Source organism: Kosakonia sp. (genome assembly GCF_032052965.1).
In the GTDB taxonomy this organism is placed as follows: Bacteria; Pseudomonadota; Gammaproteobacteria; order Enterobacterales; family Enterobacteriaceae; genus Kosakonia.
Genome location: NZ_DAMBVN010000002.1, coordinates 1 through 57,671, shown reverse-complemented (window position 1 = coordinate 57,671; position 57,671 = coordinate 1). Strand labels below are relative to the sequence as shown.

Annotated in this window: 52 protein-coding genes and 3 pseudogenes (1 of these 55 running past the window's edge); 32 read left to right on the top strand and 23 right to left on the bottom strand. The window is 50.8% G+C overall.

Annotated features, from left to right (window positions below; all coding sequences use genetic code 11):
* Window positions 1–261, bottom strand: partial view of a putative T6SS immunity periplasmic lipoprotein gene (locus RTX30_RS03625; protein WP_312686937.1) — the 5' portion only. 150 nt of this gene lie to the left of the window's left edge; the window shows 261 of its 411 coding nt (coding positions 1–261); its start codon is at window positions 259–261; its stop codon lies off the left edge, out of view.
* Window positions 262–278: 17 nt separating this feature from the next.
* Complete coding sequence (locus tag RTX30_RS03620) at window positions 279–1,316, bottom strand: hypothetical protein (RefSeq protein WP_312686936.1); 1,038 nt, start codon at window positions 1,314–1,316, stop codon at window positions 279–281.
* A gap of 149 nt (window positions 1,317–1,465) precedes the next feature.
* On the opposite strand from RTX30_RS03620, the gene RTX30_RS03615 reads away from it, so the two are divergent.
* Complete coding sequence (locus RTX30_RS03615) at window positions 1,466–1,711, top strand: zinc ribbon domain-containing protein (RefSeq protein ID WP_312686935.1); 246 nt, start codon at window positions 1,466–1,468, stop codon at window positions 1,709–1,711.
* Between the two features lie 25 nt (window positions 1,712–1,736).
* Here RTX30_RS03615 and RTX30_RS03610 read toward each other — a convergent pair whose 3' ends face one another.
* Window positions 1,737–2,135, bottom strand: a complete 399-nt coding sequence (locus tag RTX30_RS03610) for a helix-turn-helix domain-containing protein (RefSeq protein ID WP_312686934.1) — start codon at window positions 2,133–2,135, stop codon at window positions 1,737–1,739.
* Window positions 2,136–2,299: 164 nt separating this feature from the next.
* Here RTX30_RS03610 and RTX30_RS03605 point away from each other — a divergent pair, with 164 nt between their 5' ends.
* Together RTX30_RS03605 and RTX30_RS03600 are read left to right on the top strand one after the other, a co-directional pair.
* The gene (locus RTX30_RS03605) at window positions 2,300–2,740 is read left to right on the top strand and encodes a DoxX family protein (RefSeq protein WP_312686933.1); all 441 of its coding nucleotides are present in this window, start codon (window positions 2,300–2,302) and stop codon (window positions 2,738–2,740) included.
* A 26-nt stretch (window positions 2,741–2,766) separates the two neighbouring features.
* Window positions 2,767–3,315 carry a flavodoxin family protein gene (locus RTX30_RS03600; RefSeq protein ID WP_312686932.1) on the top strand — a complete coding sequence of 183 codons (549 nt, stop codon included), beginning with the start codon at window positions 2,767–2,769 and terminating at the stop codon, window positions 3,313–3,315.
* 45 nt (window positions 3,316–3,360) lie between these two features.
* Here RTX30_RS03600 and RTX30_RS03595 read toward each other — a convergent pair whose 3' ends face one another.
* Together RTX30_RS03595 and RTX30_RS03590 are read right to left on the bottom strand one after the other, a co-directional pair.
* The gene (locus RTX30_RS03595; RefSeq protein ID WP_312686930.1) at window positions 3,361–3,702 is read right to left on the bottom strand and encodes a hypothetical protein; all 342 of its coding nucleotides are present in this window, start codon (window positions 3,700–3,702) and stop codon (window positions 3,361–3,363) included.
* A 2-nt stretch (window positions 3,703–3,704) separates the two neighbouring features.
* Entirely contained in the window at window positions 3,705–4,616 is a 912-nt protein-coding gene (locus RTX30_RS03590; RefSeq protein ID WP_312686928.1) for a LysR substrate-binding domain-containing protein, read from the bottom strand.
* A 130-nt stretch (window positions 4,617–4,746) separates the two neighbouring features.
* Here RTX30_RS03590 and RTX30_RS03585 point away from each other — a divergent pair, with 130 nt between their 5' ends.
* The gene (locus RTX30_RS03585; RefSeq protein ID WP_312686927.1) at window positions 4,747–6,096 is read left to right on the top strand and encodes an MFS transporter; all 1,350 of its coding nucleotides are present in this window, start codon (window positions 4,747–4,749) and stop codon (window positions 6,094–6,096) included.
* Here RTX30_RS03585 and RTX30_RS03580 read toward each other — a convergent pair whose 3' ends face one another.
* Both RTX30_RS03580 and RTX30_RS03575 read right to left on the bottom strand, forming a co-directional pair.
* The gene (locus tag RTX30_RS03580) at window positions 6,097–6,717 is read right to left on the bottom strand and encodes a DapH/DapD/GlmU-related protein (protein ID WP_312686925.1); all 621 of its coding nucleotides are present in this window, start codon (window positions 6,715–6,717) and stop codon (window positions 6,097–6,099) included. It abuts the gene before it with no gap.
* A 121-nt stretch (window positions 6,718–6,838) separates the two neighbouring features.
* Entirely contained in the window at window positions 6,839–7,240 is a 402-nt protein-coding gene (locus RTX30_RS03575; RefSeq protein ID WP_312686923.1) for a T6SS amidase immunity protein Tai4 family protein, read from the bottom strand.
* Window positions 7,241–7,650: 410 nt separating this feature from the next.
* Between RTX30_RS03575 and RTX30_RS03570 the strand changes: the two genes are divergently transcribed.
* Window positions 7,651–8,337, top strand: a complete 687-nt coding sequence (locus RTX30_RS03570; RefSeq protein WP_312686921.1) for a hypothetical protein — start codon at window positions 7,651–7,653, stop codon at window positions 8,335–8,337.
* Between the two features lie 70 nt (window positions 8,338–8,407).
* Here RTX30_RS03570 and mmuM read toward each other — a convergent pair whose 3' ends face one another.
* Window positions 8,408–9,352, bottom strand: a complete 945-nt coding sequence (gene mmuM / locus RTX30_RS03565) for a homocysteine S-methyltransferase (RefSeq protein WP_312686919.1) — start codon at window positions 9,350–9,352, stop codon at window positions 8,408–8,410.
* Window positions 9,339–10,745 carry an S-methylmethionine permease gene (gene mmuP / locus RTX30_RS03560; RefSeq protein ID WP_312686917.1) on the bottom strand — a complete coding sequence of 469 codons (1,407 nt, stop codon included), beginning with the start codon at window positions 10,743–10,745 and terminating at the stop codon, window positions 9,339–9,341. The genes mmuM and mmuP overlap by 14 nt, the downstream gene beginning before the upstream one ends.
* A 1,049-nt stretch (window positions 10,746–11,794) precedes the next feature.
* Here mmuP and tssB point away from each other — a divergent pair.
* The 18 genes from tssB to RTX30_RS03470 all read left to right on the top strand — a co-directional run bounded on the left by tssB (window position 11,795) and on the right by RTX30_RS03470 (window position 38,389).
* The gene (gene tssB, locus RTX30_RS03555) at window positions 11,795–12,292 is read left to right on the top strand and encodes a type VI secretion system contractile sheath small subunit (RefSeq protein ID WP_312686916.1); all 498 of its coding nucleotides are present in this window, start codon (window positions 11,795–11,797) and stop codon (window positions 12,290–12,292) included.
* A gap of 25 nt (window positions 12,293–12,317) precedes the next feature.
* Entirely contained in the window at window positions 12,318–13,865 is a 1,548-nt protein-coding gene (tssC, locus tag RTX30_RS03550; RefSeq protein ID WP_409429797.1) for a type VI secretion system contractile sheath large subunit, read from the top strand.
* Between the two features lie 15 nt (window positions 13,866–13,880).
* Window positions 13,881–15,218, top strand: a complete 1,338-nt coding sequence (gene tssK, locus RTX30_RS03545) for a type VI secretion system baseplate subunit TssK (protein ID WP_312686913.1) — start codon at window positions 13,881–13,883, stop codon at window positions 15,216–15,218.
* The gene (gene tssL / locus RTX30_RS03540; RefSeq protein ID WP_312686911.1) at window positions 15,215–15,868 is read left to right on the top strand and encodes a type VI secretion system protein TssL, short form; all 654 of its coding nucleotides are present in this window, start codon (window positions 15,215–15,217) and stop codon (window positions 15,866–15,868) included. Before tssK ends, tssL begins: the two co-directional genes overlap by 4 nt.
* A gap of 2 nt (window positions 15,869–15,870) precedes the next feature.
* Window positions 15,871–17,598, top strand: a complete 1,728-nt coding sequence (locus RTX30_RS03535; RefSeq protein ID WP_312686909.1) for an OmpA family protein — start codon at window positions 15,871–15,873, stop codon at window positions 17,596–17,598.
* Window positions 17,599–17,603: 5 nt separating this feature from the next.
* Window positions 17,604–18,095 (top strand): Hcp family type VI secretion system effector, encoded by a 492-nt coding sequence (locus tag RTX30_RS03530; RefSeq protein WP_312686907.1) that lies wholly within the window; start codon window positions 17,604–17,606, stop codon window positions 18,093–18,095.
* Between the two features lie 178 nt (window positions 18,096–18,273).
* The gene (gene tssH, locus RTX30_RS03525; RefSeq protein ID WP_312686905.1) at window positions 18,274–20,925 is read left to right on the top strand and encodes a type VI secretion system ATPase TssH; all 2,652 of its coding nucleotides are present in this window, start codon (window positions 18,274–18,276) and stop codon (window positions 20,923–20,925) included.
* Window positions 20,904–23,453: a type VI secretion system tip protein VgrG gene (locus RTX30_RS03520; RefSeq protein WP_312686903.1), complete on the top strand. Its 2,550-nt coding sequence runs from the start codon at window positions 20,904–20,906 to the stop codon at window positions 23,451–23,453. Before tssH ends, RTX30_RS03520 begins: the two co-directional genes overlap by 22 nt.
* On the top strand, window positions 23,453–25,471 hold the full coding sequence (locus tag RTX30_RS03515) for a lipase family protein (RefSeq protein WP_312686901.1): 2,019 nt from the start codon (window positions 23,453–23,455) through the stop codon (window positions 25,469–25,471). Before RTX30_RS03520 ends, RTX30_RS03515 begins: the two co-directional genes overlap by 1 nt.
* A gap of 25 nt (window positions 25,472–25,496) precedes the next feature.
* On the top strand, window positions 25,497–26,285 hold the full coding sequence (locus RTX30_RS03510) for a hypothetical protein (RefSeq protein ID WP_312686899.1): 789 nt from the start codon (window positions 25,497–25,499) through the stop codon (window positions 26,283–26,285).
* A 625-nt stretch (window positions 26,286–26,910) separates the two neighbouring features.
* Window positions 26,911–28,059 (top strand): type VI secretion protein, encoded by a 1,149-nt coding sequence (locus tag RTX30_RS03505; protein WP_312686897.1) that lies wholly within the window; start codon window positions 26,911–26,913, stop codon window positions 28,057–28,059.
* Window positions 28,043–31,441: an ImcF-related family protein gene (locus RTX30_RS03500; RefSeq protein ID WP_312686895.1), complete on the top strand. Its 3,399-nt coding sequence runs from the start codon at window positions 28,043–28,045 to the stop codon at window positions 31,439–31,441. The genes RTX30_RS03505 and RTX30_RS03500 overlap by 17 nt, the downstream gene beginning before the upstream one ends.
* Complete coding sequence (gene tssA, locus RTX30_RS03495) at window positions 31,441–33,027, top strand: type VI secretion system protein TssA (protein ID WP_312686893.1); 1,587 nt, start codon at window positions 31,441–31,443, stop codon at window positions 33,025–33,027. Before RTX30_RS03500 ends, tssA begins: the two co-directional genes overlap by 1 nt.
* 200 nt (window positions 33,028–33,227) lie before the next feature.
* Window positions 33,228–34,991 carry a type VI secretion system baseplate subunit TssF gene (gene tssF, locus RTX30_RS03490; RefSeq protein ID WP_312686891.1) on the top strand — a complete coding sequence of 588 codons (1,764 nt, stop codon included), beginning with the start codon at window positions 33,228–33,230 and terminating at the stop codon, window positions 34,989–34,991.
* Window positions 34,955–36,046, top strand: coding sequence for a type VI secretion system baseplate subunit TssG (gene tssG, locus RTX30_RS03485; RefSeq protein ID WP_312686888.1), 1,092 nt, complete (start codon window positions 34,955–34,957; stop codon window positions 36,044–36,046). The genes tssF and tssG overlap by 37 nt, the downstream gene beginning before the upstream one ends.
* Window positions 36,027–36,563, top strand: coding sequence for a type VI secretion system lipoprotein TssJ (tssJ, locus tag RTX30_RS03480; RefSeq protein WP_409429793.1), 537 nt, complete (start codon window positions 36,027–36,029; stop codon window positions 36,561–36,563). Before tssG ends, tssJ begins: the two co-directional genes overlap by 20 nt.
* A gap of 1 nt (window position 36,564) precedes the next feature.
* Window positions 36,565–37,005, top strand: a complete 441-nt coding sequence (gene tssE, locus RTX30_RS03475; protein WP_312686884.1) for a type VI secretion system baseplate subunit TssE — start codon at window positions 36,565–36,567, stop codon at window positions 37,003–37,005.
* 31 nt (window positions 37,006–37,036) lie between these two features.
* Window positions 37,037–38,389 carry a VasL domain-containing protein gene (locus tag RTX30_RS03470; RefSeq protein ID WP_312686883.1) on the top strand — a complete coding sequence of 451 codons (1,353 nt, stop codon included), beginning with the start codon at window positions 37,037–37,039 and terminating at the stop codon, window positions 38,387–38,389.
* Window positions 38,390–38,601: 212 nt separating this feature from the next.
* Here RTX30_RS03470 and RTX30_RS03465 read toward each other — a convergent pair.
* From RTX30_RS03465 to RTX30_RS03415, 11 genes and pseudogenes are all read right to left on the bottom strand, one after another.
* Window positions 38,602–38,840: pseudogene (locus RTX30_RS03465) on the bottom strand (Arm DNA-binding domain-containing protein); the annotation flags it as partial.
* Between the two features lie 320 nt (window positions 38,841–39,160).
* A complete protein-coding gene (locus tag RTX30_RS03460; protein WP_312686881.1) occupies window positions 39,161–39,958 on the bottom strand; it encodes a helix-turn-helix transcriptional regulator in 798 nt (265 codons plus the stop codon).
* Between the two features lie 143 nt (window positions 39,959–40,101).
* Window positions 40,102–40,935, bottom strand: a complete 834-nt coding sequence (locus tag RTX30_RS03455) for a DUF4942 domain-containing protein (protein ID WP_312686879.1) — start codon at window positions 40,933–40,935, stop codon at window positions 40,102–40,104.
* A gap of 114 nt (window positions 40,936–41,049) precedes the next feature.
* The gene (locus RTX30_RS03450; protein WP_312686877.1) at window positions 41,050–41,388 is read right to left on the bottom strand and encodes a TA system toxin CbtA family protein; all 339 of its coding nucleotides are present in this window, start codon (window positions 41,386–41,388) and stop codon (window positions 41,050–41,052) included.
* A gap of 24 nt (window positions 41,389–41,412) precedes the next feature.
* Window positions 41,413–41,763 carry a type IV toxin-antitoxin system YeeU family antitoxin gene (locus RTX30_RS03445; protein WP_312686875.1) on the bottom strand — a complete coding sequence of 117 codons (351 nt, stop codon included), beginning with the start codon at window positions 41,761–41,763 and terminating at the stop codon, window positions 41,413–41,415.
* Between the two features lie 22 nt (window positions 41,764–41,785).
* Window positions 41,786–42,007, bottom strand: coding sequence for a DUF987 domain-containing protein (locus RTX30_RS03440; protein WP_061277215.1), 222 nt, complete (start codon window positions 42,005–42,007; stop codon window positions 41,786–41,788).
* 13 nt (window positions 42,008–42,020) lie between these two features.
* Window positions 42,021–42,503, bottom strand: coding sequence for a RadC family protein (gene radC / locus RTX30_RS03435; protein ID WP_312686870.1), 483 nt, complete (start codon window positions 42,501–42,503; stop codon window positions 42,021–42,023).
* Window positions 42,500–42,733, bottom strand: coding sequence for a hypothetical protein (locus tag RTX30_RS03430; protein ID WP_312686868.1), 234 nt, complete (start codon window positions 42,731–42,733; stop codon window positions 42,500–42,502). The genes radC and RTX30_RS03430 overlap by 4 nt, the downstream gene beginning before the upstream one ends.
* A 10-nt stretch (window positions 42,734–42,743) precedes the next feature.
* Entirely contained in the window at window positions 42,744–43,214 is a 471-nt protein-coding gene (locus RTX30_RS03425; RefSeq protein WP_312687460.1) for an antirestriction protein, read from the bottom strand.
* Between the two features lie 88 nt (window positions 43,215–43,302).
* On the bottom strand, window positions 43,303–44,124 hold the full coding sequence (locus RTX30_RS03420; protein WP_312686866.1) for a DUF932 domain-containing protein: 822 nt from the start codon (window positions 44,122–44,124) through the stop codon (window positions 43,303–43,305).
* A 185-nt stretch (window positions 44,125–44,309) separates the two neighbouring features.
* Window positions 44,310–45,254 carry a hypothetical protein gene (locus RTX30_RS03415; protein WP_312686864.1) on the bottom strand — a complete coding sequence of 315 codons (945 nt, stop codon included), beginning with the start codon at window positions 45,252–45,254 and terminating at the stop codon, window positions 44,310–44,312.
* Window positions 45,255–45,816: 562 nt separating this feature from the next.
* Between RTX30_RS03415 and RTX30_RS03410 the strand changes: the two genes are divergently transcribed.
* The 3 genes and pseudogenes from RTX30_RS03410 to RTX30_RS03400 all read left to right on the top strand — a co-directional run bounded on the left by RTX30_RS03410 (window position 45,817) and on the right by RTX30_RS03400 (window position 47,558).
* The gene (locus RTX30_RS03410; RefSeq protein WP_312686862.1) at window positions 45,817–46,464 is read left to right on the top strand and encodes an inovirus Gp2 family protein; all 648 of its coding nucleotides are present in this window, start codon (window positions 45,817–45,819) and stop codon (window positions 46,462–46,464) included.
* A 121-nt stretch (window positions 46,465–46,585) separates the two neighbouring features.
* Entirely contained in the window at window positions 46,586–46,801 is a 216-nt protein-coding gene (locus RTX30_RS03405) for an AlpA family transcriptional regulator (protein WP_198337998.1), read from the top strand.
* Window positions 46,802–47,045: 244 nt separating this feature from the next.
* Window positions 47,046–47,558 (top strand): annotated as a pseudogene (locus tag RTX30_RS03400) (putative zinc ribbon protein).
* Window positions 47,559–47,655: 97 nt separating this feature from the next.
* Here the strand turns inward: RTX30_RS03400 and RTX30_RS03395 are convergent.
* Together RTX30_RS03395 and RTX30_RS03390 are read right to left on the bottom strand one after the other, a co-directional pair.
* Window positions 47,656–48,015 (bottom strand): helix-turn-helix transcriptional regulator, encoded by a 360-nt coding sequence (locus tag RTX30_RS03395; protein ID WP_312686858.1) that lies wholly within the window; start codon window positions 48,013–48,015, stop codon window positions 47,656–47,658.
* 1,000 nt (window positions 48,016–49,015) lie between these two features.
* A pseudogene (locus RTX30_RS03390) lies at window positions 49,016–49,177 on the bottom strand (hypothetical protein); the annotation flags it as partial.
* A 274-nt stretch (window positions 49,178–49,451) separates the two neighbouring features.
* Between RTX30_RS03390 and RTX30_RS03385 the strand changes: the two are divergent.
* Genes RTX30_RS03385 through RTX30_RS03365 form a run of 5 tightly spaced genes read left to right on the top strand, consistent with a single transcriptional unit; the run spans window position 49,452 to window position 56,818 of the window.
* Window positions 49,452–49,655, top strand: coding sequence for a helix-turn-helix domain-containing protein (locus tag RTX30_RS03385; RefSeq protein ID WP_026027839.1), 204 nt, complete (start codon window positions 49,452–49,454; stop codon window positions 49,653–49,655).
* 59 nt (window positions 49,656–49,714) lie between these two features.
* Window positions 49,715–52,768: a type I restriction endonuclease subunit R gene (locus RTX30_RS03380; protein WP_312686856.1), complete on the top strand. Its 3,054-nt coding sequence runs from the start codon at window positions 49,715–49,717 to the stop codon at window positions 52,766–52,768.
* Window positions 52,761–54,017 carry a restriction endonuclease subunit S gene (locus tag RTX30_RS03375; RefSeq protein WP_312686854.1) on the top strand — a complete coding sequence of 419 codons (1,257 nt, stop codon included), beginning with the start codon at window positions 52,761–52,763 and terminating at the stop codon, window positions 54,015–54,017. The genes RTX30_RS03380 and RTX30_RS03375 overlap by 8 nt, the downstream gene beginning before the upstream one ends.
* Complete coding sequence (locus tag RTX30_RS03370) at window positions 54,014–55,147, top strand: AAA family ATPase (RefSeq protein WP_198337993.1); 1,134 nt, start codon at window positions 54,014–54,016, stop codon at window positions 55,145–55,147. The genes RTX30_RS03375 and RTX30_RS03370 overlap by 4 nt, the downstream gene beginning before the upstream one ends.
* A gap of 15 nt (window positions 55,148–55,162) precedes the next feature.
* Complete coding sequence (locus tag RTX30_RS03365; protein ID WP_198337992.1) at window positions 55,163–56,818, top strand: type I restriction-modification system subunit M; 1,656 nt, start codon at window positions 55,163–55,165, stop codon at window positions 56,816–56,818.
* Between the two features lie 136 nt (window positions 56,819–56,954).
* On the opposite strand, the gene RTX30_RS03360 is transcribed toward RTX30_RS03365, so the two are convergent.
* Window positions 56,955–57,125 carry a hypothetical protein gene (locus tag RTX30_RS03360; protein WP_198338009.1) on the bottom strand — a complete coding sequence of 57 codons (171 nt, stop codon included), beginning with the start codon at window positions 57,123–57,125 and terminating at the stop codon, window positions 56,955–56,957.
* 193 nt (window positions 57,126–57,318) lie between these two features.
* Here RTX30_RS03360 and RTX30_RS03355 point away from each other — a divergent pair, with 193 nt between their 5' ends.
* Window positions 57,319–57,639, top strand: a complete 321-nt coding sequence (locus RTX30_RS03355; RefSeq protein ID WP_312686850.1) for a hypothetical protein — start codon at window positions 57,319–57,321, stop codon at window positions 57,637–57,639.
* The last annotated feature ends 32 nt before the right edge of the window (window positions 57,640–57,671 follow it).

The following is a 57,671-nucleotide window of genomic DNA, read 5'->3' as shown; positions in this document are numbered from 1 at the left end:
GGTTCGCAGGCAATGCCCGGCAGCCGGATGAAAATCCCCATCGCCAGGTTCCGCATAAAACGCCTTACCTGACTGGTCATGAAACTCAAGGTGATCAATAAGATCGCCGGGCTGCACCGGATAGACAATGCATACGGCGTTCTCTTTCACTCCTACCAGTGCCGACTCGCGGTCAGGCAACCGATCGCCCGGGCCAGGGCACCCCGTCAACATCAGCACCGCCAGCAGCACCATGCTTTTCTCTTTAACGACGCTTTTCATGGCAGCCCCCGGCATGCTCATGCCTCCCGCGCCAGAATGTTTGCTAAATACGACACCAGCTGATGGCGTTGCAAATAGGCGGTTACCTCGTGTTCCCACGCCCTGCCATCACCCAGCACGGCACGACTGTGGGTGCGCGCATAGAGATAACGGGTATCGTACAGGTTCAGCAGTGACTGGTTCATCGCATCAATGTTGGCGCCGGTTTTTTTACACTTTTCCTGCTGAATGGCCAGCGAGTGCAAAACACGTTGTCGCGTCTCTTCCGTGGGAGTGTAGTTCTGCTCGCTTAACTCGCTGAGCACCAAAAACTGCGGCTGGATGCCTTCCGCCAGCGCTGCCTGTAAACGGTCATGCCCGTCGAGGATAACAAACGAGGCCAGCCCGGCAATAAACCACACCAGAACCGGCGGCAGGGCGCCTTCACGACACTTTTTGCGCCACCATTTTACGCGCCCACTGCTGGCCTCAACCGGATAACGGGCAAGCAGCAAATGGCCGCCCCACCACCAGTCGACAAAAGTGACTTTTTCCGGGTTTTGCAGGTCGGGAAAGTCCTCGCTGTACAGCGCCCAGTTAACGCCAATCTGCGCGCTACTGGCCGGGCTGTGAAAACGCCACTGCGTAAACGGCAAGGGTTGGTTCATGACATAGGGCGCGGTCGGTTTGACCTGCTCCATCGGGCGCAGTAGCCAGCGTCCCGGCGGTAACAGCGGGGTCGGAGCCTCCATTAATGCGCGGGCAAAATAGCGGCACCAGTGGCGTGGCCTGTCGGCCTGGCTATTTTGCAGGGCATTTTCGACATCCGCAGAGGTAATGGCCGGTATCAACAGCTGTTGGGCGGGATGCTCTGCGTTGAAAATGAGCCAGACACCCGAGTGGTCCTGCAGCATGGTGGCCCAGAATAACGTCTCGCCGTTCACCTGCAATGCCATCCGCCCGTTGTGCCCACTTTGCATCTCCATCGCCTGACCATCGCCGCTGCGTACCTTCAGCTCCAGCCCCTGCCAGCTCTCATTACGATCGAGAAGATCCTTCCACCAGTACTCTGTCATAGCGTTCTCCTTGCGATGCCCCGGAAAGTGTACGGCAACCTGCCTCACCAGATAACCATGATTAAAAAGTGGCTATTTGACCAGGCAGACACTTCATGGCGCGCGACGGCGGTATATTTATTAACCAACTCACTAACAAGGAACATCCCATGTCTCATTCTGAACAATTCTGCCACTCCTGTGGCATGCCGCTATCCGCACCGGATGCCCGTGGCCCGAGCGATCATTATTGCGCCTACTGCACAGACAGCGAAGGGAACCTGAAGTCCTGGGAAGAGGCGGTAGCAGGTCTCGCACAGTATCTCGATTCCTGGCAAAACGTGGGAATCGAAGAAGCACGGAAACGCGCTATTCGTTACCTGACCGCGATGCCCGCCTGGGCCGATCGGGCTTAACTACCGTGCCGTTTCGGAACCCACGTTACTCCGCGGGTTCCTTTATTTTCGGCGCATTGGCCTCGTCATACGCCGCCTGCGCAGCCAGTACGGCATCCATATTGTTTTCTACCCAGTGCGCCAGCACTGAGACGGTTTCCGTTAGCGTGCGTCCGAGCGGTGTAAGACTGTACTCGACCGAGACCGGCACGGTGTAAAACACTTCACGAGCGATAATGCCGTCGCGCTCAAGCTTACGCAGCGTCTGGGTCAGCACCTTCTGGGTGATAAGCCGGATGTCCCGTTTCAGGCCATTAAAACGCATTGGCCCGTTTTCCAGCCGCGCCAGCACCAGCAGCGCCCATTTGTCTGCAAGACGTGCCAGCATGTCGCGCGTGGGGCAACGGTTATCGTAAATATCGTAAGGAATGGACGGCTTAATCATAACGACAACATCTCGTAGTAGGTTTCCTCAAGGAAACGTAGTGCCCTTCGGGTGCCTTCTTCCGCAACCGCAGCGCGGTGTGTATAACTCAGACCTAAGTTTCTATTTGATACTAAGGTGCCAAAAATGGCAAAAATTCTGCTACGGACCAGAAAGGAATAAGGATGATTAGCCGGTTAAATACTGCATTTATTCGCTTCGCCTCACACCCGGACTTCGGCAAACTGCTGTTACGCCTGACATTTGGCGTGTTGATGCTGTTTCACGGTGTGGCCAAAGTGCAGCATGGTGTGGGCTGGATTGCCGACATGCTGGTTGCCCAGGGGTTACCCGGTTTTATTGCTTACGGCGTGTTTGTGGGGGAAATCATTACGCCGGTACTGATAATTATCGGGCTGTTTACCCGCCAGGCCGCGTTGATTTATGCCTTCAATATTCTGGTGGCGACCTTGCTGGTGGGTACCGATAAATTTTTTACCCTGACCAACGTTGGCGCGTGGGGACTGGAGAGCGAAGCTCTCTATTTTCTGGGCGGTCTGTGCATTATGTTTTTGGGCGCGGGGAAATATGCCCTGTCCGCCGATAAAGAAAAAGAATGGCGTTAGTTATCTCTCATTAACAGGAGAAAAATATGTCAATTGTTGTGATTTATTATTCAGGTTATGGACACACCAAAGCAGTAGCCGAGAAAGTGGCCGAAGGCGCAAATGCACAGCTTATCGCCGTGGACAATAATGGCGAGATTCAGGAGAGTGACTGGCAGGCACTGAATGAGGCAAAGGCGATCATTTTTGGCGCACCGACTTACATGGGCGGCGTGCCGTGGCAGTTTAAAAAATTCGCTGATGCCAGCTCCAAAGCCTGGTTCACCCGCGCCTGGCAGGACAAAGTCTTTGCCGGTTTCAGCAACAGCGCCAGCCTGAACGGTGATAAACAGGTTTCGCTGCAGTACCTGCAAACTCTGGCATCACAGCATGGCGGCATTTGGGTCAGCCTCGGCCTGCTGCCGGCGAACACGCTGGCCGCAACCCGCCAGGATATCAACAACCTTGGCGGCTCCGTTGGCCTGCTGGTACAGTCTCCGTCCGACGCCGGCGCCGACCAGATCGCCTCCGGCGACCTGGATACCGCAGTGAAATTCGGTCAACGCGTGGCGGATATCACCCACCGCTTTCACTGAGTTCAACTGGTATGAATAAGATAAGGCCGGGGCAACCTGGCTTTTTTATCTCTCTGCTGACTTCACGACCTTTTCAAACCGCTCTGCGCTCATTACCTTGTTTCCGTCGCGGCGTTCAAGGGTGAGTGTATTGCCTTTGATCACCAGCACCGGGTTTTGCGTGGGGTGCATCACATCCACCCATTCGCCGCTGCGGTTTTTTTGCAATACCTCATAGACGGAAGGATTACCGTCCTCCATGACAAACCAGTAGCGCAGCAGGTTTTTGAACGTATCCGGCCCGGTCATCAGCGTGCGCGGTTTGTTCGGGGAATCGACTTGCTGCCATGTAGCGGCATGGGCTGCGCCGCAGGCGAACAGGGCCAGCAGAAGTAATGTTTTATTCATTCTCATCCTTCGCTCTTTTCAACATTCCGCGTGGCGAACTCGCCCTGCAGCCACTGTTTAATTTGCTGCACGTCTTGCCGCTGCGCTTTTTCATGGCTGGTGACAAAGTAGTAATTCCCGCCGGGCAGCTTGCCAGGTGCGGCGATGCGCAACAGCTTTTGTGCCAGCGCATTCTGGATCAGCAACTCGCTGGCAAGCAGCACGCCCTGCCCGGCAATCGCCGCCTGAATCGCATGCGTTTCATCATCAAAACGGATGCCGGATTGCACCGACAAATTCACGGGGCCAAAGGCGGCTTTCCAGTGCGCCCAGTCCGGCTCTGGCGTGGGCACATGGCGGTTTTCAATATGGAATAACGTTAAGCCCGCTAAATCCTCCAGGCTTTGTAACGCCAGTTGTGGACTGGCCACCAGCACAAAGTGATCGCGGTACAGCAGTGTGTTATCCAGTGACTCATCGGCCTGCATGCTATAGCGGATCGCGCAGTCCGCCATACCGCTGCGCACATCCACCAGCCCGGTGCTGCTGTGCAAGCGCAGCTCCAGCGCAGGATGCTGACGCTGTAAAGACGGCAAACGCGGCACCAGCCAGTTGGTCAGAAAGTTGGACGTGGTACTGAGCGTCAGTGCCGCTGTTTGCCCAACGCTAGCGATGGTATCCACGGCCTCGCGCAGCGTGGCGAAGATATTACCGGACGCACGAAACAGGATCTCACCCGCCGCCGTCAGCGTGACGGCACGAGCCGAACGCGTGAATAAGCGTTGATCCAGTGACGCTTCCAGGATGCGGATTTGGTGGCTGATAGCCGTCGGCGTGACGCCGATTTCATCCGCTGCACGTTTAAAACTGGCATGGCGGGCAACCGCGTCAAACGCGCGGATAGCGGTAAGCGGAGGTAAGCGGCGCGGACGCATAGCTGAATTTAACTCATCTCTGGCTGAAAAAAATGACTTTGATTACACCTGCTACCAGGGCTTAGCCTGTTAAGCATCGCGAATAATCCGTGAGGATTATTCATCCATTGCAGATTAACAGGAATTCCCTATGACGCAACTTAACGCGCTCGCGTCCTCCTCTTTTGCCCGATACCGCCCTTTGCTGGCACCCGGCATTGCTCAGGCGCTCATTGCGCTGGATTACGCCATTGTTTATGTTGCGCTGCCCACACTGGCCCGGCAGTTACATCTTTCACTCAGCGAGATGCAGTGGGTCGTGTCCCTTTATGGGCTGACCTTCGCCGCGCTGCTGTTACCCGGTGGTAGCTTGTGCGACCGCTTTGGCGCGCGGCGGATCTTCAGCATCGGTATGGCGCTGTTTTTGTTCTCTTCACTGCTCGGTGGACTGGCGCTGAACGGAACATTGCTGCTGGTTGCCCGCGGTGGGCAAGGCATTGCGGCAGCGCTGCTACAACCGGCAATCCTGGCGCTAATGGGGCAACGCTTTCAGGGGGAGTCGCACCGACGGGCGCTGGCTATCTGGAGTGCGCTCGGCGCGCTGGGCCTGGTGGCCGGGGTGGTGCTGGGCGGTGTGCTCACCGCATTGAGCTGGCGGGCGATATTCCTGATTAATCTGCTCCCCGGCCTGCTGGCTCTGTGGTGGGTAAAGCATGATGACCCGATAGTGCCCGTGCAACACCCGGCAGAACGCACCGGCTTCGGTGCGCTGGTGGGCTGCGCGGCGGCCGGGGCGCTGGTGTGGGCAATGATGTGCTACGCCGGGAATGGCGCTGCGGATTATGTCGCAAACCGGCTGGCGGCAGCCATGCTGTTGGTGTTTATTCTGCATGAGCGCTTTGCGCCGCAGCCGTTATTGTCCCGCAGGTTGCGCAGCCTGCCGGGCCTGCAAAGCGGCTGGCTGAGTAGCGCCTTTTATATGGCCAGCGTCGGCAGCCAGTTTTACGCGATGACGCTGTTCTGGCAACAAACCCTACAGCGGGATGCCGTCACTACCGGGTTGCAGTTCACCCCGCTCGCAGTGCTGATTGTGACAGGGAATGCACTGTACACCCGGCTCATAGCGCGTTACACCAGCGCCAGCGTATTAGTGATCGGCTTTGCCTTCGCGGCGCTGGGGTTATGGCTGCTGGCCAGCGCGCTGCCCACGGCTCATGCGCCGATTTTTATGCTCGGGATAGTGCTGAGCGGCCTTGGTCACGGGTTGATTTATCCGGCGATGTTCGCCGTCGGCCTGGCCGCTGTGCCCGCATCACTGCAAGGACGCGCCAGTGCGCTGATGGTCACCAGCCAGTACACCGCCGGGGCAATAACGCTCGCTGCCCTCTCGCTGCTGATCGGTTCGCAACCGGATATAACGCACTGGTCAGCCGCCTTCCAGCTGTTATCTGGCGCTGCAGCGGTGGGGGTGCTGGTCGCGCTTTGCGCACCCCGACGTTAGCTACTGGCCTCCCCACTTTTCACAAAATGCCTCGATATGCAGATCCTGAAAATCGGCCATCCGCTCGATAATCGTTTCCAGCGGCCAGTCCCACCAGGCAATCTGCTGCAACTGGCGGCCAATGTGCGGTGAAAAACGCAGCCGGATGGTTCTGGCGGGAACACCGCCGACAATGGTGTACGGCGCGACGTCTTTGCTTACCACCGCGCCAGCAGCAATCACCGCGCCGTCTCCCACGGTGACACCGGGCAGGATTATTGCCGCATGGCCAATCCACACATCGTTGCCGATGGTGACGCTGTCGCCGCGGCGACGGGCAAAAAAGTCATGATCGCGCGTGGCACTGGCAGAGTAGTACTCCGGGCAATAAGTAATACGATGCTGTGACGGGCGCTCCATGGGATGATTAGGTGCGCCAATGCGCACATTATTGGCAATCGCCGTGAACTTGCCGATCTCCGCATCGGCAACGGTGCAGTATTCCCCCAGATAGGAGAAATCCCCCAACGTGCTGTACTCCATCAGGCTATTGGCGAGCACTTCGCACTGCTGACCAATCCGGCATTCGCGCATACGCACGCCGGGATCGATCCAGGTTTCGGCTATTTTTACGAGCTTCATTGTTTTTCCCCTCATCACAGGTAGCGCCACTGTATGAAAGTTCTGTGTAGGGAAAATGACGGGAAATGGCGGGGAAAATAAAGCCGCCTCAAAGCGGCTTAATGTCATTGAGCGGTACATGTTACTTCGGGTTGTCCTGCATCCAGCTTCGTTTCGGATGCGGAACATAATCGCGCACCTGCTGCTCAAGCGCGTTGCTGTGATACATGTCGATGCATTTCATCAGATTGAGTTTGATGTTATTCCCCTGGTGAGAGGCATACTGACGCGCCAGGAACTGATCCGCCAGTTCCCCCATCTTGCCCGCGCCGTTTTCCGCATCGTACTCGCTCCAGTTACTCAGGCCGCTGGCGCTGGCAGAGGCATCTTTACTGGCCCCTGGTTCACTGGCATACGCTTTTGCGACACAAAGCGCCAACGCGGCATCCTTGTAATTTTGTGCATAAGTACGGCTGGCCGCAGCAGGACGTTCAGCAGCAGCGCTAAACGATATTGTCATCAGCAAAACAAACACTTTTTTCATGATAAAGCCCGGAAGTTGCCATGCCCGGTTTATTATTAACGCCGGGTCGTTGAAATAATAGTGATCATCGCAATAAGCACTATTCCACTGTGTAGCGTAGCCAGTATCGTTGCTTCACCCCGAGATTTTCAAGAGTATTGAGCATTTAACCGGCCGATCACCGAGCGCATAAGTTCAAAGGGTAACAAGGTCGGGTGCCACCAACGCGACTGAAAAAAACCAGCAGTAACAGCCATATAATGCCGTCCTCTTCACCCTCCCCCCTACTATTTATAGTGGCCGGTGCAGAAACACTGAGACGTTATGCCTGGCAGTGCCTATATTACCCGCGATAAATCGTGTGAACGCCGCACTATTTACAAGCCTGTGAGATTTTACTCAATGGCAAGATATTATGAATACAGGGAAAGATGATGATTAAAATAAAATGGCTGTTACTCGTGGTAGCGTTATTTATTGTTGTGAAGGTTATTTTCTTCATTGCGACTGATGACAATAAAACAAAAGACGTTACAGCTGTGACAGCAACGGCTATTGAAACGCCTCATGAAGGCTACAAACGCTACGAGGCAGGTTATGGACTGAGCCTTGAACTGCCTGAGGCATGGGTGCTGATGTCGGCAGAACAAGCCAAAGAAGTTGATAAAGCGAGCGCGTCTGCAACCGGCATGCCCCAGAGTGAAAAAATCCTTTCACTCACTGCGAATGCAAACCGGGAAGGCAAGCTAAATACCGCGACAGTCAAAGTGACGTTTACCGATAACATGATCGAACGTGATGACTTGCGGCACTTCAGCCGGGGTGACGTCGACGACGTGTGTGAGGTGATCACCACGTCAATAACGCCAGCATTGAAAAAGATCAACAGCGAGCTTACCAGCGCTGTTAACTGTTCCCTGTCCAGTGTGAAGGGCACTCCCGCTTTTCTTGCTGAGTTTCATCGCAAAGGTATCCTCGACAATGACGACTGGGAGATGAAGAACTACCAGATCCCGCTTGAAGAGAAAACAGCAGTCCTGACCGTCTCCTATAACACCACGAGCCAGGCCAGCAAAGATGAGATTGAAAAGGTATTGCGCAGTGTGCAGTTTCACTGACAGAGACTGAGCCTCTTCAGGCTTTTGTGATAGCGGCCAGCGTTGCGCACGGTTGGCCGCTTTCAGCGCGTTACGCTTCTTGCTCGCCCCATTCTTTCAACGCAGCGATATCTTTTGGCGTGGTGCGACAGCAACCGCCGATCAGCTTCGCCCCGGCCGCCAGCCAGTCCGGCAAATAGCCCGCCAGAGTTTCGCTCGCGTTACCGTGGCTGCACCAGGTTTTGGTCACTGCATCGTAGTGCTCGCCGGAGTTCGGGTAGACCACCAGCGGCAGGGACGTCAGGCTTTGCAGGTGTTTCAGCGCCGGGGTCGTCTCTTTTAGCGCAATACAGTTGATGCCCAGCGCCACAATCTGCGGATACGCCGCCAGTGCGCTCACCACCTCGCGCAGTGGCGTCCCGTCGCTTAAATGCTCGCTGTCGCGCAGGGTAAACGAGAACCAGGCGCGGGCACGCGGGTATTCGCTCAGTAAATCCGCCAGCGCTTTGCTTTCGGCAAAGGACGGGAACGTTTCACATGCCAGCAGATCGGCTCCTGCATCCAGCAGCGCCTGCACACGCGGGCGATGAAAGGCAGTAAACTCCTCGTGGCTGCGCACGTAGTCACCCCGGTATTCCGAACCGTCCGCCAGCCAGGCCCCATACGGCCCGACAGAGCCAGCCACCAGCAATGTGCCGGCGTTGGTGGTTTCGGCAAGAAACGCTTCTCGCGCCTTACGCGCCAGTTCCACACTCTTACCAATCAGCGCCAGCGATTGCGCCTCGTCCAGACCACGGGCCGCAAACCCGGCGGGTGTGGCCTGGTAGCTGGCGGTGATCGCTACCTGCGCCCCGGCACGAAAATAGTCGAGATGCACTTCGCGGATGAGCGCCGGGTTTTCCATCAGGACTTTGGCGGACCACAGGCTATCGGCGAGGTTGCATCCGCGCGCTTCCAGCTCCGTTGCCATGGCACCATCCAGCACGATAAACGGCTGTGTTTCGAGCAACGGGCTCAGCGGATTATTCTGCGACATGTTCAGGCTCCTGTGTTTTCAGGCTCTTGGTAAGGAAATACGCACCATAACACAGGGCGACAAACGGTATCCCGCAATAGAGGGCAATTCTCTGGCTGGGATCAAACGCCAGTCCGATGCAGGCCACCAGACACAGCACAAAACCGAGCACCGGCACCAGCGGATACCAGGGCGCGCGGTAGTGTAAATCACTCAGCGGCTTGCCGGCCTGAAGATGGCGACGGCGGAACACAAAATGCGCAGCACAGATGCTGATCCACACCGCCACCACGGCAAAACCGGAAATTGCCGACAGCGCCACGAACACCGTGTCGGGCGCGATAACGCTGGAAAAGAGCGCCAGCACACCGCCAAGCATCGACACTGACAGCGCCGTCAGCGGTACGCCGTTTTTGGTCACGCGGGCGAAGCAGCGCGGCAGGGTGTTTTCATTCGACAGCGACCACAGCATACGGCCAGAGGCATACAACCCGGAGTTCGCCGCCGAGAGGATCGCTGTCAAAATGACAAAGTTAAAGATATCTGCCGCATACGGGATGCCCACTTTTTCGAACACCAGCACGAACGGGCTTTTCTCCACCCCGGCCTGCTGCATCGGGATCAGCGCTGCCAGCACGCACACGGTACCAATAAAGAAAATCACCAGCCGAGCAATGGTGCTGCGGATGGCAATCGGGATCGCTTTGTGTGGGTTTTCTGTTTCGCCCGCGGCAATGCCAATCAGTTCTGTGCCAGAGAACGCAAAGTTAACGGCGACCATCGTCATCAGGATCGGCAGTGCGCCATGCGGCAGCCAGCCTTCTGCCGTCATGTTCGACAGCCCCGGCGCGGGCGAGCCATCCTGCATGGGGATAAGGCCAAAGACCGCTGCGCCGCCCAGCACAATAAAGACCACAATGGTGACCACTTTTACCAGCGAGAACCAGAACTCACCTTCGGCAAAAAAGCGGGTAGAGATAACATTCAGACCAAAGATGACCACGCAGAACACCACGCACCATATCCATACCGGCACCTGCGGGAACCAGTACTGCATGCAGAACCCGGCGGCGGTAAAACTGGAACCGAGCGCTACTGTCCAGGTCAGCCAGTACAGCCACGCCACGGTATAGCCGGTCGCCGGGCCAAGATAACGGCTGGCGTAAACGTGAAACGCGCCGGTTTCTGGCATGGCGACAGACAATTCGCCCAGGCACTGCATCACCAGCCAGACCACCAGCGCCCCAATCAGGTACGCCAGCAGCGTGCCAGCCGCCCCGGTGGTTGAAATGATATAACCGGTGTTGAAAAACAGCCCTGTACCGATCACCCCGCCAAGCGACAGCATAATTAGGTGGCGGGTTTTCATGGTTCGCTTAAGCTGTAATTTTTCTGGTTCCTGTTGTGGCTGCATATCACCCTTCTAAACGTGTAGACATCTAAACATCTATAGATATTTGTTATATCGTGATTGTTAGCAAAAAGCCAGATGAATGGTGTTTAGGGTGAGTGGAGTGGGTGAAAGGGGATAAAAAGTGCCGGTCTTTAGAAGGTAGAGGTGTGCTGCAGGAAGTTTTTCGCCCTCATCTATTATGCTCCGCCGCTATTCGGCCGATAAAATTATCGTCCTGTTCCGGGCAGTGATCTGCATGTCTGGAGGATAATCAGACCGTGAGATAACCATCGCGTTGGCGCTTTATCACGGGTGTTACCGCTTCTTTCGACAAGGCTGTTTTCCAGGTAACTTTATGAGGCTGGTTTCCTCGCTCTTCCGCTCGAATTTTTTATTAATAGCTGTCGTTTCTACTCTGCAATATTACGCCTTCTCGTGATCACATCTGGATCAGCCCAAATCGCCTCGGGCTTAACAAACACCTCAACGCTTTTTAAGATGATTTAAGGAACGTCTTTTAAGCAGTGAGTTATATCGCCACACTTACCTTTGGCACGGCTACTTTCTTTTTCATTAAAAATATCATTTTTCAGTATGGCATCAACCGATACCACACTAAAACATATATATTATTATTATCAATAATCCCGCTTACATTTAATTAACAATGAAGAATGAAATAAATAGTACCCGTTCAATACTTCATTCAACACTTTAATCCATTAACTGAGTTGCATTCAACCCCCCTAATCTTTTGTTATCTCCCGCATTTATAATATAACCAGCCATTGTTGATTAACGAGCAGTATAATTTTTATCTATACCCACCTCAAAATAATAAGTTAGCCATAACAGATCAATGACATTCATTACGTTTACAGCCCTTACAGCGCCTGTGTAATGTCTTGATAATCAGCCCCTTTGAAATACATTTGAATAAAGCTCTAATTAATTCCAAAATATTATTTTCTGGATCAGGGTAGTTGATTTTCCCTGGTTAATTATTTTAGTATCAATTTATCCGAAAGGTAATTCGGTTCACCATTAGATGGCGATAATAAGAGGGAATCATGAGCGACAGCTTCCAGAATGAAGTACCCAAAGCACGCGTTAATCTCCGGCTTGACCTGCACACAGGGGGAGCACAGAAGAAAGTGGAATTACCGCTGAAATTACTTGTCACCGGTAACTTCAGTAATGGTGCAGAACAGCGCCCATTATCCGAACGAGTAAAAACAAGTGTTAACAAAAACAACTTTAACAACGTAATTTCAGAATATGCCCCTTCAATAAAACTGACTGTTGAAAATACGCTAACCGGTGATGGTTCTGAAGAAGATATTCATCTCACATTCCGGAATATGAAAGACTTTGAACCGGAGCAAATAGCCCGCCAAATACCGCAATTGAAAGCTCTGTTGTCCATGCGTAACCTTCTGCGTGATCTTAAATCTAATCTTCTGGATAACGCCACATTCCGAAAATCGCTCGAAGCGATATTACGCGACCCAGCGCTGAGCGACACACTGCGCGCAGAACTTTCTGCTCTGGCTCCCCAAAATTCCTGATTCTTTCCCGGAACAACACGAGATAATACTCATGTCTGTACAAAACACGACTTCTTCAACCGGCGAAACCCTGGTCCGGGAACGTTCCTCAGCGGAAGGCGTTTATGCCTCCCTGTTCAGTAAAATTAATCTTGAACCCGTTAGCACTCTGCGTGATGTCACTGTCTGGCAGGACGAAGTGGTCATGTCTGAGGCGGGTACTAATGAACGCGTGACTGCCGGGGTACATGTTTTCATTGACCGTCTTATTCAGTCAGGACAGAAGGTGGACAGGCTTGATAAGACCCTGATTGATTATCATATCGCTGAACTGGATCACCAGATTAGCCGCCAGTTAGATGCAGTAATGCACCACCCGGACTTTCAGCAAACAGAAGGCCTGTGGCGCGGCCTGAAACATCTGGTGGATAACACTGATTATCGCAAAAACGTCAAAACCGAAATCCTCGACGTATCAAAAGATGATCTGCGCCAGGACTTTGAAGATGTCCCGGAAATTATTCAGAGCGGCTTATACGCGCACACTTATATCGCAGAATATGACACACCGGGCGGTGAACCTATTGGCGCGGTGATTTCAGCATATGAATTCGATGCCAGCCCGCAGGACGTAGCGCTGCTACGTAATATCTCAAAAGTATCCGCTTCTGCCCATATGCCGTTTATCGGCTCAGCCGGACCAAAATTCTTTCTTAAGGAGAATATGGAGCAGGTTGCTGCTATCAAAGATATTGGCAACTACTTCGACCGTGCGGAATACATCAAATGGAAATCCTTTCGCGAAACTGACGACTCCCGCTATATCGGTCTCGTTATGCCGCGTGTGCTGGGCCGCCTGCCATACGGTCCTGATACCGTGCCGGTGCGCAGTTTCAACTATGTGGAGGAGGTAAAAGGGCCGGACCACGAGAAATATCTCTGGACCAATGCGTCTTTTGCCTTTGCTGCCAATATGGTCCGCAGCTTCATCGACAACGGCTGGTGCGTCCAGATCCGCGGTCCACAGGCGGGGGGGGCCGTGAAGGATCTGCCTATTCATCTTTATGACCTCGGCACGGGCAGCCAGGTAAAAATTCCTTCAGAGGTGATGATCCCCGAAACCCGTGAATTTGAATTCTCAAACCTGGGATTCATCCCCCTCTCGTACTATAAGAACCGCGACTACGCCTGTTTTTTTTCTGCCAATTCTACACAGAAACCGGCGCTCTACGACACACCGGACGCGACAGCCAACAGCCGAATAAATGCACGCCTGCCGTACATCTTCCTGCTGTCGCGTATTGCACACTACCTGAAAATTATTCAGCGTGAAAATATCGGCACCACCAAGGATCGCAGATTGCTAGAGCTTGAACTCAACAACTGGGTGAAAGGTCTGGTGACCGAAATGACCGATCCAGGCGACGCGCTGCAGGCCTCGCACCCACTGCGTGATGCAAAAGTAGTGGTGGAAGACATTGAGGATAACCCTGGCTTCTTCCGCGTACAGCTGTTTGCGGTGCCGCACTTCCAGGTAGAAGGCATGGACGTGAATCTGTCTCTGGTTTCCCAAATGCCGAAAGCCAAAGCATAACGCGGAGCATCAGCGATGAAAATCTTTCGCCCACTGTGGGAAGACGGGGCTTTTCTGGCCCCACAACAGTTTCAGCAACAGGCCATCTGGGATGCCCATATGGCGGATACCGTCGCCAGGATGGGGCTGGCTCATCCGTGGGGCGTGGTGGTGGCCGAATTTGATGAGAGCCTGCTGGCACTCTCTCGTCTGAACGCTACTCATCTGGCGGTCCGGTTCCCCGATGGCACGCTCGTTGATACGGCACTCTCTGACAACCTGCCGCCGGTATGCGATCTGTCGGTTGCATCAGATCGCTCAACCGTTGATATCGTCCTGGCACTGCCGTTGCTAAGCGCCAATGGCGGTAATCTTGATGATGGCAGCGACAGTGAACGCCCGCGCCGCTGGAAAGCCGAACGAGTAACAGTGCAGGAGCTTGCCGGGCATGAGCGCAGTGAGCTGTCGGTGCTGCGCCACAGTCTGACCCTGCGAATGGGTCATCAGAAAAATGCGGCGTACCTGACCTGCCCGGTCATCCGGCTGGTTCGTGATGGACAAGGACAGTGGCGTCGCGACGGCAAATTTATACCGCCATTGCTTGCCCTGTCGGCCTGCGCGCCCCTTGTGTCAAGCCTGTCAGATTTACTTCACCGTCTGCAAGCTCGACGTCAGCGGTTGATGGCCATGCGCCGGGAAAGCAATGCTCGTCTTGCGGATTTTGCCGTGGCAGATGTGTCACTGTTCTGGCTGTTGAACGCCCTGAACAGTGCCGAGCCAGTTCTGAGCGAACTGCTCGATGTGCCTGGTCGCCATCCGGAACTGATGTATCGCGAACTTGCCCGGCTTGCAGGTAGCCTGCTCACCTTCTCCCTGGAACACGATGCGTACGACATTCCTGCGTACTGTCACGATGCCCCTGAAAGCGTCTTTCCCCCGCTGCTTTCCTTGCTGGATAAGCTGTTGGAAGCGAGCCTGCCGTCTCGTGTTGTCGCCATTGAGTTGAAACAGGACGGTGTGATGTGGAAAGGTGCACTACACGATGCACGTCTGCGCGAGGGAGCTGACTTCTGGCTCTCGGTGCGTTCCGCCATGCCGGCGCATGAGCTACAGACCCGCTTCCCACAATTGTGCAAGGCCGGAAGCCCGGACGATGTCTCCGACGTGGTCAATGTGGCACTGAGCGGCATGGTAATCCGCCCGGTTGCGCACGTCCCCGCAGCCATTCCGCTGCGCCTTGAAAATCAGTATTTTGCGTTGGATTTAAACTCAAATGAGGCGCGGGCTATGCTGGATGCAGGAAGCTGTACCTTTTACACCCCCGCTTCGCTGGGTGACGTAAAACTGGAACTCTTTGCGGTGCTGCGAACATGAAATCATCCGGAATAACGCAGGCAGAACAGGTTTTCTTTCCCGGTTGGTTAATGGTCAGCCAGTTGCGAAACGGGCAGGATGTTCAGGACGGTAAGGCGCTCTATCGTCGGGCACGCCAGTTGATCACACAAATGCGCGAACAACTGGCAAAAGCGGGCTTTAGTCAGACAAACAGCGATACCATGCTGTATGCCTTCTGCGCCCTGCTTGATGAAAGTGTTCTGAACCGGGGAAAAATGGATGACGGCTCGCATACATGGCAGCGGGACCCGTTACAGGCCCATTTTTTTGGCACACTTAACGCGGGCGAGGAGTTGTGGGAGCGTATTCACGAGCAGTTAACAGCCCCGGCAGCGGATACGGCGGTGCTGATGTGCCTGTACCGCACCCTGCAACTCGGCTTCACTGGCCGCTACCGTACCCAGGACGATGAGCACCGCGAAGAGGTGGTACGTGCCCTTGCTGCGCGCGTGCCGCCGTTTGCACTTGCCCAGGATGCGCCGGTGGTAGTTCACGCCTCCGGAAGCCGCACCGGTCAGAAAACATACTGGTTATTATGGGGCATGGGCATCGTGGCGCTGACTGCACTCTGGTTTGTACTTTCATCCATACTGGCAGGCCAGGTGGCGCAGATTACGGGGCAGGGGTGAACATGCTCACACGCTCCCGTCTTCTGATGACAGTACTGGCCCTCCTCCTGGCTCTGTGGCTAATCCTCGGCTTCTGGCCCCTGTCGGTGGCAAACCGCTGGGTGCTAAGTCTGCTGGCCGTGGCGGCGGCAAGTCTGGCGCTGTGGCATCATCTGCACTCCCGCCGTGATGTTCTGAGCCATTTCAGTTCAGAGGGCCTGCCGCCGGAAGATTTTCCAGGAAGCGTATTGCTCGTGGTCGGCGATGAAACCGCCTGGTTTGAACACCAACAAATATTCCGGGAAACCCCATCAGGCTGGTATATGAGGGTGAATACCCCGGAACAGCTTCTGGCGCGGGTGGAACAACTGGTAACAATGCGCCCGGCGCTGCGGCCACGGGTGGCGGTGATGCTAAGCCTGATGCCGGAAAAACATACGTCGGATAATGCTTTCTTCCAATGGTTACGAACCTGGCATCGCGCAGTAGTTCAGTGTCGCCCATGGCTGAGCAGCTTGCCACCCATTCTGCTAACCCTGCTGGTGTCAGGCCCGTTACAGTTGAGCAAGTCTGTAGAGGGGAATCCAGCGCGCTGGTTTACCTTGACCCCCGAACTGCCGGGTATACGGGTCCGTCTGCCCGGGCTGGCTGCGCTCCCCGTGAGTGACTGGTTACGGGAAAGCGGCGTGGATAATCGGCTGGCTCGTCTCAGTGAAACATTGTGGCTGAATGCCCTACAGTCCTGGTTCGGAAAAGTGGCTGGTACGTTCACCAACCCTCGTCAGGGCGATCTCCCTGCCCTGCGCCTCGCGTCCGTTGGGTTCTGCCTGACACCGATTGCGGCGCACAACGATAACCTCTGGCAGCAGCATCTTGCCGCCCTAACGGCCCTGCCGCCACCAGCCGGATCACAGACCCCGGTATTACCACTGCCTGATATCCTGCTGACAGGCCTGTCACACCGCCGCGGACTGAGCCGGAGCCAACAATTATGTCGTCAGGCCGGACTGATGGCAGGCGTGTTTCTTCTGCTGGCCATGCTGGCCTCCTTTATTAATAACCAGCGACTGCTGCGCAGCGTGGGTGATCATCTGGCGCTCTACTATCGTCTCGAGGGTCACACTTCCATGCCCGAGGCTCATGCATTACAACGCCTGAAGGCCGATAGCCGTTTGCTGGATGACTGGCTACGCCGGGGCACGCCGCTGCGCTATGGGCTGGGTTTGTATCAGGGGCAGCGACTGGCACCGACGATTGAGGGGGCCCTCAGCGAGAGGACTTCTCAGCCCCCTGCCCGCACGCTTATTCAAAAAGTGGTACGGGAGCCGACGACCATCCGGCTCGATAGCCTGTCGCTGTTTGACTCCGGAAATGCAGCCCTCAAACCAGGTTCCATAAAAGTGCTGGTTAACACACTGCTCGGTATAAAGGCGAAACCAGGCTGGTTGATTGTGGTCAGCGGTCATACGGATAACACCGGGAGCCCGCGGCTCAATCAGGATCTGTCACAGCAACGCGCCGAGGCCGTAAGGAACTGGATTCGGGATACCGGCGACGTGCCGGAGAGCTGTTTTGCCGTGCAGGGCTACGGTGAAAGTCGGCCTATAGCCACCAATAGTACTGAAGCGGGGCGGCTTCTTAACCGCCGTGTCGAAATCAGTCTGGTACCACAGGCCGATGCCTGCCGTCTGCCAGGCGTCCCCTCAGCGCCACCGCGGAATGGTGGCGTATCACATAATGAAAAGGAGTAATAAATATGGCAATTCCTGTCTATCTCTGGCTAAAGGACGACGGCGGCGCAGACATCAAAGGGTCTGTGGACGTGCAGGATCGAGAGGGCAGCATTGAGGTCGTGGCCCAGGATCACAATCTGTATATTCCGACCGACCACAACACTGGCAAACTGACCGGGACTCGTATCCACACCCCGTTCAAATTCACCAAAGAAATCGACGCCTCCAGCCCTTACCTTTACAAGGCGGTGACCACTGGGCAGACCCTAAAAACGGCCGAGTTCAAGTGGTACAAAATCAACGACGCGGGACAGGAAGTGGAGTACTTCAACACCACTCTGGAGAACGTGAAGGTCGTGAAAGTGGCACCGGTAATGCATGACATAAAGGACCCGGCTAAAGAGAAGCACAACCACCTCGAACAAATCGAACTCCGTTACGAGAAAATCACCTGGACCTATAAGGACGGCAACATCATTCATTCCGATTCCTGGAACGAACGCGCCACCGCATAAACCCGATGCGGACAGGGTTTCCTGTCCGCTTTTTACCTGCATCTCCAGGTAACGGTGAGGCAGGTAAAACATCGCTCAATAAACAGTAATTTAACCTGATGCGCCAGGGGTCCTCATCTAGAGGGAGTGGCGAGGGGCGGTAGCGTGCCCGAAGGTTATCGACTGAGAGTTCACTGACATGGAAAAACCCGCCGTTTTATTACGTCGTCTTAACCCCTACTGCGCCCGCGCCCTGGAAGATGCGGCCGTGCTGTGCCAGTCACGTGCACATGCGGAAATTATGCCTGAACACTGGCTGTTAAAATTACTCGAACAGGGAGAAGGGGACCTGACGGTACTGGCTCGTCGCTACGAATGGGATATGGACACGATCTGGCAGGCACTACTGGAATGGCTAGACACCCTCCCCCGCTCCGTCCGCCAACGTCCCCAACTCTCCGACAGCCTCCAGACGCTGATGCAGGAAGCCTGGCTTCTGGCATCGCTGGCGGGAGAAACCACCATCCGCAGTCTTCATCTGTTGATAGCCCTCACGAATAAAGAATGTTTGGTGCAGTGTGATGGCTTGTGGCCGCTGCTGACGCTGGGGCAGAGCCAATTGGAACGGCTGCGTCCCTTGCTGGATGCGCATTCTGATGAGCAACCAGAGGTGCAGCATAAGGAGACGCAGCTAACGCCTTCAGAGGACAGGGTTGAACGGGGCGAGCCGCCTGAGGAGGAGCTGTCTGCGGCGTTGATGAAAATACTGGACCGCTTCACGCAGGACATCACGGCGAAGGCAAAAGCGCGCAGTATTGATCCGGTGTTTGGCCGCGATAACGAAATCCGGCAGATGGTCGATATCCTGTCACGACGCCGAAAAAACAACCCGATTCTGATCGGTGATCCTGGCGTCGGGAAAACCGCACTGGTTGAAGGTCTGGCGCTACGTATTGCTGAAGGTAACGTGCCAGATAGTCTCAAAACAGTCAGTCTTCGGACATTGGATCTCGGGCTGCTGCAGGCTGGCGCCGGCGTCAAAGGCGAATTTGAACAACGTCTGAAGAGCGTGATTAACGCGGCTCAGCAGTCTCCGTTCCCGATACTGCTCTTTATCGACGAAGCCCACACCCTTATCGGGGCCGGCAACCATGCGGGGGGCGCAGATGCGGCAAACTTGCTTAAACCGGCCCTGGCACGAGGGGAACTACGCACCATCGCAGCGACCACATGGAGCGAGTACAAACACTATTTCGAGCGAGATGCCGCGCTGGAACGACGCTTTCAGGTGGTGAAAGTGGATGAGCCGGATGACGAAACTGCCTGCCTGATGCTGCGGGGCCTCAAATCCCGCTATGCGCAACATCACGGTGTCCATATCACCGATGCGGCGGTGCAGGCTGCCGTCACGCTTTCTCGTCGTTACCTGACGGGCCGCCAACTTCCCGATAAGGGGGTGGATCTGCTGGACACCGCAAGCGCCCGTGTACGCATGAATCTTGATACCGTACCAGAATCCATCATCCGTCTAAAAGCCCGGCTGACGGCACTCGGAATAGAGGCGCAAGCCCTGCAGGAAGACATAGCCGTAGGATCTCCATCACACGGTGACAGATTGACCATCATTGAAACGCTGCGTACGGAACTTGAAGTGGAGCTGGAAAAGCAGGAAGCTCGTTTTGCCATGGAGCGCCAGTTGATTGCGGAGCTAATGGCCTGCCGCCAGGACAGCAGTCGACAAGCAGACCTACATACATTGCAACAGAGGCTGGATTTTCTTCAGCAGGATGGTGCGCTCCTCCGGCCAGACGTGGATACCCATACCGTGGCGGACGTGATTGCTGACTGGACCGGAGTTCCCCTCTCCTCCCTGCTGAAAGATGAACAGAGTGAACTGCTGGTCCTGGAAAAGGTGCTGAAGCAGCGGGTGGTCGGCCAGGATGCTGCGCTCAGTGCTATAGCACAGCGTCTGCGGGCATCGAAAACCGGCATGACGCCAGAAAATGGGCCGCAGGGGGTGTTTCTGTTGACCGGGCCCAGCGGCACGGGCAAGACGGAAACCGCGCTTGCCCTGGCAGACAGCCTGTATGGCGGCGAGAAATCGCTTATTACCATCAACCTGTCGGAATATCAGGAGCCGCATACTGTCTCGCAGCTCAAGGGCTCCCCGCCGGGTTACGTCGGTTATGGCCAGGGCGGTATCCTGACTGAAGCTGTTCGCAAACGCCCTTACAGCCTGGTATTGCTGGATGAGGTAGAGAAGGCCCACAGTGACGTTATGAGTCTGTTCTATCAGGTTTTTGATAGGGGATTCATGCGCGATGGCGAAGGGCGCGAAATTGATTTTCGTAACACAGTTATTGTAATGACCTCTAACCTTGGCAGTGACATCCTCCTGCAACGACTGAATAAGCAACCCGATACCACAGACAGCGACGCGCAGGAACTGCTACGCCCGCTATTGCGTGACCACTTCCAGCCCGCGTTACTTGCCCGCTTTCAGACTGTCATTTATCGGCCGCTTGGCGAACCTGCGATGCGCACAATAGTAGCCATGAAGCTGCATAAAGTATCGCAACGTCTGGCCCGCCACTACGGTATCCGTACCACCACGGATGAAAGCCTGTACGAGGCCCTGACGGCGGCTTGTCTGTTGCCTGATACCGGGGCACGTAACATCGATAGCCTGCTCAGCCAGCAGATTTTGCCGGTACTGAGCCAACAGTTACTGAGCCATCTTGCAGCCAGACAGCGTCCAGAACACCTGTATCTGGCATGGAATGACACGGATGGCCTTGTCATGGAACTGACTCAAGAAGGGGCCAGCGCATGCGCCTTACAGAAACAATGAAGAATGGCTCCGGCGGTGTTCTGAACCGGTATGCTTTGTCACTGACTGGCAGTACGCTGGCGCTGGATGTCGAAGACTTTGAAGGTCATGAAGGGCTGAGTGAGTTGTATAAGTACACCATTCGCTTTACCAGTGCCGATCAGGATATTCACCCTCAGCAGGTGCTTCGCAAAAGCAGCACCTTTAGCATGCGAACCCTGCCAGACACTCTGTTGGGCGAACTGCAACCGCCGATCACACTGAAGATGGTGCACGGCACCATGACCTCATTTCGCCGTATCACTGCCTCCCGCGACCAGGTCTCCTATGAAGTCGTCCTGCAGCCATTTTTAGCGCTGTTAAACCGGCAGTACCGTACTCATCGTTTTTTTGTCAACGCATCCGTACCAGAAGTGGTAAAGCAGGTTCTGACCGAACACGGCCTGAAAGGCTGGGAGTATGAGTTCAGGCTCAAAAAAAATTACCCGAAGCGCGAGCAGATTAACCAGTATCAGGAAAGCGACCTGGCGTTTATCCAGCGGCTACTGGCCGAACTGGGTATTTTTTACTTCTTCACCCTGCAGCCGGATACACAGACAGAAGTGGTCCACTTCGGTGACACCCAGGCCGCGTTAGTCTTTGGTAAAAAACTGGCGATTAACACGCCTTCCGGCATGAGCGACAATGGCGCTGAGTCCGTATGGGCCCTGAGCATGGCGCATACCGTGGTGGAGCGGAACGTCTTTACAAAAGACTACAACCACCGCGAAGCCCAGAACTTGCTGCAGTCTACACTGGCAGATATGACCCATGGTGAAGGCAACAATATTCACTATGGCGCGGTATATCACTATCTAGCTCGCCACACTGTACGGGGCGATAATATCGATCCAGCTCCGGAAACGGCAAACTTCTGGGCGCGTCTGGATCACGAACGTTTTCTGGCCGAACAGACCATCATTAGCGGTAAAAGCACCGACACCACTCTCTTCCCTGCGCAGGTGCTGTTCATTAGCAACACGCATCCTACGACGTTACCAGCGCAGTTACAGGAGCCCGTACTGCTCACACATCTTATGTTTACTGGCAGCCGAAAATCCGCGCTGCAGGTGGATTTAACCGGCGTGCCTTATAGCGAAATCCTCTGCTGGCGCCCACCTTTGCTTCCGCGCCCAAAAGTGACCGGCACGATGACCGCCCGCGTGACCAGTGCGAAAGAGGATGACATCTACGCGTGGCAGGATGAGGCTGGTCTCTATCGGGTGAAATTTGATGCTGATCTTGATGACAGAAATCAGGGGCAGGAAAGCATGCCAGTACGTCTGGCGAAGCCCTACAGTGGGGATACATATGGTTTTCACTTTCCGCTGATAGCGGGAACCGAAGTGGCTATCGCTTTCCACGAAGGCGACCCGGACCGCCCCTATATTGCCCATGCCCTGCATGACTCACGTAGCGTTGACCACGTGACGGAGAGCAACAGCACGCGCAACGTTATCCGGACTGCAGGCCTCAATAAGCTTCGTATGGAGGACATGCGGGGTAAGCAGCATATCAAGCTCAGCACGGAATATGGTGGTAAAACGCAGCTTAATCTTGGGCATAACGTTAATGCTTCTCGCGATCTGCGTGGAGAAGGCGCTGAACTAAGAACGGATGACTGGATCAGTGTTAGGGGTGGTAAAGGGATATTGCTAACGGCGGATGCTCAGCCCGATATGGGGAGCAAGATGCTTGAAATGGATGCGGCGATTGAACAGCTTACCCAAGCTCTGGCACTGGCCAGAAGTTTGCGGGTAGCCGCAAAAGGTGCGAGAGCCACGCCATCGGATATCGACGGACAGAAAACACTGAACAATTCTCTTAAGTATCTAAAAAAGGCGGGATTACTGGCTCACGCACCTGCAGGAGTGGGTATTCTCAGCCCGCAGGCAATTCGTCTTGCTTCGGGTAGCCAGAGTATCGGACTGATGTCAGGGAAAAACACAGATATTAGCGCAGGCGAATCTTTTACAGTATCAGCTGCATCGAGGGTCAGTTTGTTTGCTCAGGGCGAGGGTATACAGTTCTTTGCGGGTTCCGGTAAAGTCGAGATACAGGCCCAAGGGGATGAACTTAATCTGTCTTCACTTAAAGACATGACGTTCAGTAGCTCAGAAAGCAATGTAACGCTCCATGCAGGTAAAGAACTAATATTAAACTGCAATGGCGCTTATATAAAACTTAGTGGCGGTAATATTGAGCTAGGATGTCGAGGTAATATTTTTCTCAAAGCAGAAAATATTAATAAAACGGGGCCTGCATCTTTAGACACCCCTCCTCTTTTATTTCCTAAAGGCTATGGAGAGGCGTTCACAACAACCTCTTCTCAGTCCGGGCAGATTAAACCTTTTACAACATACAGGATCATTACCGCTGAAGGAGATGTATATGAAGGAATTTCTGATTCCGAAGGTAAAACATCACCCATATTCACTGCCATGCCATCTCAAATTAAAATTGAATATCCACGTGCTATTACTATTTCCAAGGAAAAGGGACAAGAATAATGACTTTCGCCATTACCTCCCTGAAGCGCAAAAATCCAAAAGCTCCCACAGAAAAACAATTGCCGTACTGGGTTGAAATTCAGCTTGTTGACGAACAGGGTGATGCAGTGCCAGACATACCATGGAAAGTGGAAAGTCATCATCTCTATGACGGAAGAATTGATCAGTTTGTGTATGCAGGGCGAAGCGATCCGAATGGCCTGATCAGAATTGATATGCCGCACGGCCTTGAACTACATCTAACGCTGAATGCAGACCTGCTGGCGAAAGAAATGGAAAAAAGAACTCTTCGCGTTGGCAGGGATCCCGGGGTGGATTCATTTGTTCGAAAATCGGCAGAGGATAATGGCTACCTCTGGCATTATGCGGTTATTGGTGAGCTTTGTGATATGCCCCCATCGATAGAACTTCGTAAAGGGGAAGTTTGGCCTTCCTTCCATTTTCCAAGTGGTCATTCGTTTAAGGGATTTACTATCAGAACCAATGAGCTTGAAAAACGACATGTAATAGAGATTTGCCCTTTCAGAGCTTGGGAGCTGGTATTACACCACCAGAATGAGTATTGCCTGGCTAATGCACTCAATCTTGGTGCAAGTGCTTCACTTGCTTATGCCGATGATAACGCACTCGATATCATATCTATTACGCAATTTTATATTAACCAATGTCAGGATTTATCACGATTACCACAGCTTCATAAAAATGGTTTCAGATATAATACACTTGTGCAGGATGTGCCATTCAGCGAACGCTATTACCCACCAATTTTTATGGATACTGCTCGTGATACATCGATTTCTTCAGAGAACGTTGGCAGCGGGACATCAGAAAAGGAAGTAAATAAAGAGATAACCAAAGCAGATGGCGACACACAATTGTATTATGTTTATAACCCAAATAAAGTCATCATTGCATGGAGAGGTACTGCTAGTTTGTATGATGTCGGGACCGATCTCGCTTTTAGTCCCGTAAATACGCAAACATACGACACAAATAAAACACAATGTACAACCTTATTATCTTATGGAAAGGTGCATGATGGATTTTGGAGTGGGTATAGACGTGCGGAGAAGAAATTCAGCACGGAAATAGAGGAGCTAATCAAACTGATAAAGGCGAGAGAACTCTTTATATGTGGACATAGTTTAGGAGGAGCATTGGCATTAATTCATTCAGCGATATTAAAAACTGAAAAACCTCTACTCTATACTTACGGGATGCCTCGAACTTTTACTAAGAGTGCGATTAAACAACTATCGGACATAATACATTATCGCCATGTAAACGATAACGATCCTGTTCCTGCAGTACCACCGGAAGCGAACCTCGATAATGATTTATATAAACTTTGGGGTCCACTGGGAAAAGCTTTGGGAATGTTATGGTCCATGGGAGAAGCTCTTTTCTCTCCGGCTGGATCATGGGGCGATTGCTTCTGGCATCACGGTAATCCAGTTGTTTTCCTTACCGCGACACAAAGTCGGGAATGGAAAGAATGCAAAATAGATCTCCCTATTCCAGCTGGCTGCATTGCTCTCAGAAGGCTCTTACCGATAAAGGTTAAGCTATATCTCGTGCCGGCTCTGGCGAGCCAGGAAATACAAAATGCCGGTCTAAAACAAAGGAAATTCAAAGAGTTGTTGACACAAAGAAATTTGAAGGAGCTTTTCCCCGAAGGTAATAACCATGCGCGAGGATTCGACATCACATTTGGCGATCATTTTATGACCGCTTACATGCCTTATATGAATAACAAGTTACTTGAATTAATTGACAAAGAAGGATTAGTTAAAAAACGTAGTTTTACCGAGCATATCTATGATGTCGATCAATTTAAAATGCAGATGGAAGAAAATAAGCGAGAAATACCACAAACGGAATACGAACGAAATGAAATATTCTTTCATATCGAAGACCTTTTGAATTTATCGCTTTCTACAATTTTCTCGAAAGAACAAGGAAATAATATTTTAGCACGCTTCGCTTTGTATGGTGAAGAGGCAATGGAAAATGCATAAAAAGATAAAGCTCATGGTATTACCGATGGCAATGTTTGTGTCTGGATGCTACAATAACTTGATAAATAAAGACTTATCACCCCCCGCAGATACTAAGTGGTTTAACATTGAAATAAAGAATCCATTACAATACACAAAGCCTTTCCCTCCTGAAGTCAGATATATTTCTCAAATCTGTCTGAAAAAACGGGTGAGCGGATTTGATGGTTCGGTAATTTCTGAACCTGGTTACAATGTTATTAAAATACCTATACAGCAAGAGAGTAATGATATCTGGAAAGCGAAGGTTGCAATTACCGGCGGAGGTTACTGCAAATGGACTTTGAGCGCTGTCAGTTTAGGTATAAAATATACTGATGCAACACACCTTGGTAAAGAACTCGTCCCAGGTTCAGCTGTAGGATTGATCATTGCTTTAGATAACGATGCATCTCGTAACGGGCAGTATGATTCTTTTTCAGGAAACTTTTTTAGCTATTCCCCTAAATACTACCCTGTTATAGAGCGATGGAGTTCCCAGAATAAAGGACCTCATGCTGACAAACTGAATTTATTTGGAAAGGAACAATCTTTTTGGAAAATCACATTGTATTCTTCAAATAAAGAAATATCGATTAAATACCTACCATCGATTGATGAAGAACGAAAAGTTGAAATGATTTTCCCGTATAAAAAAAACAAGAAGTCATCATATACTTTCATTTATCCAAATGGGGATCGAGAACAATCAAAAAATACGAAACCAGATTTTAAAAAAGTTGAAGTAAAAACAAAACCCCAGAAATCATTTAGTGCGAAGGTAATAGATTATTAAAATCATTTTAAGCGAACAAAATAACACCAATACAAGTTCGCAGTTGATATTTTTAATTATCGCCCTACAGTTATAAGAGTGTATCTGAATGAAAAGGAAATTGTTCCTGTGAGGTCAATTGATAGTAGCACCTTCAGAGTTGATTGTGATGAATATATAACGGTTAATAATTATAAAGAAAGTAGTATTCCTTACTATGAAGAAGCAGACCCCGATGGGCAGGAAGAAGTGTCAATATCGTATCCGCAACTTTTTCAGCATATGAATCAATCATCTGCGCGGAATTAACAGAACATTATATCATCCAGAAAATTAGAAATGGATGGAATGATTTTCGTCGAATTGATTAATTTTCAGAATAAAAACCTTGAGATTAACAATGTCAAAAAAATTATTACTTAGCGACCAAATAACGCATAGCAGGGAAGTTATTCCCGTATCGCCAACAATGATTATAAAAAAGTAACCCAGGTTGATAATATTTTTAGTTTCTCCTAAAAGACACCATTGTGAATGGTTCACCGACATGGTTCTTAGACGGAAAAACTATCGTTGCTGTCGGCTGCAAATGCCATTGCGGTTATCAGCCGACCTCCAGGGACAGGAATGCAAATTAGGATGATCAATGAGCTGGGAAAGAGTTAAATCGTTAACGACAGAATTGCCCCCAAAACCTTCGATAAGGTGGTGGTTTTTAACCGGCGTGCTGATGGCCATCGCTGGGATTTTATTATTTATGATCAACGCCTCTGGTATGATGATAGGGCTGACAAAACTTAATATCTGGTTGGTTTCTCTGGCACCGTCTGGGATCTGGTTTATTCTTCTTTGTCTGCGAGGCTGGTTGTGGGATAAAAAAGCCAAAGAGCATGCATTCCTGAAAAAAGAGGCAGAGCATGCCCAAAAAAAGTGGGAAGCCTGGTCGGAAAGATATCTAATTATTTCCGCATGCAGCATTGTGCTTCCAGATAGGGTGACGGCAGAAGCGATTCTGATATCGTCTGTTGATACTCTTCCTTGCAGAGGGACGCTGACAAGGCGGCTGCATGATGTTAACAACCCGCTAACGCTTGCTCTGGCAAGCCTGCAGTCAACGCTTTGTCAATTGCCATGTGATCTCCCCGTTAAAGTCACCTTGGTAACCGATCTGTCTGAACCAGAGCTGCCAGAACTCTTTGCCAGTACCTGGACCACCTTGTTTCCACAGCGCGATCTTCCTGAGAACATCACATTAACACCTTCATTTTCAATTGGATGGGCGGAAGAACGTCTGAAGCAACCCACTTTGACTGTCGATCTGATCCTGGTAATGCAACTCTGTGGGGGAGACGCCTATTCTGACGGGCTGGCCGCGCTGCTATTGACCAGCGACGACGTGTCAAAAAAATACCGTCTGCCTCACCCGGCACGCCTGCTACGGCCTATGCCACTCAATATGGATAAATTTGAAGACGATTTCACGCTGTTCCTTGAGACCCAGACGGCAGCCTGCCGGACAGCCGGTGTACTGGGCGACAGCTACAGCTGGGAAACAATTGCCGCGCCACTCATGATCATCGGGATCGAGCATGGTGTCGGTTGGGATCCCACTGCGCGTATGTTATTGGAAAAATGGTGTGGGATTCCGGGACCGGCGGCCCCGTGGTTACTAATAGCCCTGGCAGCCGATCTGGTCAGTCTGGGTAAGACCTCTCTTTTGACGTTGTTCTCCTCCGGAGAGGAACGCTTTATCAGTACCGTCACACCAGGGAGTGAAAATGAACACATCGGGTAGTCTGTTTGGCCGCCTCGGGTGGGTTGGGATCGTGCTTGCTGGCGTGGTGGCGCTCGGGTGGCTTATCACCCACTATGGTGCACATATAGGTATAGAAACACGCAGCGAGCAGTTCCAGACATTGGCGTTCCTGTGTCTGGGGCTGGCGTTTATACATTACCTGTCAGTAATCAAAAAAATCTCGCAGGAGTTTGCTCATCGCCGTAAAGCCCGGCAAGAAAAGAGCTTACCTGAAGAAGAATTCCGTCTGTCACAAACACCACCATATAACGTTACAGTTGGAGATATTCGTCAGGCACTGCGCCATCAGTACGGCAAAATCTGGGGTCCTAAAGTCCGCATCCTGCTGGTCATCGGTCACGTTAGCGACGTGGAACAACTGACGCCCGGGCTGACAACACAATACTGGCAGGAAGACCAGAGAACCCTGTTGCTTTGGGGTGGGAATCCTGCTCAGCCAGAAGACAAAGACTGGCTTACTGCACTGCGTCACCTGCGTCATCGCCCTGCAGATGGTCTGGTCTGGGTGACTGGCGGCCTGGGAGAGAAACCCTCAGCCACTCTAACCGAAAATGCATTGGACTTATTTACCCGTGCCATTGAAACCCGCTATGCGTGCCTTGGCTGGCGGCTACCGCTGTATGTCTGGTCGATCGAGCAAGGCGCTGATGATGCTGCACGCATCATTCAACCGGTTGGGTGTCTTCTGCCTGCGAGGTGCGGCCCGGACAGATTAACCGCACAACTGCAGGCACTGCAGCCAGGCTTGATCACACAGGGTATCCAACAGATCTGTGACGCACCGCAGCACTACTTCCTGCTGTCGCTGGCCGATCGTCTCACCCGCAACTTATCTTCCATCACCGGGCCGCTGTCCGCATTGCTCAGTTCCTACCGTCCACTGCCGCTGGCAGGTATTTTATTCAGCCCGGCTACGATCGCCGGGGAGCGAAGCGTGAAACATCATTGGGGAATGGACAAACGCTGGGATGTGCTCCCAGATTCAGTACAGGCGCTACCCACAAGTCTACGTCCGTCCCGCCCCGGTCTACGCGGATACAGGGTACTGACAATCTTCGCAGCCACACTTCTGGTGCTGTGGGGAGCGGGAATGGTAGTGTCCTTTCTTGCAAACCGCGGCCTGATCGCGAATGCGCAGGGGCAGGTTCGCCAGGCTCAGGACGCTCTCCAGCCTCTATCCGGGCGATTGCTGGCACTGGCTGATTTGCAGAAAACGCTTGCCCGTCTGCAGTACCGCGAAGCGCATGGCGCGCCCTGGTATCTGCATGCTGGAATGAACCAGAACGCAGACCTGCTGGCGGCAGTAACCCCCCGCTATGTACAAAGTGCCCTCCCCTTACTGCGTGACGCCGCTGCCGCACACCTTGTGCAACAGCTTAAGATCTTCATACAACTCCCGCCAGGCAGCCCACAGCGCAGCCGGTTGGCAAAAGCTGCGTATGACCAGCTAAAGCTCTACCTGATGCTGGCGGAACCAGCACGCATGGATCCGGTCTGGTTCAGCCGTACGCTGATGCGGGAGTGGCCGCAACGTGAAGGCGTTACGCCAGGTATATGGCAGACAAACGCTCCGGCACTGCTGGCATATTACGGCGCGCAGTCGGTGGCTCATCCGCTATGGAAACTGCCGGCAGATGAAGGGCTGATCAGCCAGAGCCGCACCCTGCTGATCCGACAGATGGGTGTGCAGAACAGCGAGGCTACCTTGTATCAGAAAATACTTGTACAGGTAGCGCACCAGATTGCCGACATGCGTCTCGCGGATATGAGCGGCGGCACCGATGCCGCCCGGCTTTTCACCACAGATGAGGTGGTACCCGGTATGTTTACCCGCCAGGCATGGGAAGAGGCGGTTCAGCCAGCCATTGACGCTGTAGTTAAGGGGCGCCAGGAAGAGATGGACTGGGTTCTGACCAACAGTACCCGAACGACCCAGCAACAGCCCTCACCAGAGGTCATTAGAGAGCGGCTGACGAACCGTTATTTTGCTGATTTTGGCGGGGCATGGCTGAACTTCTTAAACAGCCTGCAATTGCGGGAAGCGCGAACCCTTTCCGATGCGATTGAGCAAATGACCCTGATGGCAGATGTGCGTCAGTCCCCGCTAGTTGCGCTAATGAACACGCTGAATATCCAGGGGCGCACCGGCCAGACAAAGGTAGCAATGACGGAGTCGCTGGTTAAATCGGCTAAAAGTCTACTTGCGCGGGACAAGCGGCCAGCAATAGACCAGAGTGCCATTGTACACGGCCCACTGGATACGACATTCGGGCCGGTGCTCGCCCTAATGGAGAATCAGGCGGGCAGCAGCGAGGGATTAAGTCTGCAGGCTTTTCTAACTCGCGTCACCCAAGTTCGACTGCGCCTGCAGCAGGTTACAAATGCGCCCGACCCGCAAGCCATGACGCAGACGCTAGCCCAGACAGTGTTTCAGGGCAAGGCGGTTGATTTAACCGACACCCGTGACTACGGCAGCCTGATGGCTGCGGGGCTCGGCCAGGAGTGGAGTGGTTTTGGCCAGACTGTTTTTGTCCGTCCAATGGAGCAGGCCTGGCAGCAAGTACTCAACCCGGCGGCAAAAAGCCTGAATGCCCGCTGGCGTACCGCCGTGGTCAACGACTGGAACAGTGCTTTTTCCGGGCGCTACCCCTTCAAAAACGTCAGCAGTGATGCCTCACTTCCGCTATTGGCAAAGTACCTTAATGCGGATAACGGACGTATTGTCCGCTTCGTGCAGACCAGTCTAAGTGGTGTTCTGCGCCTGGAAGGTAACCACTGGGTACCCGATACTATTAATGCTCAGGGTCTGTCCTTTAATCCGGCGTTTCTGACTGCCATGAATACCCTCAATCAGATAGCGGATGAGGTCTTCACCGATGGCGAAGCGGGTTTGCACTTTGACTTGCGTCCTGGCACTGCGGCCGGTGTGATGCAGACGGATCTGGTTATCGACAGCCAGAAGCTTGTTTATGTTAACCAGATGCCCGCCTGGAAGCGTTTCACCTGGCCGGCTGACACAGAAGCTCCCGGCGCCAGCTTAAGCTGGATTAGCACCCAGACTGGCACCCGCCAGTATGCCGATCTGCCGGGAAGCTGGGGTCTGATCCGCCTGCTCAGCATGGCCCGGCGGGAGGCGTATCCGGGAGCCGCCAGCAGCTGGATCCTCAGTTGGGCGGCGAATGACGGCCGCTTGCTTAACTACATCCTGCGTACCGAAGCAGGGGAAGGGCCGCTGGCCCTACTCAAACTGCGCAATTTCACCCTGCCGGACACCATTTTCAGCGTCGATAACACCCTATCGTCGTCGATGGATAACATGGATTTTACGGATACAGATAACGCTACAGAAGGAACTGATTAATGGCCTCTATCCATGCCCTGATGGGTGCCTGTCAGATTACCCCGCAGGACGCCGAAGAACGTGCACAGGCGCGTATTCCATTGTGGGAACAGTGGCTCGCGCCGCTGATGCTTGATAACCCCACCGGTGATGACCCCGGTTACGACGATGACTTCCAGCAGATGCGTGAAGAAGTCAATAAGCTTTCCGGGACCGATACAGCGCTTGTCTGCCAGCTTGCGGAGAAACTGCTGACCACCAGCGCCAAGGATATACGTGTAGCCACCTATTACACCTGGGCACGGCTGCAGCATGACGGCGAAAAGGGGCTGGCAGACGGACTGGAACTGCTGGCCGGATTATTACAGCGTTTTGGCGGGCAATTACATCCGCAGCGTGGCCGTAGCCGAACAGCAGCGCTGGAATGGCTGTGCAGCTCCCGCATGCTGGACAGCCTGGCGCGCTATCCGGAAGTGGTGAAGAGCGATACCCTGCGTATCGTCGGCGCACTGTGGTTGACAGAGCAGACCTTCGCTGATGTTCCTTCCGCTCCGTCGCTAAGTGGGTTGTATCTGGCGCTAGAAGCCCGCCTGATGAAAGCCGGGGGCGTCGATGCCATGGTGCCGCAGAATGTGGCAGACACACCGGCGACCGCTGCGGCGCGCTATACGCCTGAGTTGTCCGGTATCGCCTCAGGGCAGGATCTGCTTTCACAGGCTCGCGTCCTGGCAAAATACCTGCGAGAGCAGCCTGAAGGCTGGCTGTCCGGACATCATCTAATGAAAAGTATCCGCCATGACACTCTGTATCAGTTACCGCCGCTCTCTGCAGATGGTAGAACACGCATTGAGCCGCCCAAATCAGACCAGCGCGCTCTGCTAAAACGACTGTATCTGCAACAAAATTGGCTGGAGTTGCTTGAACAAAGTGACAACATATTCGCGCGAGGCGCCAACCATCTGTGGCTGGATTTGCAGTGGTATATCCACCAGGCGCTGCTGAAAACCGGACAGGAGCATATTGCCACCATCATTCAGAATGATTTGAAAGGACTGCTTTCACGCTTGCCGGGTCTTGAGACGCTGGGCTTTAACGATGGCATGCCGTTTGCCGATGAAGTAACGCAGAACTGGCTACGTCAGCAGATTATGGACAACGGCGAGTGCTGGCACGAAACGGTCTCTGTAATGCCCGCAGCAGCCACTGATGGCAACGATATTCTGGCGTTGGAGCAGGAAGCTCTGCAGGTGGCGGACAGCAAGGGTACAGAGGCTGCACTGAACTGGTTACAAAGCCGCCCTGGTATCCACTCTGACCGAAACCGCTGGCTGCTGCGTCTGCTGATGGCAAGGGTAGCCGAACAGACGGGTAAAAATGACCTGGCCTTGCATCTGCTCAGTGAACTGGACGAACGCGCCAGTCTGCTTACCCTGCCGCTGTGGGAGCCGGAGCTGCTGTTCGAGGTACGAGCCCGTCTTTTGAAACTGCTGCGCATGAAGGCCGGGCGGAGCGAGAGTGACAGAACCCGTTTGCATCCTGAAATGGAACACTTGCTGGCTCGGCTGATTGAAGTCGATCCGGCACGTGCGGCGGTACTGTGCGGATAATGACAACGTTACAACGACAAAAAACATGACATTGAATTTTATACCAACGAAGATTCAACACGTTTTTACCCTGTGCAATTCGCAACCAATGTCGTTACTACATCCTTTGCAGTTGTGGCTGATACTGCATTTTCCCCAATATCGCAGCGTGTTTTAAACCTCCTCAACAACTCTTTAAGACGTTATTAACCCGAATATTTATGGACGATTTAACCTTGCGTTATTTTGACGCCGAGATGCGCTACCTACGGGAAGCCGGAAAGGAGTTCGCGCAGACCCACCCGGATCGCGCGGCTCTTCTCGATTTGGATAAAGCCGGTACTCCCGACCCGTATGTAGAACGCCTGTTCGAAGGCTTTGCCTTTTCCATGGGCAGGTTGCGGCAGAAAATTGATGATGACCTGCCGGAGTTGACTGAAAGTCTGGTCAGTATGCTCTGGCCCCACTACCTGCGGACCATCCCATCCCTGTCGGTAGTGGCTCTCACACCCCAGCTTTCAGCAATGAAAGTGGCCGAAACCGTACCGGCCGGGCTGGAAATTAGCTCCCGGCCCGTTGGGCCTAAAAATACCGTTTGTCGCTATCGTACCACCCGTGCCATACCGCTGAATCCGCTGACGGTAGAGAAAGTCTCTATGACGACAGAGCCAGATGGCCGCTCGTTGCTGAGAATTAGTTTTGCCTGCAGCATGCAGACAGACTGGTCTCAGACTAACCTGAGCCGTCTTTGCCTCTACCTGGCTGCAGAAACCCCGGTCAGCAGCATCCTGCACCTGATGATGACAAAACGCCAGGCCGCCCTATACTTGCGGCTGCCTGGACAGACTGAACGGATACGTCTCGACGGCGGGTTTTCGCCCGGAGGCTTTGCGGAAGAAGACCGCCTGTGGCCCAAAGGCGACAGCGCCTTTAGCGGTTATCAGTTGCTGCTGGAATATTTCACCTTTCGCGAGAAGTTCATGTTCGTTCACCTGAACGGGCTGGAAAATATTACCCTGCCGGCGGGTATCCAGGGATTTGATATTGAGGTGATACTGAGCGAGCAGTGGCCGACAGACCTGCCGGTAACAGAGGACGCCCTGTGTCTGCACTGCGTACCAGTGATTAACCTCTTCACGCTTGAAGCCGATCCGCTGACCATCAGCGGTCTGGATAGTGAATACCTGCTGCGTCCCAAACGTCTGCAGGACGGGCACACAGAGATTTATGCCGTGGATGCGGTGACAGGATCCGGGCGGACCGGCAGCGCGGAATATGTCCCCTTCACCAGTTTCCGTCACCGGGGCGGTATGCTGCGCCGCGACGCACCAGAGCGCTACTATCATACCCGTGTGAAGCGGGGCGTCACAGGAATGTACGATACCTGGCTGATTCTGGGCGGCCAACAGTGGGAGGCCGACCGGGCGGCAATGCGGGAAACGGTTTCGCTTCGCATCACTGGCACTAACGGCCAACTGCCCAGGCAGGCGCTCCAGAGCACCTTGCTCGATCGCTGTGAGCAGACGCTACAGACCCGGGTAAGCGTGCGTAACCTCTGCAAACCCACCCTGCCGGTCTATCCCCCTGCAGAAGACCGGTTTCACTGGCGGGTAATGAGTCACCTCGGTACCGGTTTTCTCAATATGATGAGCAGTGCTGAAGTGCTGCGTAGCACGCTCGCACTCTATAACTGGCGGGAGGATGAGCTAAATAATCGCCGTCTTGATGCCATTCTTGCGGTACGACACCACCGGATTCAGCGTTTTGAAGGGGGTTTTCTGCTACGGGGCCTCGATATCGAGGTAACACTTGATGGCAACGGCTTTACCGGCGAGGGGGACGTCCACCTGTTCGGGGAGATGCTCAATCGTTTCCTGGCCCTGTATGCCGACATGAATCAATTTAACCAGCTCACGCTCATTGTTCAGCCAGAAGGAAAAGGTCTCCGGTGGAAAGAGAATCACAGTCTGCGTCTGCCCGGTTAATCGCGCAGTTCCGGGAACAGTTACCGTACACCAGTTTTTACCGCTTTGGTCAGTTACTGGAGCAGAGCCAGCCCGGTGCACCGGTCACTGGCAGTAGTTGGCTCGCCAGACAGGAATCCGTGCGCTACCGGCCGCATCCAGGAATGGGATTTCCGGCGAGTGAAATCAAAGGGGCAGAAGTCCCGGAGCATTCACACCTGCCGCCTACCGTGCGCGTCACTTTTATGGGGCTCTACGGCGTGGAATCCCCACTACCCACTCACTATATCGATGACATCACGCAACAGCGCGAGGGGTATGAAGCGACGGCGGATTTTTTGGATATTTTCAACCACCGCCTTATCGCCCAGTATTACCGCATCTGGCGTAAATACTCGTACCCGGCCACCTTTGAGGCAGGCGGGCAGGACAATATCTCGCAGTATCTGCTCGGGCTGGCCGGGCTCGGGATACCGGGCTGTGCTCAGAACATTGCCGGCCCGGTATCATGGTTTCTGGCTCTGTTGCCGGTCATGTTGCTACCCGGACGAACAGCAGAAGGGCTGACCTCGCTGGTTAGCCTGTTGGCACCCGGAACACAGGCCCGGATCAGCCCCCATGACCGATGCCGTATTCCGTTGAAAACCCGGTTGACCATGAGCGTACGCCAGCCGGTCAGCCTGAAGGGTCGCCCGGTAATGGGCGACCATGCTACCGATGTAAACGGCCAGGTGTTGCTGCAACTCACTACAGAAGCGATTCAGGAGGCGCGTGGCTGGTTGCCTGGCGGGCAGTCGCATACCGACTTGCTGGCACTGCTACACGTCTATCTCGGCAGCCGTCTTGATGTACGTCTGCAACTCCGCATGGATCGTGCTTTGCTCCCGGATGCACGTCTCAACTGCCATCCGGCACATGACAGTTCACAACTGGGACGTACCGCAGTAATGAAGCCGCTATCGAAGGCTGCGTTATCGGTGCCTCGGATGCTGACCATCAGTCTGGGCCGTTATCAGCGGGTTCAGGAGAATTATCAACATAAGGAGACATATGAAGATGGCGATTACCGCTGGTAATACCGGCCCCGCCCTGGCCGTCGTACTGCTTTCCCTGGCGCTGTCAGGCTGTGGCCTGACGCAAAAAATGGTGGACAGCACGGTGACTATGACCAAGTCCGTTTTTTATAAACAGGTGAAAACGCTGCATCTGGACATTCGCGCGCGCGAAGCCGTTAACCGCAATGCAGGGGGCATCCCCTTGTCCACCGTGCTGCGGATATACCAGCTAAAAGACCGTCAGGCCTTTGACAGTACGGACTATCCTTCCCTGTTTGCCGACGACAGCCAGTCCGTGGAAGAGGACGTTGTCGCGCAGAAAGATATCCGGCTGCTGCCCGGCGGCGCCGTAATGGTCGACATGCTAATGGATGACGCGACGCAGTATGTGGCGGTAGCGGCCATGTTTATTGCTCCGGACCAGGATCGAAACACCTGGCGGTTGGTACTCAGCCGCAATGATCTTGACCCTGACATACCCCGCTTGATCGAAGCTGGTGATAACCAGCTAGCGCTGAAACCCCTCGAGAGCCAATAGTATGCCTCGACCCTCCCTGTATGACATGCTGTACGGCAACGTGGCCGGCGGGCTCGATCTGCACCACCTCAATGAAGAGGAGCAGGTCATCCTGTCTGTACTGGATAACCTGCAACGCATACTAAACTGCCGGGCAGGCACGCTAGCGCACCTGCCGGATTATGGCCTGCCTGATATGACGAAAATCCTGCAAGGGATGCCCGGCACCGCGCATCAACTGATCGCTATTCTGTCAGGCGTGCTGCTGAAGTATGAACCGCGCCTGAAATGTCTTGACGTAATCCTGCTTGAGCAGACGCAGCCCGGCGAATTGCGCTATGCCATTGATGCCGAACTGAAAGACATCGGCCTAGTGCGCTACGGTACCGAATTTATGCCGGAAGGCCGCATCCTGCTGCGACATTTAAAACAGCAGCAGTATCTGGAACATCAGGCTATCTGACGTCTCCCTCCTCCTATTCCCGGAGTAACTTGTGACACATCTTCACGAATTCCATCTGCGGACCGGTGGCGATCCGCGTACACATGCTCATTACGCTGCGCTTCGCGATGAGCTGAACAAACTGACACACCCGGCACGGCCAGACATTAACTGGTCTTATGCCGAAACGCTTTGCCTGAGCCTGTTTGAACACAACGGCATTGAATTACAGAGCGCAGCCTGGTTCACGCTGGCACGAACACAGCTTGCTGGTTTGCGTGGAATGAATGAAGGGCTGGCCATTCTTGACGCCCTGATCACCCGGCAGTGGGGGAGCCTGTGGCCGCAGGCGGTCCATACCCGGGTGGAGATCCTGAGCACACTCGCCCGGCGCCTTCAGCAACACCTGCGTATGCAGGTACTGAGCTATTCGGACTTAGGCGCTATCTATCAGGCAGAAAAACACCTCTCAACAATCACGGACTCCCTGCAGCGTCTGGAGCTGAAGCACCAGACCGGGCTTGATGCCCTGGGCCAGCAATTGCACCATAGTGCTGCCCGGATCGAGAACAGTAGCGATACGTGGGAAAACAGGTCGGTCCCCCCCGTCGTTCTGCCCCCAGCTGCGATCATCGGTAACGCCAGTGATCATGCCCGGCGCCTGGTCTGGGTGCTCCCTCCTCCTTCTGATCCACGCGTTACCGTAATGCCAGAACCGCCATCCAGACCGTGGCGGCCGTTTGTTGCCGGCATGCTTACCATGTTGGTGGCAGGCACGCTGAGTGTCTGGGCGGCCACCCGTCTGACCACCGATCCGGACCAGCAGGCGTTAATGGCCACGGTCGCCCCGCTGCCAGCTCCGCTTCCAGCGGCACGTCTTGATGCTCTGAAATCCCGCGCCGGACAATACGACAGCGACTGGCTTACACGGGCACAGGCACAGCTGGACACCCTGTCCCGCCAGTCCCCAGCCTGGTCGCTGGACTACGGCCACCTTCTCGTTCGCCAGGCGCAGTATCTGTGGCCTGCTCAGCCTGCAACCGCCGCACTCACCCGTCAGTGGCAGCAGCATTTGATCGCCACAGCCGCTCCGCCAGAGAGTCTGAAGGGCTGGCGACAGGGGATGACGCGGCTGCAGCAACTGACCAACCGGCTTAACGGTCTGGACGAACAAAAAGGAAAATACATGACGGTTAGTGAGCTGAAATCGCAGATTTTTGCTATTACTCAGGCATTTAATCAGACGGTTCCCGCCGAAGAGCGATTGCGCCAGCTTGCCACCCAGCTTGAAGGGGCTCCAGTCCAGGCGGTCTTGCGTGAGCAGACGGCACTGCATCTGAAGCAATTGCTGGCACGCTATGCCCTGCTCACCCCACCGCAGGCAGATCATCAAATAACCCCGTAACCGGGGTAAACCGCACGGATTCATCTCAATATTTGCGCATTCACACCCACCTGGCCGCCAGAATGAGCCTCTCTGCGCGTTCTGCTCGCTGGCAGAGTAAATACCAGCCTGGCGCTCCCACTGTGCCACAGTTCCTACGATGGGAATTTTCGCCTGAGATGCGGCATGTCAGAGGTGATGGTCTGCTCTATCTTTTTCTTGCTCTCACTCTAATCGACGTCATTAGCTAACAGCTTACGATCTTCATCCCTGCGTGTGCGGGCCTCGCCAACAACACTTTAGGGTATTTATCGAACGCCAGTATCTTCTCTTCACCACCAAAGCGACAACGAAGCCGCCAATATTTGGAACCGTTAGGATGAACCAGCTAAATCATGCCTTCACCGCCAGCGAGCTTAAAGGCATTTTCTTCCGGCTTTGCCTGGCGAATTTTCACGCCACTTAGAGCCATGATGAATTTCCTTTAAAGGGCACTGTGCGAGTAAAAATGTGGTCGAACCAGAAATATCCACAGATGTACCGATATCAGTAAATTGACAGAGATGGAATCAAACTGGTTTGGATTGAGATGCCAGGAGATATATGACTCTATTGCAGAATTACAGACACAAAAGCACCCGAAGGTAGCCTTTCACATCACTTGGTGCGAAGGCCGCACCGCGATTCATGACATAACCAATTGAAATAAATGTATTTATAAAAATAAGAGATCACGGCGTATACTCACATGTATACTCAACGCGATTCCCTGTGAATACAGATAGCTAAAAACTATTCTTCATCTTCTTCCACAGGCTCCAGCGCGTCAAGTACGACTCGCACCATGGCAATAGAACCAATGCGGATAAAAGCATCTTCTCCATCTTCGTCGGTTAGCATATAACGATCTGTCGTTTCAGGCTCGCAGTCCAGTTTTTCAAAGAACGCATTCAACTGACCGATATCATCCGCCTCTTCGTTTTGCGGCGCATCAGGCTCAACGCTCAGGGGAATCACAGGGCCACCGTTCACCAAGGTGATATGGACATTAAAATAATCGTCTTCATAGTCGTCTTCTTCTTCGCTCATGATGGGAGCAAAGCCATCAGACAGGAACTGATAAAATACCACTTCGCGCATATTTAACGCATAACGATACTCGGAAGAATCAAGAACGAAGAAGCGCTCTGTGTTTGGAGCGTCTTTTTCCTGAAAATAATAATAAAACCTCCGCTTATCCGCAGCTGAAATGGGCAACAACAAATAGTCCTGCTGTCCCTGAAGCCAAAACTTTACGGTCCAGAGACCGCTATCCATTTCAATACCGCTTGTGGCTATCGTCTCAAGATCTTCATCAGTTTTACGGCGCTTCTTGTGAAAGTCGTTAATCAACTGATCACTTTCCGGGAATACGATATTTAAAGGCTTACCCAGGGCATTGCATATTGCCTGTGCAAGGCCTAGCTTTGCTGCGACCTTTCCGGTTTCGATACGCTGGATTTGCTGTTGGCTGGTGCCGACCATATACGCCAGCTCGCGCTGAGTGATCGACAGTTGGGTACGAAGCTGTTTGATGTTGTTCTGTAACATGGTATCGCTCTTCTGATGAGATTGATGACAAGCATTAAAACACAAAAAAGCGTAAAAACACATTTATGTGTTTTCAGATGAAGGTTCGGTATAAGTGTGGAAGATTTGAAAGACCATTACCCAAAAGCGAAGATCTTTTACACTCACTTAGCAGCCAGCATTCCCGGATAGTGCTTCGCGATGATATCGTTCATCTTCTCTACCAAATCCATACGCTTAAACGTGATATGACCACTGCCCTTTTGGAAAAGGCGAATAGTGAAGAGATCATCTTCGAATACCTGCTGTCGTGGATTATCGCGAATGAAGTTCATCAGTCGGATAGTCACATCGTGCCGATTATCGGGAATGGTTTTACCATCCAGTAGGAACAACATGCGCTCCAGATCCGCTATCTGGTCACGCCGCCAGCCCCAGCTCAGGCTGTAGCCCCATTTATCGTACTTCACCAGATTGTTAACGATAATCTTCTTGCCGAAGTAACAGGGGTTATTGGTTTTGTAATCCCAGCTTAATCCCCTGAACACATTGATAATGCCACGCTCGAAGACCTCCTGTTTGTTGTGATGAAGCTGCTCAAAGGTACTCAGGATATTCGCTGCGCTGATTGCCGGGAGGTCACCCTCTTCGAGGTTCTTAGCCCACTGGCTACGCGCCTCAGCATCCATTAACGTCAGCATCCCTGACTTCAACATCAGATCGCGCCAGATGCTGCGGTCGATATTGCGGGTGATGACTGGCATCGCTTTATCTACAGGCTGCACCAACCAGCAGTCGAAGGAATGGCCCTGCCGCATCGCCCAATGATTAGCTACGTTGCCGCCAATCCCGGAAGTGAGCCGGGAAACGTCATCAAGTTGACGAATCAGCGACTCAATCTGTTTTAGCGCAGCATCGCGTCCGGTGACGATACGCTCAATGCTGGTCGAGCAAATTAGCTCATTATGCTCGGTTAACACTTCAGCTTCTGTTTGCATGATATTTTGTCCGTAAAAAGCAAACACGCCCGCCGTAAATGGCAGGCGCATTATGCAATGAGTAAAAGAGGAAGTAAGTTCGGGAATGTAAATCGGGAAGGCGGCTCGCAAGATTCAGCGTGCCGAAGGATGATGGCTTTGCCGTAACAGGCCGGTTGCCTGCCTCGCCCGTAAAATATCTACCGCCCGAAGATAAGGTGACTGCTCCTGACAGTTAAACCCTCTGCGATCGATACGAACCAGTTCGTACTTTTCCACCAAAAAGTTAACGGCATCAACCAACTTGATACCGGCGTCTATATGCTCCTGAATAACGCTGTCATCACTGAACGGCGTGTCGTTCAGCGTCAGACCATAGTGTTGTTCCAGCAGGCATGTAAGTAACGTTTGCCAGACAAGCGCTGGCGGCGGGCATGGCTTCGCCCCCCGCTGATTTGCAGGAAGAGTTTTCATAAGGTTTCTCGTTGGGAAATTGACTTAGCGTTGGGTGGGATAGATAGCGAGATAAACGTAGCCACAGCTACCAAGCGTATCCGCTTCACAGGCCAGTCCTTTTGCATACAGCGAAACACAGTGCTGGTGCCGTGGATTAAGCTCGCCGCTGGTGAGCATCAGCTCCAGCTGTTTGAGCAGCAACGGAAATGCCTGGTCAAGATGGCGTAAATCCTCATCGCTGAATGTCCCGGAGATGCTGGCGCGGTCAGCCAGGTAATGCAGGTGGTTTCCTTCCTGTACGAGCCGTGCACCAAAGCACGGCGTGACGGTGGGTTTAAGTCCCCACCAGGGTCCAGCAATATCATGGTTTGCTACATTTATTGTGTTCTGCATTTAAGTAATCCTTAACTGTGCGTTAATTCAGGGTTACGCTGCGCAATACGACATAAGGACCGTTGCGGTCCTGACGGCGTTCTGCGAATACTGCCAGCACACCGCTGATATCCTGCACCTCCCGACCGGCATAGTGGCAGATACTGCCGGACCATGTGTATTTCCCGGTGCAGAAGCGAAACAACCGGGACTGCGGGTGCTGACGGTATATCGTCATCGCCTGACGTTTACTGATAATTTTCATCGCTATTTATTCCCTATAACCAGCCGCGTTCAGCGAACGAAACGATATCCATGCCGCCAACTACCAGGTGATCCAGCAGGCGAATATCAACCAGTTCCAGCGCCTGTTTCAGACGTTCTGTAATCAGCCTGTCGGCATTACTCGGTTCAGCCTCACCCGACGGGTGGTTATGCGCAAGAACGACAGCAGCGGCATTATTTTTCAGACCGGATTTAACGACCTCACGTGGATGTACAGTGATAGAGTTGATCGTCCCGAGGAACAGCGTGTCGTGGGCTATCAGGCGATGCTGATTATCCAGCCACAGGACGGTGAAGGCTTCGCGGTCCAGTGTGGCGAGCTGCAGACGCAGCCAGTCTCGGACTGCATGGCTGGAGGTGAATGCCGCGCCGGGCTCGCGTAACTGACGTTCCAGTAGGGTCAGTGCGCGTCTGATGGTTCGCTGTGAGGCGGGAGATATCCCCCTGCTGTCGGGGGCGCAAGTGGTGGTATTCATTTGCTTTTCCTGTCTGTTGACGTGTCGGGAGGGGATGTGTTGTACAACTTCACGGCAACGGCGAACTCGTCGTGCAGGGATTCGAACCATGCCCAGATATGGAAGAGAGGCGTACCTGCCGGGAAATGCAGGAAGGGTTCGTCGGTCACAACATCACCGTCCTCATACCTGACCGTTGTTTTCCCCAGGACATCCCACAGGGCATTCAGGTGAGACAGTTCATATGGCATGGCGGGATGCTCAGTCGATAATGCGCATGATGGAGCTGCATTCTGCGTGGTTCAGTGCATAGTCACGCAGACGCCAGTAGTGTTCCGTCATGGCGTCGCATTCTGTGCGACATACATGATGACTGTAAGCGACAAGACAGACTGCAATCCCGGCTGCTTCGGCGCTCATGTCTGCGGCTTTGCCATTCATGGCGTTGAACAGCGACCATAAGGCATCGTTGTCCGCTTCCGGAACCATGAAGGCCCCGCCGTTGCTGAGAGTATAAAAATCCCAGATACCGCCGCTGTAGTCAGCGCAGAACCGGTCCATCCACGCAAAGACCTGCGGTTCAAGGGTTATCCACTGCGGGATGTTGCCAAAGTGCTGCGGCCAGAATTCCACACGCTGTTCGTCCGGTACGGGCGTGGCTGTCAGCGCCGGTGCAGAACCGTCATCTATAGCCTTCAGAGGTAGCTGATTGTTATCGTTAATATTAATCATGGCGGTCATGTTAATTTTTCCTTATGCATGAATATGTTGAATGGAAGTGTCGGACCGGGGATTGATTTCGGTGACTGGGCGCGGGTTATTACCTGCCCAACAGGTTCATCATGTTCTCTGCCATCACCCAGAGCGCACGGTTTAACTTAACGTCGCCATCAATCCCGTTTACTGCTCGGGTGTGGGTACGTTTACCCTGCGCGGTACGGCCACTTAGCCCGCCTTTCAGCAGGTTTTCCTGAATGCGCTGGTAAGTGGTCCACAGGTCATCGCTCTCGTCCTGCCAGCGGCGGGGGGCAAGGATTTGCGATTCAGTCACTGGCTGGTACTCTTCCCCAAAACGGTATGTCAGCGCCGCTTTAGCCAGTGCATGTTGTGCGGGTGACGGTAGTTGCAGGGACTGCATGGCGTCGCGTTTCTCTTCCACCCGGTCAAAGACGCTGAGAACCTCATAGGCACCTTCAATGACTTTCTCAACAACATCTCCTTTATGTGGGACACGCACTTCACCAAAGGACTCACCGCAAATTAACCCGTTCTGACATACAGCCCTGAAAATCCCAGGTAACATTTGATAGCTGCTCGAACCGTCATGGCTGTTAAGAAGAATGATCTCCGGCACTTGCTTACCCGTAATCTGGCCTTCCCGGCGTAACCGCAGCATATGTTTGGTATGCTCGCGCTTACTCAGGTCACGAACGCGAGTCTGACACGCAAAGAACGGCTGAAAACCTTCACGTTGCAGGTTATCAAGAAGGGTAATTGTCGGGATGTACGTGTACCGCTCGCTGCGGGATTCATGCTTTTCTCCGCTAAACACGCTGGGAACGTGACTAATGAGCTCCTCGCGAGTTAAAGGACGGTCGCGGCGAATCTGATTCACTCGACCAAAACGGCTAATTAATTTCATAAGAAAACTCCTTCTTCGCACCATTAACAGAAAAGGCCATACCCGCGAGGGTATGGCCTTCAGTAACTATCATGATTTTATTTGATAAATAAAAAACTGCTTAACTCACATTGATTATATATGTCTCATTTTTTATGCATGTGATTAATACACTCTTTAATTTCTTAACTCTCTACTAAAACGAATCATTCATGATTGTATCGTTTTTTTGCTTTTTCAATGCCATATTGAAAGCCATCCAAAAGGTTAGGGATATAAGGGTCTTTATCGTCCTTTATTTGATATTTTTTTAGTTTAAAAGCTCTGTGTGCGAAAAATATCTTCGTTTCAGTATCAAATAGTTCCGCGCGACTTTTTTCCTCATCACTTTTAAAAAGGCCATTATCTTCATACTTAATCCCAATAAAAAAACCACCAGATTTTGAATTGGAAGCACGATCAATATAAATAAGATGTGAGTGCTTCCTTCTATCCCAGCCATCTTCAGCATAGCTTTTAAATGTTTTAAATCGGATATAGTCAAAGTCAAGATAGCGCACAAACTCATTATTATTTTTTTCATCAAAAACGAAAGGAATAGTGTGGACATATTTGCTAATAAAATCTATATGTAGATAATCACTTTGTGGGTAGTATACAAAACTAACATTAACATCATTAATAAATACAAGAGTGAGATTTGAATTAAATGATGAATACCCATTATCAATCCAATTTATAGTGCTTTGCGTTTCTATATATTCACGAACACATTTAAAAATTGTTTTGGTTAGCTTATCATATTTAATTTTATCGTTCTCAAAACCATCAATATCGCCACTACGAACCTCTGTGACAAAAGATCCCCTTAAAATATCTGTAACTTCCGCTGTAGACACATTAAATCTAAATTTGCTTCTTTTTATAGCGGACTCAAACCCATCGCTAGGAAGCATATTTCTATTTTTAACATAATTACCTTCCTCTAACTTCTTAAGAAGCTCCTTGGAATAATCCGAGTCATACAACCTAAATGAAACTAGATCTTCGACTAGCTTTGATGCTGACAAGTTATTTATTTCTGCAAGTTCTATTATTTTTTGTTTCATTGCTAATGATGAAAAGTGAACTGAAAGTCTTTTGTTAATCATAAAACCACCTGTCAAGTTAGTGCAGATCCTAGTATATACTATTTTTATGGTGATGCTATTTTTATGTTATTGCGGATAATCAATAACTTAGTTACAGATACATGTCAAAAGAATCCTGTAATTGCAGCTTCCGAATGCGCCTAATGCGTCTGTACATTAGGGTAAAAAAATACTACAGAGCACGCGGTTTGCAGATAATCAGTTTTGAGTACCATCCCCAGATGTTCGTAAATGACCAGATTTTCTCAGAGTAACTAGAGAGCGATTTCAGTCGGTTTTGGTAGCTGTTTTCCTTCGTTTTTGAGCTTTCTTTCTTCTATTGAGAACACCTTCCTTTTCCCCTCTATTCCTTCGTATTGTTAATAATGGGCGTAGATGTAGTAGACGTAGATATCAATAAGCAACAAAGACATACGGAAGTAGATCTACATGAGGGGATATGAGTACCCGTAACCATCCCCTTAGGGGAGAGCCAGAAAAAGGGGTAGGAAGAGATCATCATTCCTTAAATCATTACCAGGTATCCGATGAACTGAGTTCAATCAGCTAAGGGCACCACATAATGAGCATCAAGAGCCAAAGTCGGTATGGGGAACTGAATCATAACTATGTTCACGGTATTACCAGAACAATCGACAGAACGTTAAAACAGTATCCCCGTCTATTGGCAATAAGAGTCGATCTGCGCTTCCCTGACGAAGAAGAGCGTCCAGATTGCCCTACACAGTGTTATACAGGCTCTGAGGTCATAACCCGTTTCATCAACTCGGTAAAAGCACAAATCAAAGCGGATATTAAACGTAAGAGAAAAGCGGGTAAGAAAACGCTGACGTGCAACATGAGATTTGTATGGGTACGGGAATTTAATCAGGAAGGGAGCAAGAAGCATTATCACGTATTACTTTTGCTCAACAAAGACGCCTATGCGTGGCCGGGGAAGATTAAACAAGATCCTGACAATGCATTCAACCATAGTGTTTTTAATATGGTTGTTCGGGCATGGATACGGGCAATCAAACGAGAATATGCGGAAAACAAGTATGTGGGACTGATTCACATCCCACCAAGTGGCTTTTACCAGTTAAACCGTAATAACAGCAACTTCGAGGACAATTTCGAAGATTTAACCTCAAGAGCGATGTATATGGCTAAAGAGTACAGCAAAGATAATACGGATGGTCAGCGTAACTTTGGCTGCTCAGTAAGGTAACGGGAATAAATTATTTTATTACTGCCGTCTGGATGTTGAGAAGGAGAATGCGTCAACGGTTAACCATCACCAGTACAGGCGTTTCTCCATATCTCTCAACATGCATATGGAAACAGTCATCATGACCACTCAGAACAACACCACCAGCCTGCTTAACGACAAGATGGTCGATATGGCATTCATCACCAGCTTTACGGGCTTAACCGATAAATGGTTCTACAAGCTGATTAAAGATGGGGAGTTTCCGAAGCCTATAAAACTAGGTCGTAGCTCACGATGGATGCAAAGCGAAGTGGAAGCATGGGTTCAAAACCGCATCAACCAGTCACGGCAATAACATGGCTGTGAATAAACTTGATAAGTTGACTCAAGTTGCCTCTACAGTCCCCAGTAAAGCTTTCTACTGTAAAACCAGTCAGTTCCCATCTTAAAAAGAAAATCTGTCAGAAACGCATACAGCGCATATCGAAAATACCAACAGAAAGGCACCGGGCATTTATGCATCTCCTGCGGCCACGTCGTTGAATCGTAAAACAGCATGTCTGGTGGACTTCGTACTGACTCATCGCTGTCTCATCTGTATGAAACCAAAAGGAATCATAGCCATGCTCAAGATAAGCATATTGCGGGTAAAGCAGTATCTGGCACTCGACGATGACAATCATTACGTTCCTGCAAAAGAAGTTCAGCCCAGGGCCGACAATCAGTGGTTCTGTCCTGATTGCCATTGTCCGGTAAGACTGCAGGACAACATCATCGGTGAAAATGCCTGGTTTGAACATCTTCCGCCCACTGAAATCACTAAAGCTGAGCTGTCAAAATGCGCTTACATTCGGGCAGAAATCAGGAGACAGGCTTTTCTTCAATGATTACGCGCGCTGGTTGACAGCATGGATACCGTCAGCCCGGTCACGCACTGGTTCTGTGTCTGGTGCAATACTCACTCTCAAGGGAAGAAACATTGTAAGACCTGCAAAACGGGGATATACAGCATCAGCAGAGGAGGCTGGAGCTGGAATTATAACCAGCCGGAAGGTAAATCGAATTCGGGGAATAAAGCGACAGCTCAGATAACGCTATCAGGCAACCGGTAAGCCATCCTGAAGCTGTTACCCATACTGGCCAACTTCCCATGAGCTCATCATCAAAACAGTCAGGAATACGCTCACAGACTGAATCTTCGATGTCTTCTCACTTCCCCCGTTGTGTGGCGGGCTTACTGGTAGTCAGTGAAGGGTTAAATACCGCACTCAACCCACCCTGCTGAAAAGCCTGGATAATTTTGGTTTTATTCTCAGCGTCCAAAGCGTCGAAAATCAGGCTCCACCATTTTTTGATATCTTCTTCTGAAAGGCGTTCCTGCTTAGCATTGTCCGTAAAGGGGTCGCCTTCCCCCGTAATAAGCCAGGTCAAAGAACGGCCTGTGTATGCGGCAATTGTAGCCACACTGTCGATACCTGGCACCGTACCGGTTTTAAGGTATTTCCTTATGGATGCTTCGGAGACTCCGCAATCCCTGGCAAAAGAGGCGACAGACTGCTTTCCGATCACAGCTTTGAGACGCTCGCCAAAATGCTCCGGTCCTTTTGGGATGGGGGCTCCCCCCAACTGAGCTGACTATAATTACTTTTCATACGGTAAATCCACGTTATCAGGATGATAACTATAGTACGATATATTACTTCATTAATCGTAATATTTTACCGCAAATATTATAATTTGGCATGATATTGGCTTTTAACTGTAATATAGTACATAAAAAATAAAATATATAGATCATTATGTTACAATCTAAAAGTCTGTTGAAGGCAGGCGTACGAGCCTGTACTAGCGAAAGCAATCCATCCTAAAGCAACGAAAAAATGCTTCTTACCTGTTATCAGAAATCACGACGTAAATTGCGCTATACCCCTGATATCATTAGACCGGGGCTTTCGATACCAAGAAATTGAGATCGAATCGCGTTAGCCGAAGATGCTAAGAACCAATCACAGGATAAAAGATGACAATCCTTCAATAGCGTGCAGAGCTACACCGTCAAATTTGTGCCATCGCCAACGAGGTCACGTTGCCAGAGTCTTATCCATTTAAAGAGCAGGTTGTCATTGACGTCATGTTGTCAGGCTAGTGCAGCAACACTTCCTTCTTCTTCAAGGGCCAGCCTGACCAGTTCCATTTTAAATTCAGGGGAATAGTGTTTCCGGAGGAGTCGTTCTTTGGCGCGCATTAGGTGTCCACCTGCAAAATAAGTGGGAACTTAAGTTACAGGATCATGGTTTCTGAGCCAGACGGTACTGAGACAACGCTTACGATCTTACCCACGTAATGTGGACGCAGCTCTAAGCGCGATTCTGGTTTTCAAACTGTTCCAGACTGACACCGCCGCAGGCGACTTTGCAACTGGCTGCAGCTTGCGGGGTGCCGGTAATGGACAGAACCACCTGACTGTCCAGGCCACAGTAGTTCTGTCCCGTCCGTGATGGTTCTGAATGTCTCAGGGCGTGAAGCGGACGTAAGAACTAAAACGTACCGCGAGGTATCTATGCCAGAGCGAGTAACGCTGAGGTCGTCCCCGTGAAGAAGGCGTTGCTGACACATACCAGCTCTGAATGGCCTCATCGCCCAGCAAGAAAGTGATGTCGCTCCGATTAATCAGGGCTCTGTTGTAGATACGCCAGTTGGCGATTTTGAAAATTCTGCTTTGCTGATGCAAGTTGCCAAATTGATAGCTGTACGGTCGATAGTCTACGGCAGTTCAAACAAATTGTTGAATCATGTGGAGGAAAAATCCAAGTTCATGTTGAACTACCAGACAGCTCAAGCCACGGTTTCAAGCTGTGACATTCCTACTTTCACATGTGAAAGCTCATCCTCGACCAGTTTCTGTTTAAAAATCATCCCAACCAATAAAAATTCAAGATTAAATTGAATTTTTACAGTTTAAAAGGTTAACATCAGTTTAAATAGCGCCAACCCCGAGCACAGATATGATACGTTGCCATCTCGCCCGCCTGATGGGAGAGCGGAAAATGAAGATTTCCGACGTTTTACGAGAAACAGGGCTTAGCCGCAATACAGTGACCCTAATGTACAGGGAGACAGCTCAAAAAATAGACATTGAGGCATTGGATAAGCTCTGTCAGCTCTTTGCTTGCGAAGTGGCGGATATACTTGAATTCACGGATGAATAGCGTGGCACCTGTAGAGACCCCCTATGCCAGCGACGTGTCAAAATCATTAGGCGTAACCAATGACTAAAGAACAACTAATTGAGCAAGGTTTAATCGCCAAGCTGCAAGACCTCAAATACACCTACCGTAACGACGTTCGCGACAAGGCTAGCTTGGAGCAGAACTTCCGTAAGAAGTTCGAAGCTTTGAACCGAGTCAACCTATCCGATGCAGAATTCAACCGCCTTCGTGAAGAGATCATCACAGCGGATGTCTTTTTGGCAGCTCAAGCGCTGCGTGAAAAGGGGAAATTTACCCGTGAAGATGGCACTCCGTTGGAATACATGCTGGTTAATCTTAAAGACTGGTGTAAAAACGACTTTGAAGTAATTAGCCAACTTCGTATCAACACAGATAACAGTCACCATCGCTATGACGTAATTCTACTACTCAATGGCCTACCATTGGTACAGATTGAGCTTAAGTCGCTACAGATCAGTCCTCGCAGAGCGATGGAGCAAATTGTTGAGTATAAAAACGACATTGGCAATGGCTACACCAATACTCTACTCTGCTTTATGCAGTTATTTATCGTCAGTAATGGTAACGATACGCGCTATTTCGCCAATAATCGCAAAGAGCACTTCAGCTTTAATGCCGATGAGCGTTTTCTGCCGATTTATCAGCACGCAGATAAGAACAACAAGAAAATTGCTCATTTGCATGAATTTGCTGATGACTTCTTGTCAAAGTGTACCTTGGGTCAATTGATTAGCCGCTATATGGTACTAGTGCAGAGCGAGCAAAAAATGCTCATCATGCGCCCGTATCAAATCTATGCCGTTAAAGCTATTGTGGATGCTATTCACCAGAACCGTGGTAATGGCTATATCTGGCATACCACAGGCTCTGGTAAAACACTCACATCATTCAAAGCCTCTACGCTATTGAAAGATAATCCCGATATTGAAAAATGTTTATTTGTGGTCGATCGCAAAGATCTGGATCGCCAAACGCGAGAGGAATTCAACAAATTCCAAGAAGGATGTGTAGAGCAAAACACCAACACCGAAACGCTTGTACGCCGCATGTTATCGGAAGACTATGCCGATAAAGTGATTGTCACTACCATTCAAAAGCTTGGTCTGGCCTTGGATGAAAATAGCAAACGCAACAAGGCTCAGCAGAAAAATGGCAAACAGACATATAAAGAGCGTTTGGAGCCGCTGCGTGATAAGCGCGTGGTATTTATCTTCGACGAATGTCACCGCTCTCAATTTGGTGAGAACCATAAAGCCATTAAAGAATTTTTCCCCAAAGCTCAGTTATTTGGTTTTACCGGCACACCTATCTTTGACGAAAATTCAAGCTATCAGCAAGTAGATGGCAACCTGGCCTCTTTCAAAACCACGGAAGATATTTTCGAAAAAGAGCTACACGCCTATACCATCACCCACGCCATTGAGGACAAAAACGTACTGAGTTTCCACATTGACTATTATGGGAAAGACGATGGTAAAGGTGGTCAAACCAAGCCTAAGAAAAAAGAACTACCACCACCTGAAGCGGTAATAAAAGCCATTCTCGAAAAACACGATAGCGCCACAAATCAGCGCCGCTTTAATGCCGTGTTAGCAACAGCATCGATCAATCACGCCATCGAGTACTTTGAGCAATTTAAAACGCTTCAAGCACAAAAGCAGTCTGAAGACGAAAATTTCGAGCCATTAAATATCGCCTGTGTATTCTCACCACCGGCCCAGATCGCTAAAGAGAACGATGGTAACGGCAATGGTAGTGTAAACAGCAACAAGAATGCTGCAGACATTAAGCAGCTTCAGGAAGACCTGCCCCAAGAAAGTGCCGACAACCAGGTAGAGCCCGAAAAGAAAAAGGCAGCCCTGATGGCGATTATTGCCGACTATAACGCGCAATACGGCACCAATCACACCATTAACGAATTTGACCTTTACTATCAGGATGTGCAGCAGCGCATTAAAGACCAAAAGTACAGCAATACTGATTACCCTCGTAAAAACAAAATCGACATCACCATTGTGGTGGACATGCTGTTAACCGGTTTTGACTCAAAATACCTCAATACTCTTTATGTGGATAAAAACCTGAAGCATCACGGCCTTATCCAGACATTCTCGCGTACCAATCGTGTGCTCAATGACACAAAACCGTGGGGCAACATTCTGGACTTCCGTTATCAGGAAAACGAAGTGAACGCAGCAATTGAGCTGTTTTCTGGTGGTGCGAAAGATAAAGCCCGAGAAATCTGGCTGGTCGATCCAGCATCCAAAGTGGTTGAGACATTCCAGAAAAAGGTGGACGAATTGAAAACCTTTATGGAGTCCAAAGGCTTAAGCTGCGAGCCATCTGAGGTGCACAACCTGAAAGGCGATACGGCCAAGGCCGAGTTTATCAACCATTTTAAGGAAGTGCAGAAGCTGAAAACCCAGCTAGAGCAATACACTGAACTAGACGAAGAAAGCAAAGCCGCCATAGAACAAAAACTGCCAACAGATACTCTGCGGGGCTTTAAAGCTATTTACCTCGACACAGCTATGGAGCTAAAGCGTAAACAAGGTAAAAGTGATGACAACGAAGAATCGGTGGAGCAGCTTGAGTTTGATCTAGTGCTTTTTGCCTCCAGCATTATCGACTATGACTACATCATGGGGCTGATTGCCAAATCCACGCAGAAAACTGGCAAGCAAAAGATGACGCGCCAGGAGCTGATTGACCTGATCAGCGCCAATGCTAACTTGATGGAAGAGCGTGAGGATATTATTGCCTACATCAATAGCCTCAAGGCTGGTGAAGCGCTAAGTGAAAAGCAAATCCGCGAAGGCTACCAAGATTTTAAAGTCCAGATAGCAACGCAGGCATTAACGCAAATGGCCGAGAAGCATGGGCTGCAACCCCAATCGCTGCAAGCTTTCGTGGATGGTATTCTGGATCGCATGATTTTTGATGGCGAACAGCTAACAGACCTACTTGCCCCCTTGGAGTTGGGTTGGAAAACGCGTCGGTTGGCAGAGCTGGCCTTGATGGAGGATTTAGTACCTTACCTACAAAAACAGGCCGATGGGCGTGAAATATCGGGATTAGATGCGTATGAATAAGCAAAAGAAAGGATTGGTTCCTGAATTACGGTTTCCTGAGTTTGAGAAGGAGCCTAACTGGTCATGCGTGAAGTTGAATGCAGTGGCAAAACGATTAACAAGTAAGAACAAAGGAGAAAAAATCACCCGTGTGCTGACTAATTCTGCGATCGATGGGATTGTAGATCAGCGAGACTATTTCGATAAAGATATTGCGGTTAAAGGGAATCTAGAAAGTTACTACATAGTTGATGAAGGCGACTACGTCTATAACCCGAGAATATCCTCTGCCGCACCGGTAGGGCCAATCTCGAAGAATAAAGTGGGCAAAGGAGTTATGTCACCGCTTTATACGATCTTTAGGTTCAATAGCAAAAAAAATGATTTCTTCGAGCAGTTTTTTAAGTCTTCCAGATGGCATGGCTATTTACAGACGGTCTCGAATAGTGGTGCACGCCATGATCGTATAAGTATTTCTAACAGTGAATTCATGGCAATGCCTGTTCTTAATCCTGGAGATAAGGAACAGCAAAAAATTGCTGATTTTCTTGCCTCCATCGACGATCTAATCACGCTGTATACTCAAAAACTCGATGCTTGCATATCCCATAGAAAAGGATTGATGCAACAACTCTTTCCTGTCGATGATGAATTTTTACCTAAGCAGCGTTTTCCGGATTTCCGGGGTGATAGGAAGTGGAAACCTAGAGTTTTAGGCAATTTTTTGCGTGAGCGAAGCCAAATTCCTGTCGAGAAAGTACCATTATACAGTTTAACAATTGAAGATGGTGTATCTCCAAAAACGGAAAGGTATGAACGATCTTTTCTAGTTAAGAACGAATCAGAGGCGTACAAATTAGTTAAGCCTTTTGATTTTGCCTATAACCCGATGAATCTGCGCTTTGGTGCGATTGCAATGCATTCAGGCTCAGAGGATGTGGCAGTATCAAAGTACTATAACATATTCTATTGTGACGACACTGTAGACGCGAAATTTTGCGAAATGTATTTTAAGTCGGCAGGGATGATTACGCATTATAACAATGTTGCGACAGGTTCTCTTTTAGAGAAAAGAAGGGTTCATTTTAGTGATTTTTTGCGGATTGAAATCCCTTTTCCTTCCTTAGATGAACAGAGAAAAATTGCGCAAGTTATTGGCGAGCTTACCGTGATGGTAGATAAACAATCTCAAAAACTTCATTTTTTAAAAGATCATAAAAAAGGCCTGATGCAAAAGCTATTTCCTGCCATGGATGAGGCTGACTTATGAGCAACAAGCCAAAAATTCGAAACCGTAACAACCTCCATAAAGTAGTTGAGCTTATCAGGGATGACCTGCGACAAAGTGACAATGGCGGCGTCGACGTTGTACTGTTATATGCCTATAACGGTACGGGGAAAACACGTCTATCAATGGAGTTTAAAAACGCGGGCAAACGTAAACGTGGCCAAGACCGAGACACCCTTTACTTCAATGCGTTTACTGAGGATTTGTTTCATTGGGATAACGACCTTGCGGGCGATGCGAACAGGGTGTTGCAGATCAATTCAGACTCCAAGTTTTTTGAAGGCTTCAAAGAGCTAGCTCTTGAAGAAAAGATCTTCACCTATCTGGCGCGCTACAGTAACTTCAACTTTAAAGTCGACTACGATAACTGGAATGTTAGCTTCAGCAAGCTGGTAAAGAATCCGCGTTATCGCCCTGAGTCCGAAGAACCTGAAACTATTGTTCAGGACAATATCAAGATTTCGCGCGGTGAAGAGAATATCTTTATCTGGTGTGTGTTCTTGGCTATTTGCGAATTGGTGATTGATGGAGCAGAAGCCTACAACTGGGTGAAATATTTCTATATCGACGATCCTATATCTTCGTTAGATGACAACAATGCCATTGCCATAGGCTCTGATCTAGCGAAGCTCTTAAAACGCTCAATCGGCAAAGTGAAAACAGTAATATCGTCACACCACAGCCTGTTTTTTAACGTTATGTGTAATGAGTTAAAGAAGCAGTCGCATAAGTCCTACTTCATATATAGCCGTAATGGTGACGGTTATAGCCTTCAATCCACAACAGATACGCCATTTTTCCATCATGTGGCCATGCTCAGTGAACTAAAGAAAGCCGCAGATGCGGGTAGGCTCTATACAAACCATTTTAATGTGTTACGAGGCGTGTTAGAAAAAACCTCCGCATTTTTCGGTTTTAAGGACTTTTCTGGTTGTATTCACGGCATTGATGATGAGGTGCTTTTCTCACGAGCCCTAAACTTGTTAAGTCATGGGGATTACTCATTGTTTGATCCTAAAGAACTTACCGAAGACAACAAGCAACTTTTCAACAGCATTCTGAATGGGTTTCTGGAGCGATACGCCTTCGATTTGCCCGATATCCATGCCTAAAGGTAGATGACTAACATGACCAAAGAACAACTTAATCAGCTTGGTAAAACCCTCTGGGACATTGCTGATCAACTACGCGGCGCGATGAATGCCGATGACTTCCGCGACTACATGCTATCTTTTCTATTCTTGCGTTATCTGTCCGATAACTACGAACAGGCCGCTAAGAAGGAATTGGGCGGTGATTACCCCGAACCGAAGAATGATGATCGTCGCGCACCGCTAGCAATCTGGTATCAGAACAATCAAGCTGATATTGCCGATTTTGAAAAGCAGATGCGTCTTAAAACACATTATGTTATTGAACCTGCGTTTCTGTGGAGCAGCGTGGCCGAAATGGCACGTACTCAGCATACGGATTTGCTGGATACACTATGGAAAGGGTTCAAATATATTGAAGAGAAATCTTTCAACAGCACATTCCAGGGCTTGTTCTCGGAAATAAACCTACACTCTGAAAAGCTCGGCAAAAAACCTGCTGATCGTAATGCCAAGCTCTGTACCATTATTCAAAAAATCGCCGAAGGTATTTCTGGTTTTAGTAATGCAAGGGACGATCTGGGTGATGCCTACGAATACTTGATTGGTCAGTTTGCAGCAGGTTCAGGAAAAAAAGCTGGTGAGTTTTATACGCCTCAACAAGTTTCTACCATCTTGTCAGCAATTGTCACATTAGACAGCCAGGACCCAACGACTGGTTCAAAGAAAAAAATTAAACAAGTTATGGACTTCGCCTGTGGCTCAGGCTCTTTACTATTGAATGTACGAAACAGGTCAAGCGCTGAAGGGGGCTCTGTAGGTAAAATATTTGGCCAAGAGAAAAATATTACTACCTATAACCTTGCACGCATGAACATGCTGTTGCATGGGGTAAAAGATACCGAGTTTGAAATTCATCACGGTGATACGTTAGATAATGATTGGGATATTCTCAATGAGATGAATCCTGCTAAAAAAATACAGTTCGACGCCATCGTCGCTAATCCACCTTTCAGTTTGCGCTGGGAACCGACCGAGGCATTAGGTGAAGATTTTCGCTTCAAGAACTATGGTCTTGCTCCTAAATCTGCGGCTGATTTTGCCTTCCTTCTGCATGGTTTCCACTTCCTCAGTGATGACGGGGTTATGGCGATTATTCTGCCACACGGTGTTTTATTCCGTGGTGGTGCGGAAGAGCGTATTCGTACCAAGTTATTAAAAGATGGGCATATAGATACCGTTATTGGCCTTCCTGCAAACCTGTTTTTCTCAACAGGCATACCTGTTTGCATTCTAGTGCTCAAACGCTGTAAGAAGTCAGATGATGTGTTGTTTATCAACGCCGCAGAAAACTTCGAGAAAGGAAAACGTCAGAATTACCTTCGAAGAACTGATGAAATGCCTAATGGAGAGTTGGGCGATATAGAAAAAATCATCGACACCTACCAATTCCGAAAGGAAGAAGAGCGATATTCCCGTCGTGTGTCTATGGAAGAGATTGAGAAAAAAGGCTTCAATCTTAATATTTCACGTTATGTCAGTACAGCACAGGCTGAAAAAAGAATAGATCTAAAAGATGTCCACAGTGCGTTGGTATTATTGGAAGATAGAATTAAGAGAGCAACGCTCACTCATAACACATTCCTCGAAGAACTAGGACTACCACCACTTCCCTTAGCCGAAAAAGACTAAGCTGAAATGATGTACTTATAGATGAAATATAGAGCCCAAATCATCAGTAGTCGGGCTCTATATTTATCAATTTAGAATACTATTGATCGGCACAAGAAAGGCACTGCCAAGATTATGTAAACAATGAGCGTCCGCTTCACGCCCAGAGGCATTCGACAAGCTTTTTATGGCTAAGTAAGGGTGATTTTTGTTCTTCCAGTGCCAGCAAATACTTCGCTTCGTCGTGACGGGTTTTGGTCTTCCAGCGGCGGTAAATGATCCTTAACCTCAGGCTTAATTTGAGCCTGAACGGCAGCTTTTCGCTCAAAGCAGTTCCTCAGCGCAACGCCCCGTCCGCTCCGTGCCAGAAATGGACATTGGCAAAAACGTAGTGTTTTTTACTCACCGAGGCAGATTATTCGCGATTTTAGAATTTGGCTTCATTGTCAGTAGTGATAATTATGCGATTGTAGTTTTTCCGCGAATGATAGTATTTTTCCCTTTAGATTAGGTGCTGGACAGTGAGCAAAGCGAAAACAATTAAAGGGATAGAGGTTCTGGGAGGTGACCAGGATCTTGAAATACTTCTGAGCGCTTGGATTAAAGCAATCGTACGTTATACCTCTGCCAATGAGCTAGATAATCCTTGGTGGTACAATGAAAGGGCTTCGCTAAGTGTATTGGCTGGTGCGGCATGGACTCTCAAAAACTGGCATGCCTTAGAAGAATTTTCCACAAGGAAGCGTCATCGCACACTTGAACCAGGTGTCGATAGTGGTTCGTTACGTCACGGTCGTTGTGATCTCTATATACAGTCCCCTGACCTGCTCCCCATTGATTAATACACATCGATGTTAGTAATGTCTTCATAAGC

Bases quoted from the DNA above. Each gene is read 5' to 3' on its own strand.
- RTX30_RS03605 (WP_312686933.1), top strand. From the start codon at position 2,300: ATGATTAGCCGGTTAAATACTGCATTTATTCGCTTCGCCTCACACCCG.
- tssJ (WP_409429793.1), top strand. From the start codon at position 36,027: ATGGCGATTACCGCTGGTAATACCGGCCCCGCCCTGGCCGTCGTACTG.
- RTX30_RS03600 (WP_312686932.1), top strand. From the start codon at position 2,767: ATGTCAATTGTTGTGATTTATTATTCAGGTTATGGACACACCAAAGCA.
- RTX30_RS03585 (WP_312686927.1), top strand. From the start codon at position 4,747: ATGACGCAACTTAACGCGCTCGCGTCCTCCTCTTTTGCCCGATACCGC.
- tssH (WP_312686905.1), top strand. From the start codon at position 18,274: ATGGAAAAACCCGCCGTTTTATTACGTCGTCTTAACCCCTACTGCGCC.
- RTX30_RS03570 (WP_312686921.1), top strand. From the start codon at position 7,651: ATGATGATTAAAATAAAATGGCTGTTACTCGTGGTAGCGTTATTTATT.
- RTX30_RS03420 (WP_312686866.1), bottom strand. From the start codon at position 44,124: ATGAAATTAATTAGCCGTTTTGGTCGAGTGAATCAGATTCGCCGCGAC.
- mmuM (WP_312686919.1), bottom strand. From the start codon at position 9,352: ATGTCGCAGAATAATCCGCTGAGCCCGTTGCTCGAAACACAGCCGTTT.
- RTX30_RS03430 (WP_312686868.1), bottom strand. From the start codon at position 42,733: ATGCCATATGAACTGTCTCACCTGAATGCCCTGTGGGATGTCCTGGGG.
- RTX30_RS03445 (WP_312686875.1), bottom strand. From the start codon at position 41,763: ATGCAGAACACAATAAATGTAGCAAACCATGATATTGCTGGACCCTGG.
- RTX30_RS03370 (WP_198337993.1), top strand. From the start codon at position 54,014: ATGAGCAACAAGCCAAAAATTCGAAACCGTAACAACCTCCATAAAGTA.
- RTX30_RS03535 (WP_312686909.1), top strand. From the start codon at position 15,871: ATGCTCACACGCTCCCGTCTTCTGATGACAGTACTGGCCCTCCTCCTG.
- RTX30_RS03440 (WP_061277215.1), bottom strand. From the start codon at position 42,007: ATGAAAATTATCAGTAAACGTCAGGCGATGACGATATACCGTCAGCAC.
- RTX30_RS03450 (WP_312686877.1), bottom strand. From the start codon at position 41,388: ATGAAAACTCTTCCTGCAAATCAGCGGGGGGCGAAGCCATGCCCGCCG.
- RTX30_RS03460 (WP_312686881.1), bottom strand. From the start codon at position 39,958: ATGTTACAGAACAACATCAAACAGCTTCGTACCCAACTGTCGATCACT.
- RTX30_RS03380 (WP_312686856.1), top strand. From the start codon at position 49,715: ATGACTAAAGAACAACTAATTGAGCAAGGTTTAATCGCCAAGCTGCAA.
- RTX30_RS03385 (WP_026027839.1), top strand. From the start codon at position 49,452: ATGATACGTTGCCATCTCGCCCGCCTGATGGGAGAGCGGAAAATGAAG.
- tssE (WP_312686884.1), top strand. From the start codon at position 36,565: ATGCCTCGACCCTCCCTGTATGACATGCTGTACGGCAACGTGGCCGGC.
- tssL (WP_312686911.1), top strand. From the start codon at position 15,215: ATGAAATCATCCGGAATAACGCAGGCAGAACAGGTTTTCTTTCCCGGT.
- RTX30_RS03505 (WP_312686897.1), top strand. From the start codon at position 26,911: ATGAGCTGGGAAAGAGTTAAATCGTTAACGACAGAATTGCCCCCAAAA.
- RTX30_RS03620 (WP_312686936.1), bottom strand. From the start codon at position 1,316: ATGACAGAGTACTGGTGGAAGGATCTTCTCGATCGTAATGAGAGCTGG.
- RTX30_RS03520 (WP_312686903.1), top strand. From the start codon at position 20,904: ATGCGCCTTACAGAAACAATGAAGAATGGCTCCGGCGGTGTTCTGAAC.
- RTX30_RS03615 (WP_312686935.1), top strand. From the start codon at position 1,466: ATGTCTCATTCTGAACAATTCTGCCACTCCTGTGGCATGCCGCTATCC.
- tssF (WP_312686891.1), top strand. From the start codon at position 33,228: ATGGACGATTTAACCTTGCGTTATTTTGACGCCGAGATGCGCTACCTA.
- RTX30_RS03580 (WP_312686925.1), bottom strand. From the start codon at position 6,717: ATGAAGCTCGTAAAAATAGCCGAAACCTGGATCGATCCCGGCGTGCGT.
- RTX30_RS03425 (WP_312687460.1), bottom strand. From the start codon at position 43,214: ATGATTAATATTAACGATAACAATCAGCTACCTCTGAAGGCTATAGAT.
- RTX30_RS03595 (WP_312686930.1), bottom strand. From the start codon at position 3,702: ATGAATAAAACATTACTTCTGCTGGCCCTGTTCGCCTGCGGCGCAGCC.
- radC (WP_312686870.1), bottom strand. From the start codon at position 42,503: ATGAATACCACCACTTGCGCCCCCGACAGCAGGGGGATATCTCCCGCC.
- RTX30_RS03405 (WP_198337998.1), top strand. From the start codon at position 46,586: ATGACCACTCAGAACAACACCACCAGCCTGCTTAACGACAAGATGGTC.
- tssK (WP_312686913.1), top strand. From the start codon at position 13,881: ATGAAAATCTTTCGCCCACTGTGGGAAGACGGGGCTTTTCTGGCCCCA.
- RTX30_RS03530 (WP_312686907.1), top strand. From the start codon at position 17,604: ATGGCAATTCCTGTCTATCTCTGGCTAAAGGACGACGGCGGCGCAGAC.
- RTX30_RS03575 (WP_312686923.1), bottom strand. From the start codon at position 7,240: ATGAAAAAAGTGTTTGTTTTGCTGATGACAATATCGTTTAGCGCTGCT.
- RTX30_RS03510 (WP_312686899.1), top strand. From the start codon at position 25,497: ATGGCAATGTTTGTGTCTGGATGCTACAATAACTTGATAAATAAAGAC.
- RTX30_RS03365 (WP_198337992.1), top strand. From the start codon at position 55,163: ATGACCAAAGAACAACTTAATCAGCTTGGTAAAACCCTCTGGGACATT.
- RTX30_RS03610 (WP_312686934.1), bottom strand. From the start codon at position 2,135: ATGATTAAGCCGTCCATTCCTTACGATATTTACGATAACCGTTGCCCC.
- tssB (WP_312686916.1), top strand. From the start codon at position 11,795: ATGAGCGACAGCTTCCAGAATGAAGTACCCAAAGCACGCGTTAATCTC.
- RTX30_RS03590 (WP_312686928.1), bottom strand. From the start codon at position 4,616: ATGCGTCCGCGCCGCTTACCTCCGCTTACCGCTATCCGCGCGTTTGAC.
- RTX30_RS03455 (WP_312686879.1), bottom strand. From the start codon at position 40,935: ATGCAAACAGAAGCTGAAGTGTTAACCGAGCATAATGAGCTAATTTGC.
- RTX30_RS03515 (WP_312686901.1), top strand. From the start codon at position 23,453: ATGACTTTCGCCATTACCTCCCTGAAGCGCAAAAATCCAAAAGCTCCC.
- RTX30_RS03375 (WP_312686854.1), top strand. From the start codon at position 52,761: ATGAATAAGCAAAAGAAAGGATTGGTTCCTGAATTACGGTTTCCTGAG.
- RTX30_RS03415 (WP_312686864.1), bottom strand. From the start codon at position 45,254: ATGATTAACAAAAGACTTTCAGTTCACTTTTCATCATTAGCAATGAAA.
- RTX30_RS03410 (WP_312686862.1), top strand. From the start codon at position 45,817: ATGAGCATCAAGAGCCAAAGTCGGTATGGGGAACTGAATCATAACTAT.
- tssA (WP_312686893.1), top strand. From the start codon at position 31,441: ATGGCCTCTATCCATGCCCTGATGGGTGCCTGTCAGATTACCCCGCAG.
- RTX30_RS03500 (WP_312686895.1), top strand. From the start codon at position 28,043: ATGAACACATCGGGTAGTCTGTTTGGCCGCCTCGGGTGGGTTGGGATC.
- mmuP (WP_312686917.1), bottom strand. From the start codon at position 10,745: ATGCAGCCACAACAGGAACCAGAAAAATTACAGCTTAAGCGAACCATG.